This is a genomic window from Niveibacterium sp. (assembly GCF_041909475.1).
In the GTDB taxonomy this organism is placed as follows: Bacteria; Pseudomonadota; Gammaproteobacteria; order Burkholderiales; family Rhodocyclaceae; genus Niveibacterium.
On sequence record NZ_JAYRDJ010000038.1, the window covers coordinates 1 to 40,634 of the forward strand.

Consider the following 40,634-nt stretch of genomic DNA (forward strand, 5'->3'; position numbering starts at 1 on the left):
CAGCTCGCGCACTTCCATTTCGACGAGCTCGAGCAGCTCGGCGTCGTCGACCATGTCGCACTTGTTCAGGAAGACGATGATGTACGGCACACCGACCTGACGGGCGAGCAGGATGTGCTCACGCGTTTGCGGCATCGGGCCGTCAGCGGCCGAGCAGACCAGGATCGCGCCGTCCATCTGGGCAGCACCGGTGATCATGTTCTTGACGTAGTCGGCGTGACCCGGACAGTCAACGTGCGCGTAGTGACGGTTGGCCGTCTCGTACTCGACGTGGGCGGTGTTGATCGTGATGCCGCGCGCCTTTTCTTCCGGCGCGGCGTCGATCTGGTCGTACGCCTTCGCTGCGCCGCCAAACTTGGCTGCCAGCACGGTCGTGATTGCTGCGGTCAGCGTGGTCTTGCCATGGTCAACGTGACCGATGGTCCCGACGTTCACGTGCGGTTTCGTCCGCTCGAATTTTTCCTTGGCCATTTCTAGTCCTTAAATGATCAACGCATCACTTCTTGTTGATGATGGCTTCCGCGACGTTGCGCGGCGCTTCGGAGTAGTGCTTGAACTCCATCGAGTAGGTTGCACGACCCTGAGTCAGCGAGCGCAGCGTGGTCGAGTAACCAAACATCTCGGCCAGCGGCACTTCGGCCTTGATTGCCTTCATGCCGGCCACGTCATCCATGCCCTGCACGATGCCACGACGGCCCGACAGATCGCCCATGACGTTGCCCATGAACTCTTCCGGCGTTTCAACTTCGACCGCCATCATCGGCTCAAGCAGCACCGGGTTCGCCTTGCGCATGCCGTCCTTGAAGCCCATCGAGGCAGCCATCTTGAAGGCGTTTTCATTCGAGTCCACATCGTGGTACGAACCAAAGTGCAGCGTAACCTTGACGTCGACCACCGGGAAGCCGGCGAGGACACCGTTCGGCAGCGTTTCCTGTAGACCCTTGTCGACCGCGGGGATGTACTCACGCGGCACAACGCCACCCTTGATCGCGTCGACGAACTCGTAGCCCTTGCCCGGCTCGTTCGGCTCGATCTTGAGCACGACGTGACCGTACTGACCACGACCACCCGACTGCTTGACGAACTTGCCTTCGGCATTCTCGATCGTGCCGCGGATGGTTTCGCGGTAAGCAACCTGCGGGGCGCCGACGTTTGCCTCAACGCCGAACTCACGCTTCATGCGGTCAACGATGATCTCAAGGTGGAGTTCGCCCATCCCGGAGATGATGGTCTGGCCCGATTCTTCGTCCGTACGGACGCGGAATGATGGATCTTCCTTCGCCAGGCGGTTGAGCGCCACGCCCATCTTTTCCTGGTCAGCCTTGGTCTTCGGCTCGACGGCAACGTGAATCACCGGCTCCGGGAATTCCATGCGCTCGAGCACCATCGGCGCATCGATGTCGCACAGCGTTTCACCGGTCGTAACTTCCTTCAGGCCGATCGCTGCAGCGATATCGCCCGCGCGCACCTCTTCGATCTCGATACGATCGTTCGCATGCATCTGCACGATACGACCGATACGCTCTTTCTTGCCCTTGACCGAGTTCAGCACGCTGTCGCCCGACTTCACGACGCCGGAATAAACACGGAAGAAGGTCAGCTGACCAACGTACGGGTCGTTCATCAGCTTGAATGCCAGCGCGGCAAACTTCTCGTCATCCGAGGCGTGACGAACCGCCGGCTTGCCATCATCCTCACCCGAGACCGGCGGAATATCGATCGGCGACGGAAGAAGCTCGATCACGGCGTCAAGCATGCGTTGCACGCCCTTGTTCTTGAACGCGGAACCGCACAGCATCGGCTGGATCTCGCCCTTGATGGTGCGCTCACGCAGACCGTGGACGATGTCCGCCTCAGGCAGCGAACCTTCTTCCAGGTACTTATTCATGAGATCTTCCGACGACTCTGCAGCCGCTTCGACCATCTTCTCGCGCCACTCTTCGGCCACAGAAACCAGCTCAGCCGGAATCTCGCCGTACTCGAACTTCATACCCTGGGACGCTTCATCCCAGATGATTGCCTTCATCTTCACCAGGTCGACGACGCCGGTAAAGGAATCTTCGGCGCCGATCGGCACCACGATCGGCACCGGATTGGCGCGCAGACGGCTCTTCATCTGCTCGACGACGCGGAAGAAGTTGGCGCCCTGACGGTCCATCTTGTTAACAAAGGCCAGACGCGGCACCTTGTACTTGTTGGCCTGACGCCAAACCGTCTCCGACTGCGGCTGCACACCACCGACCGCGCAGTAAACCATCACAGCGCCGTCGAGCACGCGCATCGAGCGCTCAACCTCGATCGTGAAGTCAACGTGCCCCGGGGTGTCGATGATGTTGAAGCGATGCTCATCGAACTGCATCCCCATGCCCTTCCAGAAGCACGTAGTTGCAGCCGACGTAATCGTGATGCCGCGCTCCTGCTCCTGCTCCATCCAGTCCATGGTGGCAGCGCCATCATGCACTTCACCGATCTTGTGGTTGACACCGGTGTAGAACAGGATGCGCTCGGTCGTGGTGGTCTTGCCGGCGTCAATGTGTGCCGAGATACCGATATTACGGTACCGCTCGATCGGGGTTTTGCGTGCCACGGTAGTAACCTCTACCTAAACGAAAGTCCGCAGCATGTGCGGACAGAAAATCGGTACTTCTGGAAAAGCAATCGAGCCCTTTTCAGGGCCCGACTGCTCTGCGACGGGTCGCAATCAGAAGCGGAAATGCGAGAACGCCTTGTTCGCTTCTGCCATACGGTGAACTTCTTCGCGCTTCTTCATCGCAGCGCCGCGACCTTCAGAGGCCTCGAGAAGCTCGCCTGCGAGACGCTGGGCCATCGACTTCTCCGAACGCTTGCGCGCAGCTTCGCGGATCCAGCGCATCGACAGCGCCATACGGCGCGACGGACGCACTTCAACCGGAACCTGATAGTTCGCACCGCCAACGCGACGGCTCTTGACTTCCACCACCGGCTTGACGTTGCTGATTGCGCTACCGAACACCTCGAGCGGATCTTTGCCACCCTTGGTCGAGATCACTTCCAGCGCGCCATAAACGATGCGCTCAGCAACGGCCTTCTTGCCGCTCTGCATGATCACGTTGATGAATTTCGAGACATCCTGGCTGCCGAATTTCGGATCCGGCAGGATATCCCGCTTGGGTACTTCGCGACGACGGGGCATTTCAACCTCCAGCTATTTCGAAAGGGATCAGGACTTCTTCGGACGCTTCGCGCCGTACTTGGAGCGCGACTGCTTCCGATCCTTGACGCCCTGGAGGTCAAGCGAACCGCGAACGATGTGATAACGCACACCCGGCAAGTCTTTCACACGACCGCCGCGAATCAGGACCACCGAGTGCTCCTGAAGGTTGTGACCTTCACCGCCGATGTACGAGATGACCTCGAAACCGTTGGTCAGGCGAACCTTGGCGACCTTACGAAGCGCGGAGTTCGGCTTCTTCGGTGTCGTGGTGTAAACGCGGGTACAGACGCCGCGCTTTTGCGGGCAGGCTTCGAGAGCCGGCACTTTGCTCTTGGAGACCGGGGTTTCCCGACCCTTACGAACGAGTTGATTGATTGTTGGCATTACTTTCCCTCGGATCGCACCACCGATGAAACACGGATTGGGCCGCGATCAAGACACAGGAAGGCCGACCCCGCAAGGTCGACCCACTAAAGAGGTCGGATTGTAGCCAACCCGACCCCGAAGCGTCAACGACGCCTTATTCCGACTGCGCGCCTTCGACCGCTACCGGCGCGTCGTTGAAGCTGCCTGACGGCGGCAGATCGAACGTCGCACCCGACTGCGAGCGACGTGCGCGGTGGTAAGCGAGGCCAGTACCGGCAGGGATCAGGCGGCCGACGATGACGTTTTCCTTCAGGCCACGCAGTTCATCGCGCTTGCCCAGGATCGCAGCTTCGGTCAACACGCGGGTGGTTTCCTGGAAGGACGCCGCCGAGATGAACGAGTCGGTCGACAGCGACGCCTTCGTGATACCCAGCAGCATGTACTCGTACTGCGCCGGCAGGCGGCCATCGGCGATGAGCTTGTCGTTCTCGTCCAGCACTTCCGAACGCTCGACCTGCTCTTCACGGATGAACTTGCTATCGCCCGGATCAGTGATGACCACGCGACGCAGCATCTGGCGAACGATCACCTCGATGTGCTTGTCGTTGATCTTCACGCCCTGCAGACGGTACACGTCCTGCACTTCCTCGATGATGTAGCGCGCCAGTTCTTCGACGCCCTTCAGACGCAGGATGTCGTGCGGATCGGCCGGCCCATCGACGATCAACTCGCCGCGCTGCACCACCTGGCCGTCGTGCACCATGACGTGCTTGTCCTTCGGGATCAGGAACTCGTGCACCGTGCCGTCCGGTTCGGTGATCACCAGACGCTGCTTGCCCTTGGTGTCCTTGCCGAACGACAGTGTACCGGTGACGTCGGCGAGCATGCCGGCATCCTTCGGCGAGCGAGCTTCGAACAGTTCCGCCACACGCGGCAGACCGCCGGTAATGTCACGCGTCTTCGCCGACTCCTGCGGGATACGTGCAAGCACATCACCCACCGAAACCTGCTGACCGTCCTTCACGGTGATCAGAGAACCGACCTGGAAGGTGATGGTCACGGCGTGATCGGTGCCGGCGATCTTCACTTCTTCGCCCGCCTCGTTGATCAGTTTGACCTGCGGACGCACGCCCTTGGTCGCAGACTGACCACGGCGCTTGGCGTCGATGACGACCAGGGTCGACAGACCCGTGACTTCGTCGATCTGCTTGGCGACCGTCGCACCTTCTTCGACGTTCTCGAACTTGATGGTGCCCGAGTACTCCGTGATGATCGGACGGGTGTGCGGATCCCAGGTCGCCAGTTGCGCCCCGGCTTTTACTGCACCACCGTCTGCCACCAGCAGCGTCGCGCCGTACGGGATCTTGTGACGCTCGCGCTCACGACCCATTTCGTCAGTCACGACGACCTCGGCCGAACGGGCGATGACAACCTTCTCGTCCTTCGCGGTCGTCACGTAGCGGGTGTTGCCCGCATAGCGGACCACACCGGCCGACTTGGCTTCGACCGAGCTTGCAACAGCGGCTCGCGATGCGGCACCACCGACGTGGAAGGTACGCATCGTCAGCTGCGTGCCCGGCTCACCGATCGACTGCGCGGCGATAACGCCGATCGCTTCGCCGGAGTTGACCAGGTTGCCGCGGCCGAGGTCTCGGCCGTAGCACTTGGCACACATACCGTAGCGGGTTTCACACGTGAGCGGGGTGCGCACGCGCACTTCGTCAACGCCGAGCGCGTCGATCAGATCGCATGCGTCTTCATCCAGCAGCGTGCCGGCGAAGAGGGCGGTCTCCTGAGTCTCCGGATTGACCACGTCATCGGCTGCCGTGCGGCCGAGGATGCGGTCGCGCAGCGGCTCGACCACTTCACCGCCTTCGATGATCGCGCGCATCGTGAAGCCGAGCGCGGTGCCGCAATCGTCTTCGGTGACCACGAGATCCTGCGTAACGTCCACCAAGCGACGCGTCAGGTAGCCGGAGTTCGCCGTCTTCAGCGCCGTATCCGCCAGGCCCTTACGGGCACCGTGGGTCGAGATGAAGTACTGCAGAACGTTCAGACCTTCACGGAAGTTCGTCGTGATCGGCGTCTCGATAATCGAACCGTCCGGCTTCGCCATCAGGCCGCGCATACCGGACAGCTGACGGATCTGGGCCGCGGAACCCCGAGCGCCCGAGTCAGCCATCATGTAGATCGCGTTGAGCGATTCCTGACGGACTTCCTTGCCGAGATGGTTGATGACCGGCTCGGTACCGAGCTGCTCCATCATCGCCTTCGCGACCTGGTCACCCGCACGACCCCAGATATCGACGACCTTGTTGTAGCGCTCACCGTCGGTCACGAGACCGGAGGTGTATTGCTGCGCGATTTCCTTCACTTCGTGCGCGGCGGCAGCAATGATGTCCTGCTTGGAGGTCGGCACCAGCATGTCACGCACTGCGATCGACAGACCGGCGCGCGTCGCGAGACGGAAGCCGAACTGCATCAGGCGGTCGGCAAAAACCACGGTTTCCTTCAGGCCACAACGGCGGAAGGCGTGGTTGATCAGCTTCGAGATCTCTTTCTTCTTCAGCGCCTTGTCGATCACCGAGAACGGCAGACCGGCGGGCAGGATCTCGGAGAGGATCGCACGACCGATGGTGGTGTTGTAGCGTGTGATCTTTTCGCGCTTTTCGCCTTCCGGCGTCAGCTCGACTTCGCGCACGCGGATGAACACACGGGCGTGCAGCGAGGCCTGGCCGGACTCGTAGGCACGCTTGGCTTCCGCAACGTCGATGAAGGCCATGCCCTCACCCGGCACGTTCACCGCTTCGCGAGTGGCGTAGTACAGACCCAGCACGACGTCTTGCGACGGCACAATAATCGGCTCGCCGTTCGCAGGCGACAGCACGTTGTTGGAAGACAGCATCAGCGTGCGGGCTTCCATCTGCGCTTCGAGCGACAGCGGGACGTGGACGGCCATCTGGTCACCGTCGAAGTCGGCGTTGAACGCCGCGCAGACGAGCGGATGCAGCTGGATCGCCTTACCTTCGATCAGCGTCGGTTCGAAGGCCTGGATACCGAGACGGTGCAGCGTCGGCGCACGGTTCAGCATGACCGGATGTTCGCGGATCACCTCTTCGAGGATGTCCCACACCATCGGTTCCTGGCTCTCGACCATCTTCTTCGCCTGCTTGATGGTGGTGGCATAGCCACGCAGCTCAAGCTTGTTGAAGATGAAGGGCTTGAACAGTTCGAGCGCCATCAGCTTCGGCAGACCGCACTGATGCAGCTTCAACTGCGGACCCACGGTAATCACCGAACGGCCCGAGTAGTCGACGCGCTTACCGAGCAGGTTCTGACGGAAGCGACCACCCTTGCCCTTGATCATGTCGGCGAGCGACTTGAGCGGACGCTTGTTCGCGCCCGTCATGGCCTTGCCGCGACGGCCGTTGTCGAGCAGCGAGTCGACCGCTTCCTGCAGCATGCGCTTTTCGTTGCGCACGATGATGTCCGGCGCCTTGAGCTCGAGCAGACGCTTCAGACGGTTGTTCCGGTTGATGACGCGGCGATACAGGTCGTTCAGATCGGAGGTCGCGAAGCGGCCACCGTCCAGCGGCACCAGCGGACGCAGGTCCGGCGGCAGCACCGGCAGCACTTCCATGATCATCCAGTCCGGGCGGATACCCGACTGCGTGAAGGCCTCCAGCACTTTGAGGCGCTTGGCGATCTTCTTGATCTTGGCTTCGGAACCGGTGGTTTCCAGTTCCGAACGCAGACGCTCGATCTCGCGCGGCAGGTCGATCGAGCGCAGCAGTTCGCGCACCGCCTCGGCCCCCATCAGCGCGGTGAACTCGTCACCGTACTCTTCGGTCTTCGCGATGAAGTCTTCTTCGGTCAGCAGCTGGCCGCGCGTCAGCGGCGTCATGCCGGCGTCGACAACCACGAAGCCTTCGAAGTACAGGACACGCTCGATATCGCGCAGGGTCATGTCGAGCACCATGCCGAGGCGGCTCGGCAGGCTCTTCAGGAACCAGATGTGGGCGACCACCGAGGCAAGCTCGATGTGGCCCATGCGCTCACGGCGAACCTTGGCCAGCGTGACTTCCACGCCGCACTTTTCGCAGATCACGCCGCGGTGCTTCAGGCGCTTGTACTTGCCGCACAGGCACTCGTAGTCCTTGACCGGGCCAAAGATCTTGGCGCAGAACAGACCATCACGTTCCGGCTTGAACGTCCGGTAGTTGATGGTCTCCGGCTTCTTCACTTCACCGAAGGACCAGGAGCGGATCTTCTCCGGCGACGCGAGACCAATGGTGATCGCGTCGAACTCTTCCTCGTTCGGCAGGCTCTGTTTGAACAGATCAGCGAGCAGGCTTTTCATCTTTCGTCACTCCATTCCGAGGCGGCTCGGCCGTCTCAGTAGCGGTCCAGGTCGATGTCGATCGCCAGCGAACGGATTTCCTTCACCAGCACGTTGAAGGATTCCGGCATTCCGGCATCGATCTTGTGTTCGCCCTTGACGATGTTTTCGTAGACCTTGGTACGACCGGTCACATCGTCCGACTTCACCGTCAGCATTTCCTGCAGGGTGTAGGCCGCGCCATAAGCTTCCAGCGCCCACACTTCCATTTCCCCGAAACGCTGGCCACCGAACTGCGCCTTACCGCCCAGCGGCTGCTGGGTGACGAGCGAGTACGGGCCGGTCGAACGCGCGTGCATCTTGTCGTCGACCAAGTGGTGCAGCTTCAGCATGTGCTTGTAGCCAACCGTCACCTTGCGCTCGAACGCTTCACCGGTGCGTCCGTCGAACAAGGTGACCTGCTCGCCGCCTTCAAGGCCGGCCAGCTTGAGCATCTTGCCGATTTCTTCTTCGGTCGCGCCATCAAACACCGGCGTCGCGAAGGGCACGCCCTTGGTCAGGTTCTGTGCCAGCTCGACCACCTCACCATCGGTCAAGGTATCGATCTGCTCGTCCTTGCCACTGGTGTTGTAGATCTCGTTGAGCAGCGTACGGACTTCCTTGGCCGTCGCCTGGCGACGCAGGGTCTCGTTGATTTTGTTGCCCAGGCCCTTGGCAGCCCAGCCAAGATGGGTTTCAAGAATCTGACCAATGTTCATCCGCGACGGTACGCCCAGCGGGTTCAGCACGATGTCGACGGCGGTGCCGTTTTCCATGTACGGCATGTCTTCGACCGGAACGATCTTCGACACCACACCCTTGTTACCGTGACGACCGGCCATCTTGTCGCCCGGCTGCAGACGACGCTTCACAGCCAGGTAGACCTTGACCATCTTCTGCACGCCCGGGGGCAGCTCATCGCCTTGCGTGAGCTTCTTCTTCTTCGCTTCGAAAGCGAGGTCGAAGTCCTTGCGGGTCTTCTCAAGGCCTTCCTTCAGCGATTCGAGCTGCTGAGCGATGGTCTCGTCGGCCATGCGGATGTCGAACCAGGAATGCGGCTCGACCTGGTCGAGGTAATCCTTGGTGATCGCAGTGCCCTTGGCCAGCTTCTTCGGCCCGCCGTTGGCAACCTGACCGATGATCAGACGCTCGATACGCGAGAACGCATCGCGTTCAACGATTCGCATCTGGTCGCCCAGATCCTGACGGAAGCCGCGCAGCATATCGTCGATGATCGACTGGGCACGCTTGTCGCGCTCGATACCTTCGCGGGTGAACACCTGCACGTCGATGACGGTGCCGTTCATGCCCGAGGGCACGCGCAGCGAGGTGTCCTTCACGTCAGAAGCCTTCTCGCCGAAGATCGCGCGCAACAGCTTCTCTTCCGGCGTCAGCTGGGTTTCGCCCTTAGGCGTGACCTTGCCGACCAGCACGTCGCCAGCATCGACTTCAGCGCCGATGTAGACGATGCCGGACTCATCCAGACGACCCAGTTGCGCTTCGCCCAGCGACGCGATGTCGCGGGTGATTTCTTCAGCACCCAACTTGGTGTCACGCGCCACCACCGTCAGCTCCTCGATGTGGATCGAGGTGAAGCGGTCGTCGGCCACCACGCGTTCGGAGATCAGGATCGAATCTTCGAAGTTGTAGCCGTTCCACGGCATGAACGCGACCAGCATGTTCTGGCCCAGTGCCAGTTCGCCAAGGTCGGTCGATGCGCCATCGGCCAGCACGTCGCCCTTCGCGATGCGGTCGCCGTTCTTAACGACCGGACGCTGGTTGATGTTGGTGTTCTGGTTCGAGCGGGTGTACTTGGTGAAGTTGTAGATGTCGACGCCGACTTCGCCCGGCACCGTTTCATCGTCATTCACACGCACCACGACGCGGCTCGCGTCGACGTAGTCGACCACACCGCCGCGCAGCGCCTGCACCGTCGTACCCGAGTCCACCGCCACGGTGCGCTCGATACCGGTGCCGACCAGCGGCTTTTCCGGACGCAGGCAGGGCACAGCCTGACGCTGCATGTTCGCGCCCATCAACGCACGGTTCGCATCGTCGTGCTCAAGGAACGGAATCAGCGAGGCCGCGACCGAAACGATCTGCGACGGCGAGACGTCCATGTACTGAACCTGATCCGGCGTCACCAGGGTGAATTCACCCTTGTGGCGACACGACACCAGTTCGTCGATCAGCGCACCGGAGCCATCGAGCTCTGCGTTCGCCTGGGCGATCACATAGCCGCCCTCTTCGATCGCGGAGAGGTAATCGATCTGCTGCGTCACCTTGCCGTTTTCGACCTTGCGGTACGGCGTTTCCAGGAAGCCATGGCGGTTGGTCGTCGCGTACACAGCGAGCGAGTTGATCAGGCCGATGTTCGGGCCTTCCGGCGTCTCGATCGGGCACACGCGACCGTAGTGGGTCGGATGCACGTCACGCACTTCGAAGCCGGCGCGCTCACGCGTCAGACCGCCCGGGCCAAGGGCCGAGACACGACGCTTGTGCGTGATCTCGGACAGCGGGTTGGTCTGGTCCATGAACTGCGACAGCTGCGACGAACCGAAGAATTCCTTGATCGCGGCCGAGATCGGCTTGGCGTTGATCAGGTCGTGCGGCATCAGGTTGTCGGATTCAGCCTGGTTCAGGCGCTCCTTGACCGCACGCTCCACGCGCACCAGACCGGCGCGGAATTGGTTCTCCGCCAGCTCGCCCACGCAACGCACGCGGCGGTTACCGAGGTGATCGATATCGTCGATTTCACCGCGGCCGTTACGCAGTTCGACCAGCACGCCGACCACGGCGAGGATGTCGTCGTTACAGAGGACGCCTGCGCCCTCTTCGCCTTGCGGGCCGACGCGCTCGTACAGACGACGCTGCCATTCCGGCGCCTTGTCGTCGAGACGCTCCGGATAGGCGCGACGGTTGAACTTCATGCGGCCGACGGACGACAGGTCGTAGCGCTCCGGCGCATAGAACAGCCCCTGGAACAACGCTTCGACGGCGTCTTCGGTGGGCGGCTCGCCCGGGCGCATCATGCGGTAGATCGCAACGCGCGCTTGCCACTGGTCGGCGGTTTCGTCCGAACGCAGCGTCGAAGAAATGTAGGCGCCGCGGTCGAGGTCGTTGATGTAGAGCGTCTCGAACGACTGCACGCCACCTCGCGACAACTTCGCGAGCACTTCTTCGGTGATCTCGTCGTTGGCGCGTGCGATCAGCTCGCCGGTCTCCGCGTCAACCACGTTCTTCGCCAGCACGCGACCGAGCAGGAAGTCTTCCGGCACCGCCATCGTCTTGATGCCGGCTTCGTTGAGCTCGCGAATGTGCTTGGCGGTAATCCGCTTGTCTTTCGCAACGATCACCTTGCCATTGCCATCGGTGATGTCAAAGCGCGCAACTTCGCCGCGCAGACGTTCCGGCACCAGCGCGAATTCGAAATCCGAGCCCTTCAGCGTGAAGGTGTCGAAATCGTGGAAGGTCGCGAGAATTTCCTCGGCGGTCATGCCGATCGCCTTCAGCAGGATCGTGACCGGCATCTTGCGGCGACGGTCGACGCGGAAGAACAGGAAGTCCTTCGGGTCGAATTCAAAGTCGAGCCACGAGCCGCGGTAAGGAATGATCCGTGCCGAGAACAGCAGCTTGCCCGAGCTGTGCGTCTTGCCGCGGTCGTGCTCGAAGAACACGCCCGGCGAACGGTGCAGCTGGGACACGATGACCCGTTCGGTACCGTTGATCACGAACGAGCCCGTCGTCGTCATGAGCGGAATTTCGCCCATGTAGACTTCCTGCTCCTTCACTTCCTTGACGGTTTCCTTGGCTGCTTCCTTGTCGAGGATTACCAGGCGCACACGTGCGCGCAACGGCGACGCGAAGGTCAGACCGCGCTGCTGACATTCCTTGACGTCGAACGCCGGCTCGCCGAGTGCGAAGTAAACGAACTCCAGACGGGCATTACCCGAATGCGAGGTGATCGGGAAGATCGATTTGAAAGCGGCCTGAAGACCCTGGTCACGGCGTGCCTGCGGCGGCACATCGGCCTGCAGGAAGGACGTGTAGGACTCCAGCTGGGTAGCGAGGAGGAAAGGCACATCGAGAACGTCCGCACGTTTTGCGAAGCTCTTGCGAATGCGCTTTTTCTCGGTGAACGAGTAGGCCATGAGTTCTCCGGTAAGCGAAGGGCAATGGCAGTCCGTCCGTATGACCCCCCGGAGTCATTTGTGGTTCGGACTGGCTAGCCTCGACTGGGGTTGCGGATCTGGTGGCTGGCCTCTACCAACCTCTGGCGGACGACGGAAGTGCGGGGTCCGAAGCCCCGGCAGAACTCCCGTCCGACCAGTTCCTGCCTTCTGCAGTCGATTCAGAAGACACAGGAAAGGGCGCTGATCCAGCGCGCTTTCCTGTGCATCCAATAAAGCACAAAAGGCTGGTGACGCCGAAACGTCACCAGCCCACGCTTTCGCAGGTCGATTACTTGACTTCGACCTTGGCGCCCGCGTCTTCAAGCTGCTTCTTCAGCGCTTCGGCGTCAGCCTTGGCGATGCCTTCCTTGACGGGCTTCGGAGCGCCGTCGACCAGGTCCTTCGCTTCCTTCAGGCCCAGGCCGGTCGCAGCACGCACGACCTTGATGACTTCAACCTTCTTGTCGCCGGCAGCAGTCAGGACAACGGTGAACTCCGTCTGCTCTTCAGCAGCCGCAGCCGGGCCAGCGGCCGGGCCAGCAACAGCCATCGCAGCGGCGGAAACGCCGAACTTCTCTTCGAACGCCTTCACGAGGTCGTTCAGTTCCATAACCGTCATCGAACCGACGGCTTCCAGGATGTCGTCTTTGGTGATCGCCATTTCAAAACACTCCAAATTCAGATTTGTACAAACCGTACGGAAAACCGGACCAACTGATCAGGCGGCAGAGCCTTCGGCTTCGCGCTTCTTGGCCAGTGCGCCGAGCGCAACCGCCATGCCCGAAACCGGCGCCTTCATCACGCCCAGCAGCTTGGAGAGAAGCTCCTCGCGGCTCGGGATGCTTGCCAGCGCCTGAACGCCCGCCTTGTCGAGCACTTTGCCCGCGTAGCAGCCAGCCTTCAGCTTCAGTTTGTCGTTGGTTTTCGCGAAGTCGTTCAGCACCTTGGCTGCGGCGACAGGATCGGCCGAGAAGCTGTAGATCAGCTGGCCGGTCATGTGCTCGGCAAGGCCGGCGAAGGCGGTGTCAGCCACCGCACGACGCGCCAAGGTGTTCTTCAACACACGCAGGTAAACGCCAGACGCGCGCGCCTTTGCACGCAGCACGGTGACGTCGGTCACCTCAATGCCTGCGTACTCCGCCACGACAACGGTCTGCGCGTTGGCCAGCTGTGCAGCGACCTCGGCTACGACGGCTTTCTTGTCGTCTAGATTCAGACCCATGAGGTCTTTCCTCCTATCAAGTCAACTCGCGACGATCCCTGCGGACCGCCACACCCACGGCGACCTGGATCAGGAGCGTGCCGGCCGGAGCCGGCGAAATCCTGTTCTGGATACACCGTCTGCGCAGGTTGTTTGCACGATTAAGCTCTCGGCCGAAACCTCAAGCACCCGCGGTCTTTGACGATCCAAGCCTCCCGAAGGTGGCTTGGCCCAAAGTTTTTGCCATTGCGGTGGCGCTACGCCACCGCACCACATCAGGCGGAGACGCTGGTGGGTTCGACGCGGACGCCGCCACCCATCGTGCTCGAAACCGCCATTTTGCGGATGTACTGACCCTTCACGGCAGCCGGCTTCGCCTTGACCAGCGCATCCAGCAGCGCGCCAAGGTTTTGCTGCAGCGCTTCAACCGTGAACGAGGCACGGCCGATCGTCGCGTGAATAATGCCGGCCTTGTCGGTACGGTACTGAACCTGACCTGCCTTGGCGTTCTTCACGGCGGTCGTGACATCCATCGTCACGGTGCCGACCTTCGGGTTCGGCATCAGGCCGCGCGGGCCGAGGATCTGACCCAGCGCACCGACGACACGCATCGCGTCAGGCGTAGCGATACACAGATCGAAATCGATCGTGCCACCCTTGACCTGTTCGGCCAGGTCGTCGAAACCGACGACATCGGCGCCAGCGGCCTTCGCCTCTTCAGCTTTCGCTCCTTGTGCGAACACCGCCACACGCACCGACTTGCCGGTACCGGCAGGCAGCACCACCGAACCACGAACCAGCTGGTCCGACTTCTTCGCATCAACGCCGAGGTTGACCGCCACGTCGACCGACTCATCGAACTTCGCGGTCGAGGTTTCCTTCACCAGCGTGAGCGCTTCGGCAACGGTGTAGACACGGTTGCGATCGATCTTCGAGCGCAGAGCCTGCAGACGCTTGGATTGCTTAGCCATCTCAGAGACCCTCCACGGTGATGCCCATGCTGCGCGCGGAGCCAGCGATGGTACGGACAGCGGCTTCCAGGTCGCCAGCGGTCAGATCGACCAGCTTGGCTTTGGCGATCTCTTCGCACTGAGCGCGGGTGATCTTGCCGACCTTGTCGGTATGGGGCTTCGGCGAGCCCTTCTGCAGACCAGCAGCCTTCTTGATGAGGATCGTCGCGGGCGGCGTCTTCATGATGAAGGTGAAGGACTTGTCTGCGAAGGCGGTGATCACCACCGGAATCGGCAGACCGACTTCCATGCCTTGCGTCTTGGCATTGAAGGCCTTGCAGAATTCCATGATGTTCAGGCCACGCTGACCGAGCGCCGGGCCGATTGGGGGCGACGGGTTCGCCTTGCCGGCCGGCACCTGCAGCTTGATGTAGCCGATGATTTTCTTTGCCATGATGGCTCCTGATTGATGAGTGAAAGCGCGCGTTCGGCGGACCTACTTGCGCTCCTCAACGCCACGTCGCTCGCACGACGTGGCAAGGCCCGCACAAGGCGGGCCGGTACGACTTAAACCTTTTCGACTTCGCCGAAACTCAATTCGACAGGCGTCGCGCGCCCGAAAATCGTTACCGACACGTTGAGTCGGCTCTTCTCGTAGTTCACCGACTCGACGTTGCCGTTGAAGTCCGCAAACGGGCCTTCCTTGACGCGAACCATCTCGCCGATTTCGAACAACACCTTGGGCTTCGGCTTCTCGACCCCCTCCTGCACCTGCTGCAGGATTTTGTCGACTTCCTTCTGCGTGATCGGCGTCGGCTTGTTGGCCGTACCACCGATGAAGCCCGTCACCTTCGGCGTGCTCTTCACCAAGTGCCAGGACTCGTCATCCATGTCCATTTCCACCAGCACGTAGCCGGGGAAGAACTTGCGCTCGGTCGTAACCTTCTGACCGTTACGCATTTCGACGACTTCCTCGACCGGTACCAGGATCTGGCCGAACTTGTCCTGCATGCCGGCGCGTGCGATGCGCTCGACCAGCGCACGCTGCACCGACTTCTCAAAGCCGGAATAGGCGTGAACCACGTACCAGCGCATGCTCATGAATGCCTCCAGCCGAGGATCAGGTCATACAGCGCCCACTCGAGCGACTTGTCCGCAACCCACAGAAAGATCGCCATCACGACAACGAAGGCAAACACGATGCCGGTCGTCTGAAGCGTTTCCTTGCGAGTCGGCCAGACGACCTTCTTGACTTCCGTTACCGCGTCGGACGCGAACACGGCAAATTGGCGGCCAGGCTCGGTCACCCAAGCCACCGCAACACCCGCGGCCACGCCAGCGAGCACCGCCAGCACACGGACCACCGTCGGCTGCGCAGAAAGTAGATAGAAGCCAGCCACGCCGGCAGCCACGAGCAGCAGCGCCAGCGCAAACTTGATTTTGTCGGCCATGGGTGGAAATTACCCGCTATGCGTTGTGGCAGGGGCAGAGGGAATCGAACCCCCAACCTTCGGTTTTGGAGACCGACGCTCTGCCAATTGAGCTATACCCCTGCAGCAGAGACTACAAAGCTCCGGCGAAGACCAGAGCTTGTCGCAGGCGCCCGACTTTCATCGGACGCCCACTCGGAAACAACAATTACTCGATGATCTTGGCGACGACGCCCGCACCAACGGTACGGCCACCTTCGCGGATTGCGAAGCGCAGACCTTCTTCCATGGCGATCGGGGCGATCAGCTTGACGGTGATCGAGACGTTGTCGCCCGGCATGACCATCTCGGTGCCTTCCGGCAGCGCGATCGAACCGGTCACGTCGGTGGTACGGAAGTAGAACTGCGGGCGGTAGTTGTTGAAGAACGGGGTGTGACGACCACCTTCGTCCTTCGACAGCACGTACACTTCGCCGGTGAAGTGGGTGTGCGGCGTGATCGAACCCGGCTTGGCCAGCACTTGGCCACGCTCGACGTCTTCACGCTTGGTGCCACGCAGCAGCACGCCGACGTTGTCGCCCGCTTGACCTTGGTCGAGCAGCTTGCGGAACATTTCGACGCCAGTACAGATGGTCTTGACCGTCGGCTTGATACCGACGATTTCGATTTCTTCGCCGACCTTGACGACACCACGCTCAACGCGACCAGTCACCACGGTGCCGCGACCCGAGATCGAGAAGACGTCTTCGATCGGCAGCAGGAAGGGCTTGTCGATCGCGCGTTCCGGCGTCGGGATGTAGGAGTCGAGTGCGTCAGCCAGGGCCATGATGGCGCCTTCGCCGAGCTCGCCCTTGTCGCCTTCGAGGGCCTTCAGTGCCGAACCCTTGACGATGGGCACATCGTCGCCAGGGAATTCGTACTTGGAGAGCAGCTCGCGCACTTCCATTTCGACGAGCTCGAGCAGCTCGGCGTCGTCGACCATGTCGCACTTGTTCAGGAAGACGATGATGTACGGCACACCAACCTGACGGGCGAGCAGGATGTGCTCACGCGTTTGCGGCATCGGGCCGTCAGCGGCCGAGCAGACCAGGATCGCACCGTCCATCTGGGCGGCACCGGTGATCATGTTCTTGACGTAGTCGGCGTGACCCGGGCAGTCAACGTGCGCGTAGTGACGGTTAGCCGTCTCGTACTCAACGTGCGCGGTGTTGATCGTGATGCCGCGCGCCTTTTCTTCCGGCGCGGCGTCGATCTGGTCGTACGCCTTCGCTGCGCCACCAAACTTGGCTGCCAGCACGGTCGTGATTGCTGCGGTCAGCGTGGTCTTGCCATGGTCAACGTGACCGATGGTCCCGACGTTCACGTGCGGCTTCGTCCGCTCGAATTTTTCCTTGGCCATGTCACTACCCCAGATGTCGTAATAAAAACCCGGGGCGAGGACAACTCCCTGCACCGGGCCAACAGAAACGAATGGTGCCCTTGACGTGGATTGAACACGTGGCCTCTCCCTTACCAAGGGAGTGCTCTACCACTGAGCTACAAGGGCACTGCAATAACTTGGAGCGGGTGAAGGGAATCGAACCCTCGTCGTAAGCTTGGAAGGCTTCTGCTCTACCATTGAGCTACACCCGCAGGCCGACGACTTTCGCCGCCCGCCTTGTCACCTACTACCGCAACAAGGCCGAAATACTTGGTGGAGGGGGAAGGATTCGAACCTTCGAAGGCAGAGCCGTCAGATTTACAGTCTGATCCCTTTGACCGCTCGGGAACCCCTCCCTGTGCGAAGCCAGCTACTTTAGAGAGACAGTGACACCCTGTCAACCCGAATTTTGAAAAAGACGAAAAATAGGCAGCAAGGGGCTTCAGTCCGACGCGCGGATTGGCGCTCGGTGCCCTGCTTTCTATAGTGCATTGACGACCTCCATCGAGGCGAATTCCCAAACTGTCTCAGGACTGACATTGCGGCGGCGCAGCGTTGCGCACTCGCCGTGACAATCCACGCCTGGCGTCGAGAGTTTCGACACGAGCGCATGGCACCCCATCCAAAAGACGGGTTTTGCCGGGCAGAGCAAAAACACGATTTTTGTAAAGGAGACGCCCCATGGCGGAAGTTTCATCCGCCCAGGCCGCCGCACGCGCGGTGAGCATGGATGACAAGTACGAGATCGCATCGGGCCGGGTGTTCATGACCGGCTATCAGGCGCTGGTGCGCCTGCTGATGATCCAGAAGGAACGCGACCAGGCGGCAGGCCTGAACACGGCGGGCTTCGTTTCTGGGTACCGCGGGTCGCCACTCGGCGGCCTGGATCAAACGCTGTGGAAAGCCAAGGATCATCTCAAATCACACGAGATCGTCTTCCAGCCCGGCGTCAACGAAGACCTCGCGGCCACCGCCGTGTGGGGCACCCAGCAAGTCAATCTCTACCCCGGCGCGAAGTTCGACGGTGTGTTTTCGATGTGGTACGGCAAGGGGCCGGGCGTGGACCGCTCGGGCGACGTGTTCCGCCACGCCAACGCCGCCGGCACCAGCCCGAAGGGTGGCGTGCTGGTGATCGCCGGTGACGACCACGCGGCGAAGTCCTCGACGCTGCCGCACCAGACCGACCACTTCTTCAAGTCGATGATGATGCCGGTGCTCGCACCGGCCGGCGTGCAGGAGTATCTGGACTTCGGCGTGCATGGCTGGGCGCTGTCGCGCTACTCCGGCTGCTGGGTGGCGTTCAAGGCGCTGGCCGACACGGTCGAGACCTCGGCTTCCGTCGACATCGATCCGCACCGCGTCGAGGTGAGGCTCCCGACCGACTTCCAGCTGCCGCCGGACGGGCTGAACATCCGCTGGCCCGACCCACCTTTGGTGCAGGAAAAACGCCTGCTGCACTACAAGCTCTACGCCGCGCTGGCGTACTGCCGGGTGAACGGCCTCAACCGCATCATCATCGACTCGCCGACACCGCGCCTGGGCATCATCACTTCGGGCAAGGCCTACCTCGATGTGCGCCAGGCTTTGGACGACCTGGGCATCGACGAGCGGCTCGCAGCCGAAATCGGTATCCGGCTCTACAAGGTCGGCATGGTCTGGCCGCTGGAGTCCGAAGGCGTGCGGCAGTTCGCCGAAGGGCTGGACGAGATCCTCGTCGTCGAAGAAAAGCGCCAGCTGCTCGAATACCAACTCAAGGAAGAGCTCTACAACTGGCGGGAAGACGTGCGTCCGCGCGTGATCGGCAAGTTCGACGAGAAAGGCGAGTGGTCCTTCGAGGTGGGCGGCCAGGGCAAGGCGTGGCATGGCGACTGGCTGCTGCCGGCAGCCGGTGAGCTGACGCCGGCGATGATCGCCCGCGCGATCGCCAGCCGCATCGCGCGCTTCCACACTTCGGATCGCATGAAGGCACGCCTCGCTTTCCTTGAAGCGAAGGAACAGGCGCTCGCGAAGAAGGTGTTCTCGATCGATCGCGTGCCGACCTTCTGCCCCGGCTGCCCGCACAACACCTCGACCAAGGTGCCGGAGGGTTCGCGCGCCGTTGGCGGCATCGGCTGCCACTACATGGTCACCTGGATGCACGGGCGCAACACGACCACCTTCACGCACATGGGCGGAGAAGGCGTGACCTGGGTCGGCCAGGCGCCCTTCACGAATACCCGCCATGTGTTCGCGAACCTCGGCGATGGCACCTACTTCCACTCCGGCCTGCTGGCGGTGCGGCAGTCGGTCGCGGCGCTGCAGCGCGCGGCCCTCGGCAACGAGAAGGCGCCGGGGATCACCTACAAGATCCTCTACAACGATGCGGTCGCGATGACGGGTGGCCAGCCGGTCGACGGCCCGCTGACGGTGCCGATGATCCTCGCGCAGTTGAAAGCCGAAGGCGTGCACAACCTCGTCGTCGTCACCGATGGCACCGAGCGCGCCTACGGCCCGTCGGATCTCAACCATGTGCCGGTACGGCATCGCGACGAGATGGATGCGATCCAGCGCGAGTTCCGCGAGCTGCCGGGCGTGTCGGCGATCATCTACGACCAGACCTGCGCCGCCGAGAAGCGCCGCCGCAGGAAGCGCGGCAAGTTCCCCGACCCGGCCCGGCGCGCCTTCATCAACGAGGCGGTCTGCGAAGGCTGCGGCGACTGCGGCGTGCAGTCGAACTGCATGGCGATCGTGCCGGTCGAGACCGAGTTCGGCCGCAAGCGTGCGATTGACCAGTCGGCCTGCAACAAGGACTACTCCTGCCTCAACGGCTTCTGCCCGAGCTTCGTGACCATCGAAGGCGGCAAGGTGCGCAAGGGCCGCGCACTGAGTGGGGCGATCAGCGACGGCTTCGTGCTGCCGGCGCCACAACTGCCCACCACGGATCGCCCCTTCGGCATCCTGATCACCGGCGTCGGCGGCACCGGCGTCGTGACGATCGGCGCGCTGATCGGCATGGCCGCGCACATCGACGGCAAGGGCGTCACCGTGCTCGACATGACCGGCCTCGCGCAGAAGGGCGGCTCGGTGTATTCGCATGTGCGCATCGCCAACCGGCCGGAGGATCTGCATGCGGTGCGGGTCGCCGCCGGCGAGGCAGATGCAGTGATCGGCGGCGACGTGATCGTGTCGGCCTCGAACGAGGCGCTGGCGAAGATGGCACTGGGCAAGACCCGCGCGGTCGTGAACTGCGCCGAGGCACCGACCTCGGAATTCGCGCACAACCCGGACTGGCAGTTCCCGCTCGACAAGATGCAGGGCGCGATCACCGACGCCGTCGGCCCCGCGGCGGTCGACTTCCTCGACGCGCAGAAGCTTGCCACTGCGCTGATGGGCGATGCGATCGCGACCAACCTTTTCCTGCTCGGCTACGCCTGGCAGCGCGGGCTGGTGCCGGTGTCGGAAGCGGCGCTGTTGCGCGCGATCGAGATGAACGGAGTGGCGGTGGAGATGAACAAGGCCGCGCTGGCCTGGGGCCGCCGCGCCGCGCATGACCGCGCAGCGGTCGAACGCATCGCCTCGCCGGCGCCGGTGATCCCGCTCAAGCCCTCGCAGACGCTCGACGAACTGATCGCCTCGCGCATCGCGCACCTTACCGCCTACCAGGACGCCGCCTGGGCCGAGCGTTACCGCAGCCAGGTCGAAGCGGTGCGGCGCGCCGAGTCGGCGATCGGCGGCACACGGCTGACCGAAGCGGTGGCGCGCAACCTCGCGAAGCTGATGAGCTACAAGGACGAGTACGAGGTCGCGCGGCTCTACACCGACCCCGCCTTCCTCGAACGCGTATCAGAGACCTTCGACGGCGACTATCGCGTCAAGCTGCATCTGGCGCCACCGCTGTGGGCCAAGCCCGATCCGGTGACCGGCAAGATCCGCAAGATCGAGTACGGCGACTGGGTGCTGACCGCCTTCCGCTTCCTTGCCAAACTGAAGACGTTGCGCGGCGGCCGCTTCGATGTGTTCGGCTACACCCATGAGCGCCGGTTGGAGCGTGCCCTGATCCGCGAGTACGAGGCCGACCTTGCACGGCTGGCGAGCCAGCTCAGCGCGGAGAAGCTCGAACTGGCGCTGCAGATCGCCGGGCTGCCCGAGCAGATCCGCGGCTTCGGCTATGTGAAGGATCGCAACCGTGCGGAGGCCGAACGCGAGCGCAAGGCGCTTTGGTTGCGCTGGAGCCAGTCGGAGACTGGCGGGCGGCCAGCGCTCAAGTCGGTCGAAGCGGCCTGATCAATGCGGGGGGCTGGCCCCCGCTGCATTGGTACTGGCTTCCGGCTATGCGATGCGTTACGGCGCGAAGCATGTTGCGTGACGCGGTTCGGCGATAAGATCGCAAACAGGTGGCGGCGTGCCGGTTGTACGCCGCCACCCACTGCCGCGTCGAGCCGGCATCCGTCGGCCTCGCGCCCGTTCGCCCAACACGCCCGTGCCGATGACGCCCTTGCCGACGACGCCCGCCAGCCCGACTGCGCACGACACCCCGCGCCACGAGGTCGCCCGAATCGGCACCGTGTCGATGCGGGCGCTGTGGCGCAGCGGCACGCCGCGTGAGCGCGGCCTGATCTTCGACGCCTGGCTCACATCCATCCTCGCCAGCGTCGGCTTCGGCCTCGCCACGGTCGCGTGGGGCTGGTCCGGCATCCCTCTGCTGTTCGGCGGCGTGAAGGTGTTCATCACGATTTATCCGCCGCTGGTGATCTGCCAGCTGTGGACGCTGTGCTTCGGCTGGTGGTGGGGCGCGCTGCCCGCCTATCTCGCGACGCTGGTGCTGGCGCTCTACGCCGGCATGCCCCCGCACTGGGCGCTGCTGTTCGCGTGGGCAAACCCGCTCGGCTTTGCGGTATTGAGTCTCGGCTACCGCGCGATGGGCCTGTCACGCGGCCTGCGCTCGCTGCGATCCTGGCTGTTCTATGTGCAGATGTGCTTCGTAGCCGGCGTGTTCAGTTCGGCTGGCGCGCTGATCTGGTGCTACACGAACCAGATCGACACGATCGGCCAACTGCCGATCTGGCAGGGCTGGTGGCTCGGCGCTTTCCTGCAGGGCGTGTTGATCGCCGCACCGCTGATGGCGCTCGCTTGGCCCGCGATCGAGCGCTGGCAGCAGCGTCGGCCGGCGCTATGCCAGCGTGAGTCCGCCGATCCGCGCCGCCTTGCGCTGCGCCTGACGCTGGCGGTGGTGGCCGGGGTGGTCGGGTATGGCTTCCTGAGCCTGCGCATGGGCGCCAGCAGGGTGGACGAGACCCTGCGCAGTGGCGAACTTGCACTGTTGCCTGCCGCCGCACAGGTGATGCTGTCGACCACCTGGGTGTTCTTCTGGGTCTTCGCGCTGATCGTGGTGTTCGTCGGCCTGTTCGGCTACAAAGTCTTCGTGCGCTGGATGGACGAGACCGACCGCCTCGTCGCCCGCCTGGAACAGGCCAACAGCGAACTCGCAGTGCTCAGCCGCACCGACGGGCTGACCGGGCTTTACAACCGCGCCACGATCGACGCCCTGCTACAAGAAGCCTGGCAGCGCGCCAAGCGTTTCGGCGAACAGCCCTGTAGCCTGCTGATCCTCGACATCGACCACTTCAAGCAGATCAACGACTGCTACGGGCACGCCCTCGGCGACGCGGTGATCCGCAGCGTCGCTGCAGCCATGCGGGAATCGACGCGCGGCGCCGACTCGATCGGCCGCTTCGGTGGCGAGGAGTTCATCGTGATCCTGCCCGCCACCGATGCAGCCGGCGCCGAATTCCTCGCCGAACGGATCCGGCTGCGCATCGCGCAGTCGGAATTGCGTAGCGCTGCCGGCCCGATCCGCTTCACGGTCAGCATCGGCGCCGCGGACTTCCGCGTACAGGACGACGATGCCGCCGCCTGGCTGCGGCGCGCCGACGCGGCCTTGTATCGGGCCAAAGCCGCGGGCCGCAATCGTACGCATCTGGCCGGTGACGACGAGTCGCACAAGGCGGTCAGTTAAGGTCAGCGCGGCGCGCCTCACGACTCGCGCCACTTGCCTCGCAGCGCCAAGTTCGGGAACCATGCGGCCATGCCAAGCCCAGCCTTCCCTGCCACACGTGCCCTCGTCGCCCAGCTGATCGGCGCCTGCTGCGTGGCACTGTTCGCCAAGACGGGTGTGCTGTTCGGTTTCTCGCTGTTCGCGCTGGCCTGCTTACAGGGCGTCTTCGCAGCCCTTACCGCAGCGCTGATGCGGGCAGACCGCTGGTGGCTGCCGCTGCATCTGGTCTTCCTGCCGGCGGTGCTGCTCGCCAGCGGGCTGGGGCTGCCGCGCTGGGTCTGGGCCGTGGCCTTCGGCTTGCTGGCGCTGATCTACTGGACCACCTTCCGTACCCAGGTGCCGCTGTTCCTCTCCAACCGCCGCACAGTCACCGCGCTGGCTGAAGCGCTGCCCGCTGGCCCGCTGCGCGTGCTGGACATCGGCAGCGGCACGGGCAGTTTCGTACGCGCGTTCGCACGCCTGCGCCCCGAATCGCAGGTGGACGGCATCGAGGCTGCACCGGGCCCCGCAGCGCTCGCCAGCTGGCTTGCCCGACGCTCGCCGAACGCCCGCCTCGTGCGCGGCGATTTCTTCGCCGCCGACTGGTCGGGCTACGACGTGGTGTATGCCTTCCTATCGCCGGTACCAATGGCCGATGTATGGGAAAAGGCGCGCACCGAGATGCGGCCCGGCAGCGTGCTGATCAGCAACTCCTTCGCCGTGCCCGATGTCGAATACAGCGGCATCCTGCAAGTGGATGACCGGCGAAAAACTCGGCTTTACTGTTACACCCTTGGTGCCGTTAAAGAGGAAGACGCTCCCCGCCGACGGCCAATCTGGCCAACCCGGCAGGGCAGGCACTCTCGCGATCCGACCCAGCACACAGCCCGCTGAGCACTTGGCACGGCGGCCCGGAGACCTGAACACCATGGCAGAAATCATCTGCATCATCGGCAACAAGGGCGGTACCGGAAAGACCACGCTATCCCACACGCTCAGCCACGGCCTCACCTTGCTGGGCCGGCGCTCGGCCTGCGTGATGACGGACGAGGATCGCGAGCCGCTGTCACCGCAGGGGCGCCGCTATGTGGTGGCCGATGCGCGCTCGCCGGTTGCGCGCAACAAGGTGGTCGAGAAGCTGCGCGACCTGAAAAGCTGGATCGGCGTGCTGGATGGCGGCGCCAACCGCACCGAGACGGACATCCTGCTGTACCAGATGTCGGATGTGGTGTTGCTGCCCTTCCGCGATTCGGCCGAGGATCTGCGCACCGTGATGCGCGATCTCGACCTCTTGCCGAAGGCCTGGGCGCTGCCTTCGCAGTGGCCGCGCAACCGCTTCCAGCTCGACGCCGCAACGCGCTTGATCGACACCCTGCCGCTGGAGTTTCGCGAACGCATCCTCCCCCCGTTCTTTGCCCTATCCTCGTCCAAGCTCTTGTTGCAGGAGCGGGTGCCGGAAGACCTGCCGGCGCAGCTCAACAACAGCGCACGGGCATTTGCCAAGCAGGTGCTGGCGATCTTCGAGGATCCGCACGACGACGTGGCCGACGCACTGGAGCGCGCGGCACTTGCGAGCGAGCTCAACGAGCAGGACTGACGCGCGGCGGCGTGCCGCCCGCTAGGCTATGATCGAACGCTAACCCGTACGACACCGGAGCGCGCAATGAGCGGCGAACACACGATGCAGGATCCGCTGGAGTTCATGAAGAACCTGTGGGGCCAGATGGGCTTTGCCCTGCCCGGCATGGTCGCGCCAACGCTGGACGTGGGCGAACTTGAGAAGCGCATCACCGACCTGAAGGCGGTGGAAGGCTGGCTCAAGATGAACCTGAACATGCTGCAGACCACGATCCAGGGGCTGGAAGTGCAGCGCGCCACGCTTGCAGCCATGCAGGCGATGGGCGAAAGCGCCCGCGCGGCGGCCGCAGCCGCCAGCGCACGCAATGAGGAAGCCGCGGCGCCCGCCAGCGGCGAGGCCCCCGCCAACCCCTTCAACCCGGCAACGCTGTGGCCCTGGAATCTGGTGCAAGCCGCGAAACCCGCCGAGGCCGCGCCCGAAGCACAAGCCGCCGAGCCGCCGCGCAAGGGCCGCGCCCGCAAGTCCGCGGACAAGCAATGAGCGATCTGGCAAGCCGCTTCGCCAGCGGCTTCGCGCTGGCGGCGGACTGGCACCTCGCGCTCGACACCTGCCTTGAGCGCCTTGCACTGCCGGCCGGCGCCAATCTCGGCTTCTGCTACTGGTCGGACCATTTCAATGGTGAGATCAATGCGATCCTGCAAGCGCTGCAGGCGCGCACTGGCATCACCCACTGGGTCGGTGCCAGCGCGCTGGGGCTGATCGGCCGCGAGGGTGCGCAGCTCGACGCACCGGGCATCAGCCTGCTGGTCGCACAACTGCCAGCCGACAGCTTCCGCGTCTTCTCTGGCCGTACGCCACTGCCCAATGCACGCGAGTTCGCGGCGCATGCTGCGATCGTGCATGCCGACCCAGCGACGCCCGACATGCCCGATCTGGTGCGCGACATGGCTGGCAAGCTCAGTGGTCTGCACCTCTCGGGCGGCATGGCGAGCGGGCGCGACGGCAACCTGCTGATCGCCGATGCTGCTTTCACCGGCGGGCTCTGCGGCGTCGCCTTCGACCGCCGCGTCGGCATCCTCGGCGAGCTTTCGCAGGGCTGCCGCCAGCTCGGGCCCGCCCGCGTTGCCACCGAAGTAGAAGACAACCTGATCGGCCGCCTCGATGGTCGCCGTTCGGTCGCGGTGTTTCGCGACGCCGTGAGCCCGCTCTACCGCGACGACCTGCGCCGCGCCGCACGGGGCGTACAACTGGCGCTGTGCGATGACGACGACCCGCGCCACTACACCGTGCGCCACATCATCGGCATCGACCCGAACGGCGGGCGGCTGGCGATCGACGACCTAGCCGAGGAAGGTCAGCAGGTGTTCTTCGTGCGTCGCGATGCCGACTCGGCCACGCACGATCTCGACACCATGCTGCTGGCGCTGCGCGAGCGCTGCCCGGCACCACCGAAGGCCGCGCTCTACGTCAGCTGCACCGGGCGTGGCGGTTCGCTGTTCGAACGCGACGACAGCGAGGTTGAAGCGATCCAGCGCGTCTTCGGCAACATCCCGCTCGCCGGATTCTTCGCTTCAGGCGAACTGCTGGGTGAGCGGCTGTACGGCTACACCGGAGTGCTGACGCTGTTCTGCTAGGCAAGCAAGGCCAGTAATAACGGCAGGCTCAGCATCGCGACCAGCGTCGACACCGAGATCAGCCACGCCACGCCTGCGGCGTCGCCGCCCAGCCGCACCGCGAGGATGTAGGCCGACGACGCAGATGGCAGGCCCGCCCACAACACCAGCACTGCGCGCGGCGTGCCGCTGAGGCCGGAGACCCCGGCCGCCAACCACGCGACCACCGGCAGCGCCAGCAGCTTCACCGCCAGAACACCCACCGCCGGCAGTGGGGCGATCCGCGTGCCCTTGAAACGCAGCGCCGCCCCGACCGCGAGCAAGCCCATCGGCACCGAGGCCTGCGCAAGGCGCGACAGCGCCGCATCGGCCGCGGCCGGCAGATGCCAGCCGAGCAGGTTGCAGGCAAGGCCCGTCAGCGTCGCGAGAATCAGCGGGTTGCGCGCAAGCTCGGGCAGCAGACGCGTCTGCGCGTGTCGCGCCAGCAGCACCACCGATGCGGCATTCGCGAACGGCACCATCAGGCCGCACAGCAGGCCCATCGTCGCCAGCCCCGCTTGCCCCATCGCACTGGTCGCCGCCGCAAGGCCAATGTAGGTGTTGAAGCGAAAGCCGCACTGCGCGCGCGAAACGGCCTCCAGCGGCGTGTGGTCGCCCAGTTGCGCCAGCAGCACCGACAGCACGATGCCGCAGGCCATTACAGCGAGCCCGGCGCCAAACAGCGGCAGCGCGGTGCCGGGCTCGATCGGGTTGCGCAGCAGCGCGGTGAACAACAGCGCCGGAAACAGCACGAAGTAGATCAGCTGTTCGAGCCCACTCCAGAACGCTTGCGGAAAACCCGGCAAACGGCGTAGCGCGGTGCCAAGCAGGATCAGCGCGAAATCGGGGGCGAGCAGGCGGATGCCATCCATGCATACATGCTCGCGTGGCACAGTGCGCGGCGGCAATACGCGATTTCCGCAGGCATTTGCGCTGTGTCGGGCCGGTGTAAGCCGACAGCGCTAGAGTGACTGGATTTCGTCACGAAGGAGTGCGTCATGAGCCGTCCATTCCGCGTCCTCGGCATCCAGCAGATCGCGATCGGTGCCGCCGACAAATCCCGCCTTGCCCACCTGTGGGGCACGCTGTTCGGCCTTGAGAAGACCGGCGACTTTCGCAGCGAACGCGAAAACGTGGATGAGGACATCTTCGTGATGGGCGTGGGCGCGGCACGCTGCGAAGTGGACCTGATGCAGCCGATCGATCCGGCGAAGAAGCCGCGCGTCGACGAGCCGCAACTGAATCACATCGGTCTGTGGATCGATGATCTGCCGCGCGCCGTTGAATGGCTCGGTGCGCAAGGCGTGCGCTTCACGCCCGGCGGCATCCGCAAGGGGGCGGCCGGGTTCGACATCACCTTCATCCACCCGAAGGGTAACGAAGCCACGCCCTTCAGCGGCGAAGGGGTGCTGATCGAACTGGTACAGGCGCCGCCCGAAGTCGTTGCGGCCTTCGACGCCCTCGCTCGCACCTGAGCCGCGATCAGCGAGGGGGCCGGATGCGCCGCCCTCGCTGAGCGGGCCGCGTATCATCGCCACTCGGTCCTGGTGACGCCGAACACGGGTGTCGTGCATCGGCACGGCGCCCCGCGGCGAGTCGCCCCTGCTGCGGAGTGAAAGCATGAGCCCACGCCCGACCCCCGATCTACCAGCCCTGCCGATGGTGGAGCCCAATCTCGACGAGCATCTGCGCTCGGATCAGGGCTTTCCGTCTGCCTTCCTGCGCGCGATCTGCGCCGTGGCGCTGGAGGACGGTGACGTCAGCCTTGCTGAATTCGCGGTGCTCGATGAGCTGGTGCGGCGCACCGCCGACTCGGCGCTGAGCGCCGCCCTGCTGCTGCACGGCGTGGAGCATCCGGAGCCGCTGCCGGTGGCGCTCGCCGATCTGCAGCGCGCCAGCGCGCGCACCGATACCGCACTGCGCGCCGCCGCTTTCGATGCCGCGCTGCCGCTGTTGCGCCTGCAGGGCGAACGTAGCCGCGACATCGTCACCCGCTTTGCCGAAGCGCTCGGCCATCCGCTGTCGCCGGCCGATCTCGGCTCCAGCCCGAATGAGCAGGACGCCCCGCTGTGGACCCGCATGACGCGCGGCTCCAAGCGCCTGCTCGACCGCGAAGGCCTTGTCGCGCTGACCGAGGAGTGCATCCACCTGACCGGCGACACCGCACTGCGCGCGCCACTGGAGGCTTACCTCGATCGCCGGCTGGATGCCACAGCGCTGCGCGGGCAGGTGGAGCAGGCCTGCAACACCGCCCTGCAGCGCATCGACACTTTCGAAGCGCAGGTCGCCACGCGGGTCGAGCAAGCCGGCGAATTGCGGCAAGCCGCCGGCGCGCTCACGTCGGAAGCCGAACAACTGCGCCGCCAGATAGGGCAGCGGCTCGCCGTCGTCGAAGCGCGCATCGCCTTCGAGCGACAGACCTTCCGCGAGGACATCGACGAACTGGTGCACGACGCCGGCAACGGCTTCGTGCTGGAAGCCTCCGAACGGCTGAAGACCGACGACTGGACGCAGGCCAGGGTGTGGGAGAGCATCGGCCAAAGCCAGTTCGGCAAGGACATCGAGCGCCGCGTGAGCCGCGCGGTGAGCCGCCGCGAGGAAGCGCTGCGCCTGATGTACGAAGATCTGCGCCTGTTCCAGGAAAACATGCAACTCACGCGCGTGTCGATCCTCGAACGCCAGCACCACGCGCAGTACGCCCGGCTGATTCCGCCGCTGCGGCTTGGCGCGCGGGTGGCAAACGTAGTGGACGACGCGGCGAAGCTGACGCTGGGCGCCGGCGCCTTGTCGATTGTCGGCACCGGCGCGGCGGCCTACCTGCTCGGCAGCGCCGCGGTGTTGCCGCTGGTGGCACCTGCCGCACCGCTGGTCGGTGGCGCGATGGTCGTGGCGGGGCTGGTGAAGTGGTTCAGCGATCCGCAACGCCGCAAGGACAAGGAGCTGCAGCACAAGCGCGAGGCCTTCGAGCGGGCGCTGCGCGAGCAGCTTGAAGAGGCGGAACGCTCCTTCACGCAGCAACTCGAACGCATCGGCCAGGCCTTCCACGAGACAGCCGAGAATACGCTGCGGCCGATGATCCTTGAAGGGCAAGCAGCCGAACGCCTCGCCAGCCATCAGGGCCGCCTCGCACGCCAACTGGTTGCGCGATCACGGCAGGGTTTGAGCCGCATTCGCGCCCAATTGGGGCTTCCGTCCGGCCCCGCCGACTGAGGCTGCCTCCCGATGCGCCGCCGGAAATACGAACGGCCGCCCGAAGGCGGCCGTTCCTGAAGGGGGTGCTACCACTACGCTGCAGTAAAAAGAGGGGACCGGCTTAGGGGCCGGCCCCGCCCAAAAGAGGGAGCCCAACTGCAGGCTCCCCTCCCCCTTGATTCCTTTGGTGACCCGGCCGCTCTTTGGCAGCTCGGGCTGTGGCGCTTGGCACGCTTATCGGAAGCGCAGGATCGGCTGATCCACTGACAGGCTCTCGCCCTGTTTGGCGAGTACCTCGGCGACCACACAATCCTGTTCGGCGCGCAGCACATTCTCCATTTTCATTGCTTCGATGGCTGCGAGCCTTTCCCCTGCCTTGACTTCCTGCCCGACGGAAACAGCAAGATCGGTCAATAAGCCCGGCATGGGTGACAAAAGGTACTTCGACAGATCGGGCCGGGCTTTGCGCGGCATCAAAGAAAGCAGCTCGGCCGCGCGCGGGGCCAGTACCAGTGCGGTGACGTTGATGCCGGCGTGGAAGAGTTTCCAGTGCCAGCCGTGGCGTTGCACCTGCACCACGATCGGCTCGCCGTCCATCCAGCCTTCGAAGCGCGGTGCGCCGAAAACCCAGTCGCCCACCAGCGTGTGGCGCAAATCGCCACAGCGCACGCGCTGGCCGCCTTCGATGTCTTCCAGCTCGACACTGAAGCAGCGGTCGCGGATCTGCACGATGTACTGCCTGCCGACCTTGCGCGGATGGCCCGGCAGCTGAGCCGAGATTTCCGTCTCGCGCATGTCGGTGCGGCGATACAGCGCGGCGGCCACCGCGGCCATGCGGCTCAGCTCCGCGTCTTCGGCCGGCGCACCGGTGAAGCCGCTCGGGTATTCCTCGGCGATGAAAGCGGTCGTGAAGTTGCCGGAGCGGAAGCGCGGGTGACGCAGCAACGCCGCCTGCAGCGGAATGTTGCTCGACACGCCACGGATCACGAAAGCGTCCAGCGCCGAACGCATGCGGCTGATCGCTTCCTCGCGGCTCGCGCCGTGCGTGATCAGCTTGGCGATCATCGAGTCGTAGTACATCGAGATCTCGCCGCCTTCATAGACCCCGGTATCGACACGCACCATGCCCGGCATCTCTTGCGGGGGACGGTAGGTCACGAGGCGGCCGGTGGAGGGCAGGTAGCCGCGGAAGGGGTTCTCCGCGTTGATGCGGCATTCCATCGCCCAGCCGTCGCGCTTGATCTCGTCCTGCGTGAAGGCGAGTTTCTCGCCCGCGGCCACGCGCAGCATCTGCTCGACCAGATCGAGGCCGGTGATCATCTCGGTGACCGGGTGTTCGACCTGCAGGCGGGTGTTCATTTCGAGGAAGTAGAAGCTCATGTCCTTGCCGACGACGAACTCCACCGTGCCGGCCGACTGATACTTCACCGCCTTGGCAAGCGCCACTGCCTGTTCGCCCATCGCGCGGCGCACTTCTTCGGTGAGGAAGGGACTGGGCGCCTCTTCGATCACCTTCTGGTGCCGGCGCTGGATCGAGCACTCGCGCTCCCACAGATAGACCGTGTTGCCGTGCGCATCGCCCAGCACCTGAATCTCGATGTGGCGCGGCTCCTCGACGAATTTCTCGATGAACACACGGTCGTCGCCGAAGGCATTGCGCGCTTCGTTGCGGCAGGAGGCGAAACCCTCATGCGCTTCCTGGTCGTTGTACGCGACCCGCAGGCCCTTGCCGCCACCGCCGGCTGAGGCCTTGATCATCACCGGGTAGCCGATGCCCTGCGCAATCTTCACCGCCTGCTCGGGCGTGTCGATCGCATCGTTGTAGCCAGGGATGGTGTTGACCTTGGCTTCGAGCGCGAGCTTCTTCGACGCGATCTTGTCGCCCATGGCGGCGATCGAGTAATGCTTTGGCCCGATGAAGACGATGCCCTCTTCCTCGGCGCGGCGCGCGAAGTCCTCGTTCTCTGACAGGAAGCCGTAACCCGGGTGCACCGCCTGGGCGCCGGTCTGCTTGCACGCGGCGATGATCTTGTCACCGACGAGGTAGGACTCCTTCGACGGTGCCGGGCCGATGCACACCGCCTCGTCCGCCAGTTCGACATGGCGCGCATCGCGGTCCGCCTCCGAATACACCGCGACGGTCTTGATGCCCATCTTGCGGGCGGTCTTGATGACGCGGCAGGCGATCTCTCCGCGGTTTGCGATCAGGATCTTTTCAAACATGTTCGGTTCTCCCCGTCGCAATCAGAGCGGAATGTTGCCGTGCTTGCGCCACGGGTTCTCGAGCTTCTTGTCGCGCAGCATCGCGAGCGAGCGGCAGATCCGCTTGCGCGTCTCGTGCGGCATGATCACGTCGTCGATGTAGCCACGGTGCCCCGCGATGAAGGGGTTGGCGAACTTGGTGCGGTACTCCTGCTCGCGCGCGGCGAGCTTGGCCGGGTCACCCTTCTCTTCGCGGAAAATGATCTCGACCGCGCCCTTCGGGCCCATCACCGCGATCTCGGCACTCGGCCAAGCGAAGTTCACATCGCCGCGTAGGTGCTTGGAACTCATCACGTCGTACGCACCGCCGTAGGCCTTGCGGGTGATCACGGTGACTTTCGGTACGGTGCATTCGGCGTAGGCGTACAGCAGCTTGGCGCCGTGCTTGATGATGCCGCCGTATTCCTGCGTGGTGCCCGGCATGAAACCCGGCACATCGACGAAGGTGACGACCGGGATGCCGAAGGCGTCGCAGAAGCGCACGAAGCGCGCGGCCTTGATCGAGCTCTTGATGTCGAGACAGCCGGCGAGCACCAGCGGCTGGTTGGCGACGATGCCAACGGTGCGCCCTTCCATGCGCGCGAAGCCGATCATGATGTTCTTCGCGTACTCGGGCTGCAGCTCGAAGAAATCACCCTCGTCGACGATCTTGATGATCAGCTCGCGCATGTCGTAGGGCTTGTTCGGGTTGTCCGGCACCAGGGTGTCGAGCGAATCGTCCATGCGGTCCGGGCTGTCGGTGGTCGGGCGAACCGGCACGCCGGCGCGGTTGTTCGCCGGCAGGAAGTCGACCAGCCGCCGCGTCATCAAGATCGCCTCGACATCATTCTCGTAGGCGCGATCCGCGACACCCGACTTCGACGAATGCGTCAGTGCGCCGCCCAGTTCTTCCGCGGTCACCTCTTCATGCGTCACCGTCTTCACGACATCCGGGCCGGTGACGAACATGTAGGAGCTGTCCTTCACCATGAAGATGAAGTCGGTCATCGCCGGCGAGTACACCGCACCGCCCGCGCACGGCCCCATGATCAGCGAGATCTGCGGGATCACGCCGGAGGCCAGCACATTGCGCTGGAACACTTCGGCATAGCCGCCCAGGGAGGCAACCCCTTCCTGGATACGCGCGCCGCCCGAATCATTGAGCCCGATCACCGGTGCGCCGACCTTCATCGCGTGGTCCATGATCTTGCAGATCTTCTCGGCGTGCGCTTCGGACAGTGAGCCGCCGAACACGGTGAAATCCTGCGAGAAGACGAAGGTCATGCGGCCGTTGATGGTGCCGTAGCCGGTGACGACACCATCGCCGGGTACTGTTTGTTCCGCCATGCCGAAATCGTGGCAGCGGTGTTCCTTGAACATGTCCCACTCTTCGAAGCTGTCTTCGTCGAGCAGCAGTTCGATGCGCTCGCGCGCGGTGAGCTTGCCCTTGGCGTGTTGCGCCTCGATGCGTTTCTGCCCGCCGCCGAGCCGCGCGGCGCCGCGCTTCTCTTCGAGCTGACGAATGATGTCGTGCATGTGTTCCCCCAGATTGTCGTGTCGCCGCCGGCCATGCCTGCAACGATGCGTCCCCCGACGCGACGCCCCGCTATGCGGCCGGCGCCCCGCCCTTACTCCGCAGCCCGACGCAGCAGCTCCCCAGCGGCTGCGCCCGGCGTTGTATCCCCACGTTCCACCGCTTCGCTGAGCGCGCCCAACGCGGCACGCACCGCAGGATGCGCATCGAAACGCGCCTTGAGCCCGCTTTCGATCAGCGCCCACATCCACGCCACCGCCTGGCTGCGGCGCTTGGCCTCGAAATCGCCGCTCGCCTGCATCGTGTCGCGATAGCGCTCCACCGTTTCCCAGAAGGATGCGACACCTTCCTGACGCAAGGCTGAAAGCGTGAGCACCGGCGGCGCCCAGGCCGCGTTCTGAGGCCGCAGCATCGTCAGCGCAGAACGGATCTGCCCCTGCGCCAGCGCCGCTGCGTTCGGATCGATATCCGCCTTGTTGATGACGATAAGGTCGGCCAGCTCGATCACGCCCTTCTTGATCGCCTGCAGATCATCGCCCGCGTTGGGCAGTTGCAGCAGGCAGAAGAGGTCTGTCATGCCGGCCACCGTCGTCTCACTCTGGCCGACGCCCACGGTTTCGACAATCACGACATCAAAACCGGCGGCCTCGCACAACAGCATGGCCTCACGGGTGCGCTCCGCGACGCCACCGAGGCTGCCCGACGAGGGTGACGGCCGGATGTAAGCCTCGATGCGTTGCGAGAGCCCTTCCATGCGCGTCTTGTCGCCGAGGATGGAACCACCGGTCACGCTGGAACTCGGGTCGACGGCCAGCACGGCTATGCGGTGGCCACGCGCGATCAGCCACAGGCCAAGCGCTTCGATGAAGGTGGATTTGCCGACACCCGGCACGCCGGAGATACCCAGCCGCAGCGCCTTGCCGGTGCGTGGCAGCACGGCCTGCAACACGGCATCGGCCTGCGCGCGGTGATCGGCGCGAGTGGATTCGGCAAGCGTGATCGCCTTGGCGAGCGCGCGCCGCTCGCCAGCGAGCAGTCGGGCGACGAGCGCTTCCGAGGCGGCGTCCACGCGGGGCGCCCTCTGATCAGCCAAGCCGCTTGCGAATCTGCGCGAGCACCTCGCGCGCCGCAGCGGGGATCGGCGTGCCCGGCCCGAAAATGCCGGCCGCGCCCGCGTTGAACAGGAAGTCGTAGTCCTGCGCCGGGATCACGCCGCCGACGAAACAAACGATGTCGTCCGCGCCCTGCGCCTTCAATGCGCTAATGAGCTGCGGCACCAAGGTCTTGTGGCCGGCCGCGAGGGTCGACACACCGATCGCATGCACATCGTTTTCCACGGCATGGCGTGCGGCTTCGTCCGGTGTCTGGAACAGCGGGCCGATGTCGACATCGAAGCCGAGGTCGGCGAACGCCGACGCCACCACCTTGGCACCACGGTCGTGACCATCCTGACCGAGCTTCGCGACCATGATGCGCGGGCGGCGGCCCTGCTCGGCTGCGAAGGCCTCGATCTCGCCCTTCAGCGACTGCCAGTCTTCCTGACCTTCCACGACGCCTCCGTACACCCCACTCACCGTCTGCGGATTCGCGCGGTGGCGGCCCCAGACCTTTTCCAGTGCGTCCGACACTTCGCCCACCGTAGCACGCGCGCGCACTGCGTCAATCGACAGCGCAAGCAGGTTGCCTTCGCCGGTTTCGGCACACCGCGTCAGCGCATCGAGGCACGCCTGTACTCGCGCACCGTCGCGACTGCCGCGGACCTGCTTCAGTCGCGCGATCTGCGATTCGCGCACTGCGGTGTTGTCGATATCGAGAATATCCACCGCATCCTGCTTCGCGAGCTTGTACTTGTTGACGCCAACGATCACATCCTTGCCGGAGTCGATGCGCGCCTGCTTCTCTGCCGCGCACTTCTCGACTTGCAGCTTGGCCCAGCCGGATTCGACGGCCTTGGTCATGCCGCCCATCTTCTCGATCTCTTCGATCAGCGCCCAGGCCTTGTCGGCCATCTCCTGCGTCAGCGTCTCCATCATGTAGGAGCCGGCCCAGGGATCGACCACGTTACAGATGTGGGTCTCTTCCTGGATGATGATCTGCGTGTTGCGTGCGATGCGGGCCGAGAACTCGGTCGGCAGCGCAATCGCCTCGTCGAGCGCGTTGGTGTGCAGCGATTGCGTGCCGCCGAACACCGCCGCCATCGCTTCAATCGTGGTGCGCACCACGTTGTTGTACGGGTCCTGCTCGGTGAGCGACCAGCCGGAGGTCTGGCTGTGGGTGCGCAGCATCATCGACTTGGCACTCTTGGCGCCGAAGCCCTGCATGATCTTGTGCCACAACAACCGGCCAGCACGCATCTTGGCAACTTCGAGATAGAAGTTCATGCCGACCGCCCAGAAGAAGGACAGCCGCCCGGCGAAGGCGTCGACATCGAGCCCGCTCTTGATGCCGGTGCGCACGTACTCCATGCCGTCGGCCAGCGTGAAGGCCAGCTCGATCGCCTGGTTCGCCCCGGCTTCCTGGATGTGGTAGCCGGAGATCGAGATCGAGTTGAACTTCGGCATGTGTTGCGCGGTGTAGCCGAAGATGTCCGCAATGATCCGCATCGACGGCGTCGGCGGATAAATGTAGGTGTTGCGGACCATGAATTCCTTGAGGATGTCGTTCTGGATCGTGCCCGAGAGCTGATCCTGCGACACGCCCTGCTCTTCCGCCGCGACGACGTAGCCGGCAAGCACCGGCAGCACAGCCCCGTTCATCGTCATCGACACGCTGATCTTGTCGAGCGGGATGCCGTCGAACAGGATCTTCATGTCCTCGACCGAGTCGATCGCCACGCCCGCCTTGCCGACGTCGCCGACCACGCGCGGGTGATCGGAGTCGTAGCCGCGGTGCGTTGCCAGATCGAAGGCCACGGACACGCCCTGCCCCCCGGCGGCGAGCGCCTTGCGGTAGAAGGCATTGGAGGCTTCGGCGGTGGAGAAACCGGCGTACTGGCGGATCGTCCAGGGCCGCGCGGCGTACATCGTGGCTTGAGGCCCGCGCACGAAGGGCGCGAAGCCGGGCAGGGTGTCGGTATGCGGAAGCCCGGCGATGTCGGCGCGCGTGTAGAGCGGCTTGACGGTGATGCCCTCGGGCGTGACCCAGTTGAGCTTGGCCAGATCACCACCCGGCGCAGCCTTGGTGGCGGCTGCCTGCCAGGCAGCGAGATCGGCGGACGTCTTGAATTCCGACATGCGAGACTCCCTTGCCCCGACGCCGAGTCGCACCGCCACACGTGCGGTCACAGACGCCGGGTGGAATAAAAGGGGCCGACCCTCAGGTCGGCCCGGGCCACCGTGTCACATTGCGGCGCCTCCCCCCAGACGCACCGCAATGTCGTCCGTCCTGCGATCTGGCTCACTCCCCCAAGCTCGCCGCAAGTAATCCGCTGGATAACCCGCTATCGCATTCCGGCTTGACAGCCCTCGGAACCAATAATACGTTATCCATAATTATGAATACAAGAGGTCTACTAGAAGTGTTGTCAAAAGGTGACTCGCCGCAGCGGATTACCCGCTCCGCCCTCTTTGAAGAGGTCGCGGAACGGCTGCGGACACGCATCTTTGCGCACGACCTGCCGCCCGGCAGCTGGATCGACGAACAGGCGATCACCGCGGAATACGGCATCTCGCGCACCCCGTTGCGCGAAGCCCTGAAAGTGCTGGCGAGCGAGGGGCTGGTCACGCTAACCCCCGGGCGCGGCTGCAAGGTCACGCTGCTGACCGAGCAGGATCTGGACGAGATCTTCCCGATTCTCGCGCTGCTGGAAGGCCGATGCGCCTACGAAGCCGCGCTGCGCATGGACGACACTGCCCATGCGCGCGTTGACGCGCTACACGCCGCGCTGGAGGCGCATTTCGTCGCCAACAACATCGAAGCCTTCTTCGAGGTGAATCAGCAGTTCCACCTAGCGATCCAGGAAATCGCCGGCAATCGCTGGCTGACGCAGCTGGTGCAGGACACGCGGCAAAAGCTCAAGCTGATGCGCTTCCACTCGCTGTTCCGCGAAGGGCGGCTGCAGGAATCGCTCGAAGAACATCGCGCGATCGTCGCGGCGCTGCGCAAGCCCGACGCGGCGGCCGCACAGGTGGCGATGGAGAACCACCTGCTGCAAGGGCGCCGCGCGATGGGGCGCCTCGCCACCAGCTGAGTGGGGTGAAATGAAAACGGCCAGCACAAGGCTGGCCGTTCGCTCGAATATCGACGCAGGGCGTTACTGGAAGTAGTACTTGCCCGAGAAGTTCAGACGCGTCGCGTCGCCCTTTTCGCCATCCAGCGTCTGGCGCCGCGCCCAGATGATCTCGGCACCGATATCCACCAGCTTCGGGAACGGGCTCCAGAACAGCCCGGCGTGACCCTGCTGCACGTTGCGGTTAATGCCGTACTGACCGGAACCAAGCCCCTGCGCTTTCGCGAAATCGGTGTAGTCGTTGTCGAAGTTGCGCTGATAACCGTACGCGAAGTTGTAGCGAACACGATCACTCGGTTTGATCTGGTAGCCCAGCACCACGCCCAGCGCCTGCTCGGTCAGCACTTCGTTCGCGGCCGGGTTGTAGATCGCGCCTTCGATGTAATTGAAGTAGCGCCCGATGCCGGTGCCGCCGGTAACCGCGATCGTCAGGAAATCGTCGCCGCGCGTTTTGATGAAACTCGATGCGGCAAGGCCGTAGCCGCGCTTCGAGGCATTACCCAGCGCGCCCTTGACCTCCAGCTCATGCGTCACGCCACGCGCGCTGATCGTGCCCCAGTCGAAAGCCTTGTCGTAGCGAAGCACCAGATCCGGCATGCGCGAGAAACCGTCGGCCGTCGCAACGCCGGTATCGTCCAGCACATAGCTGACCGAGTTCTCCAGCGCCGCGGTGAAGTTGCCGACGTCCGGTGTTACATAGGTGTAGCGGATCATCGGCTGGCGGATGAAGGTCGCACCAATCGGGCCGTTGAAGTCCACCGTTTCCGGCAGCGCATCCACATCCATGAAGGTCGACCAGGTCTGGCCTACCAGCCACGAACCGACCTGGCCATAGGCATGGCGCAGACGGAAGTTGTAGCTGTTGGTGCCCTGCTGGGTGTAGATCGTTTCGAGACTGCCGGTCACCGCTGAGTTGCCAGTGCGCGGGTCGTTGTTGAAGTCGCCTTCAATCTTCACGTTGATCGGGCCAAGCGGCGACGGCGTCGAGGCTTCCACACCCAGGCGCGAGGTGCGCGCCGTCATGTAGGTCATGCCCTTGCGATCGCTCTGGCCGTCGAGCGGGATGTAGGGTGCGAAGGTGGAGTAGTCGTTGGCGCCGTTGTCCTGCCCGAAGTCATGCACCAGGTTCAGTTCGGCCACGCCATAGACATGGAACGAAGTTTCCTCGCCCGCGCGGCGGTAGGAGCCGGGGATGTCCCCCTTGACCACCGCTTCCTTGCCCTGGGCTTCAACCTGGTCCGCCACATCCTTGATCGCCGCAGGCGATGCCGCGGTAGCGGCCGCCTTGGCTTCCGCCGCGGTGGCACCGACAGCGGCCGTTGCGGCGTCGCTCTTCTGCTGGGCGGCCTTGAGCGCCTGCACTTCGCGCTGCAATTCCTGGATCTGGCGTTCGAGGCGCTCGATCACCTTCGCATCCGTTGCGGCATGCGCCGGCACAGCGAGGGCCGCGGCCACGGCGGCAACCATTACGCGCAGTCTTGTTGTCGTCATCAGTGTTCTCCGTACTCGTGGTGTCGGCTCGCCCGCCTCAGCCTGCGTGCTTGATCTGCGACAGGAAGGCCTGCGCACGCGGGTGGGTCGGACGAGAGAAAAACTGCGCCGGATCGCCCTCTTCCACGATCCGCCCGCCATCGAAAAAGATCACGCGGTCGGCCACTTCGCGGGCGAAGCCCATTTCGTGCGTGACCACCAGCATCGTCATGCCGCTCTTGGCGAGGTCGCGCATCACCAGCAGCACTTCGTTGACCATCTCCGGGTCCAGCGCACTGGTTGGCTCGTCGAACAGCATCACCTTCGGCTGCATGGCCAGCGCGCGCGCAATCGCAACACGCTGTTGCTGGCCGCCGGAAAGCTGCGACGGGTACTTGTGCGCATGCGCGGCGAGGCCGACGCGTTCGAGCAGCTCGCGCGCAGTCTTCTCGGCCCGCTCTCGTTTCCACTTGCGCACCCGCTGCGGCGCCAGCGTGATGTTGTCCAGCACCGTCATGTGGGTGAACAGGTTGAAGCTCTGGAACACCATGCCGACTTCGGCGCGCACGGCATCGATGTGCTTCATGTCGCTGTCGAGCTCGATGCCGTCTACAACGATGCGGCCAGCATCGTGCTCTTCCAGCCGGTTGATCGTACGCAGCAAGGTCGACTTGCCCGAACCCGAAGGCCCGATGATGCAGACGACTTCGCCTTCCTTGAAGGACACCGACACCTCGTTGAGCGCGGTGAAACTGCCCCAGCGCTTGACGATCTTGTCGACCGAAATGATTACGTCACCCTTGCTCATGCTTAGCGCTTTCCGACAGCCAGCTTGCGCTCCAGCGCACCGGCGAATTGCGTGAAGGTTGTCGTCAGCGCGAGATACACCGCCGCCACCGTGAGGAAGACCGGGAAGGGCTGAAAGCTCGACGCCTGCACCCGGCTGCTGACCATCGAAAGCTCGACGACACCGATCGCATAGGCCAGCGACGAATCCTTCAACAGCGCGATAAGGTTGCTCGCCAGCGGCGGCAAGGAAATGCGCACCGCCTGCGGCAGCGTCACATCGAGAAAGGTGTAGAACTTCGACAGCCCGAGCGAACGTGCCGCTTCCACCTGCCCGGTCGGCACCGCGTTGATGCCGGCGCGAATCGCCTCGGCGTTGTATGCGCCAACGTTCATCGACAGCGCAATCACGGCGGTCCAGAACTCATTGAGCTGCAGCTTGGGCGAGATTTCCGGCAACGCGAAATACACGAACAGGATCTGCAGCAGCAGCGGCGTGCCGCGAATCACCCACACGTAAAAATCCGCCAGCCAACGCATCGGCGGCAGGTGCGAGAGTTTGCCGAGCGCGGCCAGCACGCCCAGCACCAGGCCGGCAATGCCCGACACCAGCGTGAGCTGGATCGTCATCAGCGCGCCGGCCGAAAACTGATCCGCCGCCGGGCCCACCGGCGCCGGCAGCATTGCGAGGGGTGCCGACATGAGCCACAGCAGCACACCGAGCCCCAGCACCGATCCGACCAGCACCAGCGAGTCGCGATCCTTGAGTCTTGAAATCATTGAGTCGTTCTGCCGAAAAGGCGGGCCGCCTCGGCGACCCGCCTGCACT

The 40,634-nt window shown here is 64.0% G+C and carries 30 protein-coding genes and 4 tRNA genes; 9 read left to right on the forward strand and 25 right to left on the reverse strand.

The window, feature by feature from the left end; all coding sequences use genetic code 11:
* From ACE3P0_RS18245 to ACE3P0_RS18325, 17 genes are all read right to left on the reverse strand, one after another.
* Positions 1-471: GTP-binding protein (locus tag ACE3P0_RS18245; protein WP_374404194.1), on the reverse strand; the 471-nt coding region annotated here is incomplete at its 3' end.
* 25 nt (positions 472-496) lie between these two features.
* The gene (gene fusA, locus ACE3P0_RS18250; RefSeq protein ID WP_374404195.1) at positions 497-2,587 is read right to left on the reverse strand and encodes an elongation factor G; all 2,091 of its coding nucleotides are present in this window, start codon (positions 2,585-2,587) and stop codon (positions 497-499) included.
* Positions 2,588-2,701: 114 nt separating this feature from the next.
* Positions 2,702-3,172: a 30S ribosomal protein S7 gene (rpsG, locus tag ACE3P0_RS18255; protein ID WP_172205342.1), complete on the reverse strand. Its 471-nt coding sequence runs from the start codon at positions 3,170-3,172 to the stop codon at positions 2,702-2,704.
* A gap of 27 nt (positions 3,173-3,199) precedes the next feature.
* Positions 3,200-3,577, reverse strand: coding sequence for a 30S ribosomal protein S12 (gene rpsL / locus ACE3P0_RS18260; RefSeq protein WP_172205340.1), 378 nt, complete (start codon positions 3,575-3,577; stop codon positions 3,200-3,202).
* A gap of 136 nt (positions 3,578-3,713) precedes the next feature.
* Complete coding sequence (gene rpoC, locus ACE3P0_RS18265; protein WP_374404197.1) at positions 3,714-7,919, reverse strand: DNA-directed RNA polymerase subunit beta'; 4,206 nt, start codon at positions 7,917-7,919, stop codon at positions 3,714-3,716.
* A 35-nt stretch (positions 7,920-7,954) separates the two neighbouring features.
* Complete coding sequence (rpoB, locus tag ACE3P0_RS18270) at positions 7,955-12,088, reverse strand: DNA-directed RNA polymerase subunit beta (RefSeq protein ID WP_374404199.1); 4,134 nt, start codon at positions 12,086-12,088, stop codon at positions 7,955-7,957.
* A 310-nt stretch (positions 12,089-12,398) separates the two neighbouring features.
* The gene (gene rplL / locus ACE3P0_RS18275) at positions 12,399-12,770 is read right to left on the reverse strand and encodes a 50S ribosomal protein L7/L12 (protein ID WP_374404200.1); all 372 of its coding nucleotides are present in this window, start codon (positions 12,768-12,770) and stop codon (positions 12,399-12,401) included.
* Positions 12,771-12,827: 57 nt separating this feature from the next.
* Complete coding sequence (rplJ, locus tag ACE3P0_RS18280; protein WP_374404201.1) at positions 12,828-13,331, reverse strand: 50S ribosomal protein L10; 504 nt, start codon at positions 13,329-13,331, stop codon at positions 12,828-12,830.
* Positions 13,332-13,585: 254 nt separating this feature from the next.
* Complete coding sequence (gene rplA / locus ACE3P0_RS18285) at positions 13,586-14,281, reverse strand: 50S ribosomal protein L1 (RefSeq protein ID WP_374404202.1); 696 nt, start codon at positions 14,279-14,281, stop codon at positions 13,586-13,588.
* 1 nt (position 14,282) lies between these two features.
* On the reverse strand, positions 14,283-14,714 hold the full coding sequence (gene rplK, locus ACE3P0_RS18290) for a 50S ribosomal protein L11 (RefSeq protein WP_374404204.1): 432 nt from the start codon (positions 14,712-14,714) through the stop codon (positions 14,283-14,285).
* Positions 14,715-14,827: 113 nt separating this feature from the next.
* Positions 14,828-15,361: a transcription termination/antitermination protein NusG gene (gene nusG / locus ACE3P0_RS18295; protein WP_172205319.1), complete on the reverse strand. Its 534-nt coding sequence runs from the start codon at positions 15,359-15,361 to the stop codon at positions 14,828-14,830.
* On the reverse strand, positions 15,358-15,711 hold the full coding sequence (gene secE / locus ACE3P0_RS18300) for a preprotein translocase subunit SecE (RefSeq protein ID WP_374404205.1): 354 nt from the start codon (positions 15,709-15,711) through the stop codon (positions 15,358-15,360). The genes nusG and secE overlap by 4 nt, the downstream gene beginning before the upstream one ends.
* A gap of 26 nt (positions 15,712-15,737) precedes the next feature.
* Positions 15,738-15,813 (reverse strand) — tRNA-Trp (locus tag ACE3P0_RS18305).
* 85 nt (positions 15,814-15,898) lie between these two features.
* The gene (gene tuf / locus ACE3P0_RS18310) at positions 15,899-17,089 is read right to left on the reverse strand and encodes an elongation factor Tu (RefSeq protein WP_206255063.1); all 1,191 of its coding nucleotides are present in this window, start codon (positions 17,087-17,089) and stop codon (positions 15,899-15,901) included.
* Between the two features lie 72 nt (positions 17,090-17,161).
* Positions 17,162-17,236 (reverse strand) — tRNA-Thr (locus tag ACE3P0_RS18315).
* A 12-nt stretch (positions 17,237-17,248) separates the two neighbouring features.
* Positions 17,249-17,322, reverse strand: a tRNA-Gly gene (locus ACE3P0_RS18320).
* 59 nt (positions 17,323-17,381) lie between these two features.
* A tRNA-Tyr gene (locus ACE3P0_RS18325) sits at positions 17,382-17,466 on the reverse strand.
* A 325-nt stretch (positions 17,467-17,791) separates the two neighbouring features.
* Here ACE3P0_RS18325 and ACE3P0_RS18330 point away from each other — a divergent pair.
* From ACE3P0_RS18330 to ACE3P0_RS18355, 6 genes are all read left to right on the forward strand, one after another.
* Complete coding sequence (locus ACE3P0_RS18330) at positions 17,792-21,373, forward strand: indolepyruvate ferredoxin oxidoreductase family protein (protein WP_374404206.1); 3,582 nt, start codon at positions 17,792-17,794, stop codon at positions 21,371-21,373.
* A 202-nt stretch (positions 21,374-21,575) separates the two neighbouring features.
* Positions 21,576-23,105 (forward strand): diguanylate cyclase, encoded by a 1,530-nt coding sequence (locus ACE3P0_RS18335; RefSeq protein WP_374404207.1) that lies wholly within the window; start codon positions 21,576-21,578, stop codon positions 23,103-23,105.
* A 69-nt stretch (positions 23,106-23,174) separates the two neighbouring features.
* Complete coding sequence (locus ACE3P0_RS18340; RefSeq protein WP_374404208.1) at positions 23,175-24,017, forward strand: trans-aconitate 2-methyltransferase; 843 nt, start codon at positions 23,175-23,177, stop codon at positions 24,015-24,017.
* Between the two features lie 34 nt (positions 24,018-24,051).
* Positions 24,052-24,720 (forward strand): hypothetical protein, encoded by a 669-nt coding sequence (locus ACE3P0_RS18345; protein ID WP_374404209.1) that lies wholly within the window; start codon positions 24,052-24,054, stop codon positions 24,718-24,720.
* Positions 24,721-24,786: 66 nt separating this feature from the next.
* The gene (locus ACE3P0_RS18350; RefSeq protein ID WP_374404210.1) at positions 24,787-25,242 is read left to right on the forward strand and encodes a PhaM family polyhydroxyalkanoate granule multifunctional regulatory protein; all 456 of its coding nucleotides are present in this window, start codon (positions 24,787-24,789) and stop codon (positions 25,240-25,242) included.
* Positions 25,239-26,336 (forward strand): FIST N-terminal domain-containing protein, encoded by a 1,098-nt coding sequence (locus ACE3P0_RS18355; protein ID WP_374404212.1) that lies wholly within the window; start codon positions 25,239-25,241, stop codon positions 26,334-26,336. The genes ACE3P0_RS18350 and ACE3P0_RS18355 overlap by 4 nt, the downstream gene beginning before the upstream one ends.
* Here ACE3P0_RS18355 and ACE3P0_RS18360 read toward each other — a convergent pair.
* The gene (locus tag ACE3P0_RS18360) at positions 26,333-27,226 is read right to left on the reverse strand and encodes an AEC family transporter (protein ID WP_374404213.1); all 894 of its coding nucleotides are present in this window, start codon (positions 27,224-27,226) and stop codon (positions 26,333-26,335) included. The genes ACE3P0_RS18355 and ACE3P0_RS18360 overlap by 4 nt on opposite strands.
* 126 nt (positions 27,227-27,352) lie before the next feature.
* Between ACE3P0_RS18360 and ACE3P0_RS18365 the strand changes: the two genes are divergently transcribed.
* Together ACE3P0_RS18365 and ACE3P0_RS18370 are read left to right on the forward strand one after the other, a co-directional pair.
* On the forward strand, positions 27,353-27,829 hold the full coding sequence (locus ACE3P0_RS18365; RefSeq protein ID WP_374404214.1) for a VOC family protein: 477 nt from the start codon (positions 27,353-27,355) through the stop codon (positions 27,827-27,829).
* 145 nt (positions 27,830-27,974) lie between these two features.
* A complete protein-coding gene (locus ACE3P0_RS18370; protein WP_374404216.1) occupies positions 27,975-29,564 on the forward strand; it encodes a hypothetical protein in 1,590 nt (529 codons plus the stop codon).
* A gap of 216 nt (positions 29,565-29,780) precedes the next feature.
* Here ACE3P0_RS18370 and accC read toward each other — a convergent pair whose 3' ends face one another.
* The 4 genes from accC to scpA all read right to left on the reverse strand — a co-directional run bounded on the left by accC (position 29,781) and on the right by scpA (position 36,554).
* Positions 29,781-31,769, reverse strand: coding sequence for an acetyl-CoA carboxylase biotin carboxylase subunit (gene accC, locus ACE3P0_RS18375; protein WP_374404217.1), 1,989 nt, complete (start codon positions 31,767-31,769; stop codon positions 29,781-29,783).
* A 21-nt stretch (positions 31,770-31,790) separates the two neighbouring features.
* Positions 31,791-33,323, reverse strand: a complete 1,533-nt coding sequence (locus tag ACE3P0_RS18380) for an acyl-CoA carboxylase subunit beta (RefSeq protein ID WP_374404218.1) — start codon at positions 33,321-33,323, stop codon at positions 31,791-31,793.
* A gap of 92 nt (positions 33,324-33,415) precedes the next feature.
* Positions 33,416-34,390, reverse strand: a complete 975-nt coding sequence (gene meaB / locus ACE3P0_RS18385) for a methylmalonyl Co-A mutase-associated GTPase MeaB (RefSeq protein ID WP_374404219.1) — start codon at positions 34,388-34,390, stop codon at positions 33,416-33,418.
* 16 nt (positions 34,391-34,406) lie between these two features.
* Positions 34,407-36,554, reverse strand: a complete 2,148-nt coding sequence (gene scpA / locus ACE3P0_RS18390; protein ID WP_374404221.1) for a methylmalonyl-CoA mutase — start codon at positions 36,552-36,554, stop codon at positions 34,407-34,409.
* 284 nt (positions 36,555-36,838) lie between these two features.
* Here scpA and ACE3P0_RS18395 point away from each other — a divergent pair, with 284 nt between their 5' ends.
* On the forward strand, positions 36,839-37,510 hold the full coding sequence (locus ACE3P0_RS18395) for a GntR family transcriptional regulator (RefSeq protein WP_374404222.1): 672 nt from the start codon (positions 36,839-36,841) through the stop codon (positions 37,508-37,510).
* Between the two features lie 63 nt (positions 37,511-37,573).
* On the opposite strand, the gene ACE3P0_RS18400 is transcribed toward ACE3P0_RS18395, so the two are convergent.
* From ACE3P0_RS18400 to ACE3P0_RS18410, 3 genes are read right to left on the reverse strand one after another with little or no spacing between them, the layout of a single operon-like run.
* Positions 37,574-39,040, reverse strand: a complete 1,467-nt coding sequence (locus tag ACE3P0_RS18400; protein ID WP_374404223.1) for a DcaP family trimeric outer membrane transporter — start codon at positions 39,038-39,040, stop codon at positions 37,574-37,576.
* A gap of 37 nt (positions 39,041-39,077) precedes the next feature.
* A complete protein-coding gene (locus ACE3P0_RS18405; protein ID WP_374404225.1) occupies positions 39,078-39,809 on the reverse strand; it encodes an amino acid ABC transporter ATP-binding protein in 732 nt (243 codons plus the stop codon).
* A gap of 20 nt (positions 39,810-39,829) precedes the next feature.
* Positions 39,830-40,585, reverse strand: coding sequence for an amino acid ABC transporter permease (locus ACE3P0_RS18410; protein WP_374404224.1), 756 nt, complete (start codon positions 40,583-40,585; stop codon positions 39,830-39,832).
* Positions 40,586-40,634 lie beyond the last annotated feature (49 nt).

Bases quoted from the DNA above. Each gene is read 5' to 3' on its own strand.
- ACE3P0_RS18340 (WP_374404208.1), top strand. From the start codon at position 23,175: ATGCCAAGCCCAGCCTTCCCTGCCACACGTGCCCTCGTCGCCCAGCTG.
- ACE3P0_RS18380 (WP_374404218.1), bottom strand. From the start codon at position 33,323: ATGCACGACATCATTCGTCAGCTCGAAGAGAAGCGCGGCGCCGCGCGG.
- ACE3P0_RS18410 (WP_374404224.1), bottom strand. From the start codon at position 40,585: ATGATTTCAAGACTCAAGGATCGCGACTCGCTGGTGCTGGTCGGATCG.
- ACE3P0_RS18345 (WP_374404209.1), top strand. From the start codon at position 24,052: ATGGCAGAAATCATCTGCATCATCGGCAACAAGGGCGGTACCGGAAAG.
- ACE3P0_RS18360 (WP_374404213.1), bottom strand. From the start codon at position 27,226: ATGGATGGCATCCGCCTGCTCGCCCCCGATTTCGCGCTGATCCTGCTT.
- secE (WP_374404205.1), bottom strand. From the start codon at position 15,711: ATGGCCGACAAAATCAAGTTTGCGCTGGCGCTGCTGCTCGTGGCTGCC.
- rpoB (WP_374404199.1), bottom strand. From the start codon at position 12,088: ATGGCCTACTCGTTCACCGAGAAAAAGCGCATTCGCAAGAGCTTCGCA.
- ACE3P0_RS18350 (WP_374404210.1), top strand. From the start codon at position 24,787: ATGAGCGGCGAACACACGATGCAGGATCCGCTGGAGTTCATGAAGAAC.
- rpsL (WP_172205340.1), bottom strand. From the start codon at position 3,577: ATGCCAACAATCAATCAACTCGTTCGTAAGGGTCGGGAAACCCCGGTC.
- rplK (WP_374404204.1), bottom strand. From the start codon at position 14,714: ATGGCAAAGAAAATCATCGGCTACATCAAGCTGCAGGTGCCGGCCGGC.
- rplL (WP_374404200.1), bottom strand. From the start codon at position 12,770: ATGGCGATCACCAAAGACGACATCCTGGAAGCCGTCGGTTCGATGACG.
- accC (WP_374404217.1), bottom strand. From the start codon at position 31,769: ATGTTTGAAAAGATCCTGATCGCAAACCGCGGAGAGATCGCCTGCCGC.
- nusG (WP_172205319.1), bottom strand. From the start codon at position 15,361: ATGAGCATGCGCTGGTACGTGGTTCACGCCTATTCCGGCTTTGAGAAG.
- ACE3P0_RS18370 (WP_374404216.1), top strand. From the start codon at position 27,975: ATGAGCCCACGCCCGACCCCCGATCTACCAGCCCTGCCGATGGTGGAG.
- rpsG (WP_172205342.1), bottom strand. From the start codon at position 3,172: ATGCCCCGTCGTCGCGAAGTACCCAAGCGGGATATCCTGCCGGATCCG.
- ACE3P0_RS18355 (WP_374404212.1), top strand. From the start codon at position 25,239: ATGAGCGATCTGGCAAGCCGCTTCGCCAGCGGCTTCGCGCTGGCGGCG.
- ACE3P0_RS18330 (WP_374404206.1), top strand. From the start codon at position 17,792: ATGGCGGAAGTTTCATCCGCCCAGGCCGCCGCACGCGCGGTGAGCATG.
- tuf (WP_206255063.1), bottom strand. From the start codon at position 17,089: ATGGCCAAGGAAAAATTCGAGCGGACGAAGCCGCACGTGAACGTCGGG.
- scpA (WP_374404221.1), bottom strand. From the start codon at position 36,554: ATGTCGGAATTCAAGACGTCCGCCGATCTCGCTGCCTGGCAGGCAGCC.
- ACE3P0_RS18400 (WP_374404223.1), bottom strand. From the start codon at position 39,040: ATGACGACAACAAGACTGCGCGTAATGGTTGCCGCCGTGGCCGCGGCC.
- rplA (WP_374404202.1), bottom strand. From the start codon at position 14,281: ATGGCTAAGCAATCCAAGCGTCTGCAGGCTCTGCGCTCGAAGATCGAT.
- rplJ (WP_374404201.1), bottom strand. From the start codon at position 13,331: ATGGGTCTGAATCTAGACGACAAGAAAGCCGTCGTAGCCGAGGTCGCT.
- ACE3P0_RS18365 (WP_374404214.1), top strand. From the start codon at position 27,353: ATGAGCCGTCCATTCCGCGTCCTCGGCATCCAGCAGATCGCGATCGGT.
- rpoC (WP_374404197.1), bottom strand. From the start codon at position 7,919: ATGAAAAGCCTGCTCGCTGATCTGTTCAAACAGAGCCTGCCGAACGAG.
- ACE3P0_RS18335 (WP_374404207.1), top strand. From the start codon at position 21,576: ATGACGCCCTTGCCGACGACGCCCGCCAGCCCGACTGCGCACGACACC.